Genomic DNA, 56834 nt, shown 5'->3' with positions numbered 1-56834 from the left:
CCGTGTGGAACGCGGAATTCCCATACGTCAAGTCGCGAGATGCAGGGGCATGCCCTCGTCGTTCGGCCCGGGCTTACTGGATGCACGGGCCGACACGGCTCGTGCATATCCACGGCACGGCCGACGTAACGCCGGAGCCGTGAATCACCCTTTCACGCACAAGGAGATCCTCATGCCCAAGAGCCCCCTGACCCGGCGTTTCGTGATGCTGGCGACGACCACCGCCCTGGCTGCCGGCGCCGTCGCGCTACCCGCGAGCGCATTCGCCGCGACGCCCGGGACCACCGCTGCGACCAGTCACGCGAACCTGGTCAACGACAATCGCCACGGAAATGACGGCGATAAGCGAAACGGCAAGAGCGATCGAAAGAACAACAACAACGGGAAGGGAAATCACAAGCAGTCGGAGAAGGGCAACAAGCGGCACGGCGACCAAGACAAGCAGCCCCCGCCGAAGCCCGGACCGTGGCCTCCGTTCCCGGTGCCCGGGAAGAATCCGGGCCCCCTGCCCCCGATCCCCGCACCGCCGCAGAACCCGGGCCCGCTCCCGCTGCCCCCGATCCCGGCACCCCCCAAGATCCCGATCCCGGTGCCCCCGATCCCGCTGCCCCCGATCCCGGCTCCGCCCAAGATCCCGATCCCGCTGCCGCCGATCCCGGTACCGCCGAAGATCCCGATCCCGCTGCCGCCCATTCCGGCACCGCCGAAGATCCCGATCCCCCTGCCCCCGATCCCCAAGATCCCCATCCCCCTGCCCCCGATCCCGGCACCGCCGAAGATCCCGATCCCCCTGCCCCCCATCCCCAAGATCCCCATCCCCCTGCCCCCGATCCCGGCACCGCCGAAGATCCCGATCCCCCTGCCCCCCATCCCCAAGATCCCCATCCCCATCCCGCTGCCCCCACTCCCGATCCCGCTCCCCTGGCCCTTCTGATCGCTTACAGCGAGGGCCCGAGACCGACCGCGAGCGAGAGCAACGGCAGCACCCCAGGGGCGGGCACCCATGACGGGTGCCCGCCCCTGGGCGCGGAAACACGGCACCGAAAACACGGCACGGCGGTGCGCACGCCACACCCGCAGTGGGTGGCGTGCGCACCGCCGTGGACGGTCCGGACGGGAGCCGGGTCAGTGCACCGGCACCGGATCCGGCGCGGCCCCCGAGGCCGCGCCCTTCCTGGCGCCGAGGTGGTTGAAGGCGAGGTTCAGCAGGATCGCCACGACGCAGCCGGTGCTGATGCCGGAGTCGAGGACGACGAGGAGGTCCTTCGGGAAGGCGTGGTAGAAGTCCGGCGCGGCGATCGGGATCAGGCCGATGCCCACCGAGGCGGCGACGATCAGGGCGTTCTCGCCCTTCTCCATGGCCGCGCCCGCCAGGGTCTGGATGCCGCTGGCCGCGACCGACCCGAAGAGGACGATGCCGGCGCCGCCGAGGACCGGCAGCGGGACCACACCCATGACGGAGGCCGCCATCGGGCACAGGCCCAGCAGGATCAGGATGCCGCCGCCGGCCGCGACGACGAACCGGCTGCGCACCTTGGTCATGGCGACGAGCCCGATGTTCTGGGCGAAGGCGCTGCACATGAAGCCGTTGAACAGCGGGCTGAGCGCGCTGCCGAGGGTGTCGGCGCGCAGGCCGCCCTCGATGGTCTTCGCGTCCGCCGGGCGGCCCACGATCTTGCCCAGCGCCAGGATGTCGGCGGTGGACTCGGTCATGCAGACGAGCATGACGATGCACATCGAGATGATCGCGGCGACCTGGAACTGCGGGGCGCCGAAGTGGAACGGGGTCGGGAAGCCCACCACCGAGGCGTTCTTGACGGCGTCGAAGTTGGTCATGCCGAGCGGGAGCGCGATGAGCGTGCCCGCGACCAGGCCGAGCAGGATGGAGATCTGCTGGAGGAAGCCGCGCAGGAACTTGCGCATCAGCAGGACGATCACCAGGGTGACGGCGGCCATGCCGATGTTCTTCATCGAGCCGTAGTCGGTCGCGGTGCGGTTCCCGCCCTGCGACCAGTTGAAGGCGACGGGCAGGAGCGAGACGCCGATCAGGGTGATGACCGTGCCCGTGACGACCGGTGGGAAGAACCGGACGAGTTTGCCGAAGTAGGGGGCGGCGAAGAAGCCGAGGATTCCGGCGACGATGATCGCGCCGAAGATGATGGGGATGGCATTGTCCCCCTCACCCTTGCCGATGGCGATCATCGGGGTCACACCGGCGAAGGAGACGCCGTTGACGAAGGGGAGTTTGGCGCCGATCTTCCAGAACCCGAGGGTCTGGAGGAGGGTGGCGAGCCCTGCGGTGAAGAGCGAGGCGCCCATGAGAAAGGCGGTCTCGGTGGCGGAGAGACCGACGGCCGGGCCGACGATCATGGGCGGGGCTACGACACCGGCGTACATGGCGGCCACGTGCTGGAGGCCGCTCGTGAACATTTTCAGCGGAGGCAAGGTCTCGTCGACCGGGTGCTTCTCCTCCGGTACTGCGACTGCATCTTTGCGAAACCTGGGCGTAGAGGCCACGGCTTCCTCCGGTCGGTTAAACACGTCGGCAGGGACGTGGGTGTCATGGAGGTGGTGCGAAAGCTGTGCGAGTCGAGCCTGTATGGAGTTGTGGGTGGTGCGAATACTTGTCCCAAGGGGTGCAGAAACGATTCGCCCAAATCGGTTCCGCGTGGTGTATCACCAGTTTTGAAGCTGGCGGTGCCGTGGCAGTGGCGCGAGGTGATCGCTGCGCAGCGAATGGCACGGGTCACCGCCCCCGGGCGCGCCCTCGGATGATCCTCGGGCGCTTCCCGGGAACGGCTGCCGACGGACCCCGCTCGGGTCCGCGGCTTACCGGCCGGGGGCCGTCCCCCCCGGCCGGACTCCGGGGATCAGGCCTGCGCGGAGATCCGCGCGAGGCGCTGAGCCTCTTCCCGCGTGGACACCGCGATGGCGTCCTCGTCGGCGAAGAGCAGTCGGTTGTTCTCGACGATCTGCTTGCCGTTGACGAACGAAGCCGTCACCGGGGCCGCCGCACCGAAGACCAGCGCGGTGACCGGGTCGGCGATCGAGGAGTGCAGGAAGGTGTTCAGGTTCCACAGCACCAGGTCGGCGCACTTGCCGACCTCGAGCGAGCCGATGTTGTCGGCGCGGCCGAGGACCTGGGCGCCACCGTAGGTGCCGAGGCGCAGGGCCTGGCGCGCGTTGAGCGCGGCCTCGCGGTGGACCGGGTTCAGGCGGTTGATCAGCAGCGCGTTGCGCAGCTCGGTGTGCAGCTCACCGGACTCGTTGGAGGCGGTGCCGTCCACGCCGAGGCCGACCGGGACGCCGGCGGCCAGCATGTCCGGGACGCGGGCGATGCCGGCGGCCAGACGGGCGTTGGAGGACGGGCAGTGCGCGACACCGGTCTTGGTACGGGCGAACGCGGCGATGTCGGAGTCGTTCATGTGGACGCTGTGCGCCATCCACACGTCCTCGCCGAGCCAGCCGGTCGACTCGAAGTAGTCGGTCGGGCCCATGCCGAAGAGCTCGTGGCAGAACTTCTCTTCCTCGACGGTCTCCGAGCCGTGCGTGTGCATGCGCACACCCAGGCGGCGGGCCAGCTCGGCGCCCTGCTTCAGCAGCTCGGTGGAGACCGAGAACGGGGAGCACGGGGCGACGGCGACCTGGGTCATCGAGTCGAAGGAGGCGTCGTGGAACTTCTTGACGGTCGCCTCGGTGTCGGCGAGCGCACCCTCGAGGGTCTCGACGGCGTGGTCCGGCGGCAGGCCGCCGTCCTTCTCGCTGCGGTCCATGGAACCGCGGGCGAGGGTGAAGCGGACGCCCATCTCGGAGGCGGCGCGGATGATCGAGCCGGAGAGGTCGCCGGAGCCCTTGGGGAAGACGTAGTGGTGGTCCATCGCGGTGGTGACACCGCCCTTGGCCATCGCGGCGAGGGAACCCTGCGCGGCCGTGTACGTCATCTGCTCGTCGATGCGCGCCCACGTCGGGTACAGCGCGACGAGCCAGTTGAAGAGGTTGTGGTCGGTAGCCAGGCCACGCGTGATCCACTGGTAGAAGTGGTGGTGCGTGTTGACCAGACCGGGAGTCACGAGGTGCCCGGTGCCGTCGATGCGGCGGACGACGTTCTCGAGGTTCTCGGGGGCCTTGCCCGCGCCGATCGACTCGATCTTGTTGCCGGCGATGACGATGTGACCCGAGGCGTACTCGGTGTCGTTCGCGTCGACGGTCGCGATCGCACAGTTTTCGATGACGATGCGCTCTACGGCGCTGTCATGGGCTGCCGATGCTGCCATGGGACTTCCTCGTGCTTTCAGTGGCGGTGCGGGCACGGCAAAACCCAGGGGATTTGAGTGCCGGAGCCGGGGGCCTTGACAGCTGACAGTACTGCCGCCCCGTGTGTTGCGTCCGGGTGCCGATTCAGGAAGTTGGGGGGTGTGTCGCGCCCCGGGGCCACTGCGGAGCCCCGGGACGCGCGTGCCGCGCTTTAGAGGTTGGTCATGTCCACGGGGATACGGGCGTCGACGCCGTCCCGGAGAACAGTGGCCTCGATCAGACCGTACGGGCGGTCCGCGGCGAAGTAGACCTCGTTGTCGTTCTTGAGGCCGAACGGCTCAAGGTCGACGAGGAAGTGGTGCTTGTTCGGGAGCGAGAAGCGGACCTCGTCGATCTCCGAACGGTGGTTGATGATGCGCGAACCCATCTGGTACAGGGTCTGCTGCAGCGACAGGGAGTAGGTCTCCGCGAAGGCCTGAAGCATGTGCTTCTTGGTCTCGGCGTAGGACTTCTCCCAGTTGGGCATCCGCTGCTCGTCGTCGGTCCAGTTGAAGCGCCAGCGACCCGACACCTGGGTGGCCAGGATGCGGTCGTACGCCTCCTGCAGGGTCGTGTACTTGTCCTTCACGTAACCCCAGAACTCGGAGTTCGTGGAGTTCATGACGATCAGGTCCTTGAGGCCGGAGATGACCTCCCAGTTCTGACCGTCGTACGTGATCTGGGTGACGCGGGTCTCCATGCCCTTGCGGACGAAGGAGTGGTTGACCTCGTCGGCGCCGATGAACTTGGAGTTCGCGTCCGAGGTGGCGATCCGGTCCCAGGCGTACTCTTCGATCCGGATGCGCGCGCGCTGGATCGGCTCCTGGCTGTTGACGAACCAGCGCGCCAGGTGGATGCCGAACTGCTCGGCGGACTCGATGCCGTACTCCTTGGCGAACGCGTACACCGTGTTCTTGGTGGTGTCCGTCGGGAGGACGTTGGCGTTCGAGCCGGAGTAGTGGACGTCGTCCATGTCGCCGGAGAGGGCGACCGAGACGTTCAGGTCCTTGATGTGGTGCGTGTCGCCGTCCCGCGTGATCTTGACGACGCGGTTCTCTGCTTTGCCGTACTGGTTCTGGCCCAGAATCGTGGCCATGCTAGCTCCCTCGGTAAACGGAGTAGCCGAACGGGTTGAGCAGCAGCGGTACGTGGTAGTGCTCGCCCGGGTTCACCGCAAAGGTGATGGTGACCTCGGGGAAGAACGAACCGCTGTCCCTTACGCGGGGGGCGTCCTGCTGCGCCTCGGCTTGCTTCTTTGCGAAGTACGTCTCGGTCTCGAAGTCGAGACGCACGTGTGTGGTGCCCTCCGGCAGGGCCGGCAGGTCCTTGCAGCGCCCGTCGGCGTCGGTGGCGGAGCCGCCCAGGGCCGCCCACTCGCCGTCGAGGCCCGTACGGGCCGACAGCGCGATGGCGACGCCCTCTGCGGGCTTGCCGATGCTGGTGTCCAGGATGTGCGTGGACACCGACGCGGTGGTCTCGGTGCTCATGCTCACTCTCCCTCTACGAGTCGGGTCAGGCGGATCTTGTTGATCTTGACAAGCTCACCGCGAGCGATCTCTCGCTCCTGCTCCGGCGAGTTGTTGATCCGGACCTTGACCGCGTCCCGCATGAACTCACCGGTCGCACCGGTGGCGCAGATGAGGAAGACGTGGCCGAACTTCTCCTGGTACGCCAGGTTCAGTTCGAGGAGCTCGTTCTTGAGCTCCTCCGAGGCACCGGCCATGCCACGCTGCTCGCGGGCGGAGGTCGGGTCTCCCGGCTTCGGCCGGCCGATCGGCGCGTGGCCTCCCATCGCCTCGCCCAGGTCCGCCGCGGTGAGCTCCGCCATGGCGGACTCGTTCGCGGCGAAGAGGGCTTCGGCGGTGGCGAAGGGGCGCTGGGCGAGCATCTTGCTCCCCCATGCCGAGCTGGCGCACACCTCGTGCAGCTCGGCCGTGGCCGCGCTGTCATCCAAGGTGTTGAACCGGGTGAGACCCGGGGTCGGACTCGAAGTCACGGTAGGCCTCCGTGGCCTGTTGTTGCTTTGACGGGCTGCGCATAGCTAACGCCCTCGACAACACGGCGTCAACACTTTGTTGAAACTTCCCGTACACAAAAGCCGCCGCCCGGATGAATTGGGCGGCGGCTCGTCACTGTGGGTCAGCCTGCGTTCACGCTTGGCTTCACTCTTGGGTGGTCTTGTTCGGGTTTTCCCGGTTCAGGTAGTTGTACACCGTGAAGCGGCTTACACCCAGGGCTCCCGCGACCGTTTCCACGCCATGCCGGACGGAGAAGGCGCCTCGCGCCTCCAGTATCCGCACGACGTCCTGCTTGGACTTCCGGTCGAGCTGGGACAACGGTAGGCCGTGCCGGCGCTCCAGCGCCGCCAGGATGTGGTCCAGCGAGTCGGAGAGCTGGGGCAGGCGAACGGCCAGCAGGTCCTGGCCCTCCCAGCTGAGCACGACGTCGTCGGGCTGCGCGAGGGCCGGGTCCATGAGCTCGCCGCCCATGGCGTCCACCAGCGGCTTGACCGCGGTGACGAAGGGGTGGTCGCGGGGTTCGGTCACGGCATGTCCTCCCCGAGCACATTGACCTGGAGCGACACGCGCGTGGCCCCGGCCTCCAGGGAATCGCGCAGCAGCGCGCCCACCGCGGCGATCACCCGTTCGGCATCACCTTCCGCGGTATTGCCGAAGGGGCCGACATCCACCGCGTCCAGCTGGGCCTTCTGGATGACCTCGCGAGCGGCCACGGCGTGGGCGGGGGCCTCTTCGAGATCGAAGGGCTCGGTCGTGAACTCCACTCTCAATCGCACGCTGGCCAAGCTACCTGGCAGTGGGGACTTTTCGGGAGTCCGTACTTGACAGCCGCGCGAACCTCCATGCAGTCTTCCATCAAGCAGAAACTAACTTCCGCAATACGGAAGGAGCGCACACCCCTCATGGGATACACGGACCAGCGCTTCGATGTAAACCTTTCGATCCTCTTCACGGAACTCCCGCTCCTGGAGCGTCCCGCGGCTGCCGCCGCGGCCGGCTTCACGGCGGTCGAGCTGTGGTGGCCCTGGATCGAGACCCCCACCCCCGCCCAGGAAGAGCTGGACGCCCTCAAGAAGGCTCTTGAGGACGCCGGCACCCAGCTGGTGGGCCTGAACTTCTACGCCGGCCAGCTGCCGGGCCCGGACCGCGGTGCGGTCTCGGTCCCCGGTGAGGAGTCGGAGCGCTTCCGCGCCAACATCGACATCGCGGCGGACTTCGCCCAGTCGGTGGGCTGCAAGGCGCTGAACGCCCTCTACGGCAACCGTGTCGAGGGTGTGGACCCGGCGGTCCAGGACGAGCTCGCCCTGGAGAACCTCGTCGTGGCGGCCCGCGCCGCGGACCGCGTCGGCGCGATCCTCCTGATCGAGACCCTGAACAAGCCCGAGTCGCCGCTCTACCCGCTGGTGAGCGCCCCGGCCGGCATCGAGATCGTGGACAAGGTGAACGAGGCCACCGGCCTCGGGAACGCCAAGTTCCTGCTCGACCTGTACCACCTGGCGATGAACGATGAGGACCTCTCCGAGGTCATCGAAAAGTACGCCGCCAAGACCGGGCACGTCCAGATCGCGGACAAGCCCGGACGCGGTGCCCCCGGCACCGGCGAGCTGCCCCTCGAGGACCTGCTGGACCAGCTGAAGAAGGCCGGATACCAGGGCTACGTAGGCCTGGAGTACAAGGCCGCCGACGCTGCCGCGTCCTTCGCGTGGCTGCCGGCCGAGGCCCGCGCCGCCAAGTAAGAGGACAAAGTCCAGGCGATCAGCCAGGCACCTCACGCACTTTTCGTACAAAGCATTAAGAGAAGGACCCTCATCATGAGCAACCTCCCCAAGATCGCGTGGATCGGTCTCGGCATCATGGGCTCCCCCATGGCCGAGAACCTCCTGAAGGCCGGCTACTCGGTCACCGGCTTCACCCTGGAGCAGGACAAGCTGGAGCGCCTGGCCGCCGCCGGCGGCACCGCCGCCGGCTCGATCGCCGAGGCCGTCAAGGACGCCGACGTCATCATCACGATGGTGCCCGCCTCCCCGCAGGTCGAGGCCATCTCCTACGGTGAGAACGGCATCCTCGAGAACGCCAAGTCCGGCGCGCTGATCATCGACATGTCGTCGATCACCCCGCAGACCTCGATCGACCTCGCGAAGAACGCCGCCGAGAAGGGCATCCGCGTCATCGACGCCCCGGTGTCCGGCGGCGAGGCCGGCGCCATCGAGGCCGTCCTGTCGATCATGGTGGGTGGCGAGCAGGCCGACTTCGACGCGGCCCTCCCGATCCTCGAGGCCCTCGGCAAGGTCATCGTCCTGTGCGGTCCGCACGGCTCCGGCCAGACGGTGAAGGCCGCCAACCAGCTCATCGTCGCGGTGAACATCCAGGCGTGCGCCGAGGCCGTCGTCTTCCTCGAGAAGTCCGGCGTGAACCTCCAGGCCGCCCTGGACGTCCTCAACGGCGGCCTGGCCGGCTCCACGGTCCTGACCCGCAAGAAGGACAACTTCCTGAACCGCGACTTCAAGCCCGGTTTCCGGATCGACCTGCACCACAAGGACATGGGCATCGTCACCGACGCCGCCCGCAACGTCGGTGCCGCCCTTCCCGTCGGTGCGGTCGTCGCCCAGCTCGTCGCCTCGCTGCGCGCCCAGGGTGACGGCGGCCTGGACCACTCCGCGCTGCTCCGCGCGGTCGAGCGCCTCTCCGGCGCCCAGATCTGATCCACCGCGGCCCGCTCCCCCGGGCCGCCTCCCCCCTCACGGGGGCCTGAGTTTCCGGATGGTGCCGGTGCTGACACCTGTCCTGTCGCGCCCAAGCGCCGGCACCGTCCGGATTACCTCTCTCCATCTTTGTTCAACAAACTGTTGACGTTTAGTTCTCGCCGAAATTAGGCTCCGCATGGCGGAAGACACTTTCCGTCAGCAGTTACCCGTACGGAAGGTCACCATGTCGAAGCGCACGCTGACGACCGAGTCCGGCGCCCCGGTCGCCGACAACCAGAACTCCGCCACCGCCGGCGTCGGTGGCCCGCTCCTGGTCCAGGACCAGCAGCTCCTTGAGAAGCTTGCCCGCTTCAACCGTGAGCGCATCCCGGAGCGTGTGGTGCACGCCCGCGGCTCGGCCGCGTACGGCTACTTCGAGGTGACCGACGACGTCACCGCGTACACCAGCGCCGCCTTCCTGAACACGGTCGGCAAGAAGACCGAGACCTTCCTGCGGTTCTCCACCGTGGCCGACTCGCTGGGTGGCGCGGACGCGGTCCGCGACCCGCGCGGCTTCGCGCTGAAGTTCTACACCGAAGAGGGCAACTACGACCTCGTCGGCAACAACACCCCGGTGTTCTTCATCAAGGACCCGATCAAGTTCCCCGACTTCATCCACTCCCAGAAGCGCGACCCCTTCACGGGCAAGCAGGAGCCGGACAACGTCTGGGACTTCTGGGCGCACGCCCCCGAGGCGACGCACCAGATCACCTGGCTCATGGGTGACCGCGGTATCCCGGCGTCGTACCGTCACATGAACGGCTACGGCTCCCACACGTACCAGTGGACCAACGAGCAGGGCGAGGCCTTCTTCGTCAAGTACCACTTCAAGACGAACCAGGGCATCCGCTGCCTGTCGGGTGACCAGGCCGCCGAGCTCGTCGGCAAGGACGCCAACTCGCACCAGACCGACCTGCTCCAGGCGATCGAGCGCGGTGTGAACCCGAGCTGGACCCTCTACGTCCAGATCATGCCCGCCGCCGAGGCCGCGGACTACCGCTTCAACCCGTTCGACCTCACCAAGGTGTGGCCGCACAGCGACTACCCGCTGCAGCGCGTGGGCCGCCTGGTCCTCGACCGCAACCCGGACAACGTCTTCGCCGAGGTCGAGCAGTCCGCCTTCTCCCCGAACAACTTCGTCCCGGGCATCACCGCCTCGCCGGACAAGATGCTCCAGGGCCGCCTCTTCGCGTACGCCGACGCCCAGCGCTACCGCCTCGGTGTGAACCACACCCTGCTGCCGGTCAACGCCCCGAAGGCGACCAAGGCCGAGAACTACGGCCGTGACGGCGTCATGGCGCTGCGCAACGGCTCGCGCCACGACAAGAACTACGAGCCCAACTCGTACCAGGGCCCGGCCGAGACCGGTCTGGCGCTCGGCGCCCCGAAGGCCGTCTCCGGCTACACGGGCACCCACGAGGCCCCGGCCCACACCAAGGACGACGACTTCTTCCAGGCCGGTGAGCTCTACCGCCTGATGTCGGAGGCCGAGAAGCAGCGTCTGGTGGCGAACATCGCCGGCGGCCTGTCTCAGGTCACCCTCGAGGACGTCATCGAGAAGAACCTGGCTCACTTCCACGCCGCGGACGCCGACTACGGCCGCCGCGTCGAGGAGGCCGTCCGCGCCCTGCGCGACGCCTGAGCCGAATGAACGTACCGGGGGCCTGACGGGAGGTCAGGCCCCGGGTACCAGCCCGAGCTGCTTACCCGGATGAGGGGTGGTACGCAGTGAGGGCAGGACGAGGACCGTGGCGGGCGAGCGAGCCAGTGCGGTGGTAATGGGTTCCGAGGCCCGTCTCTTGACCTGAGGGAGACGACGCCGGAGTTCTCGTCGCCCGCTCGCCGCGGTCCCAGCCACTCCTCTATATACAGGGGCCACGCACAGAGTCCCCTGTATATGGAGGAGCACACCTCCCCACCTGACTCCGCCCGGCGGTGCGAACGTCCTGTCGCGCCAGCCTCGCTCCGTCGGGCGGTAACAACCAGAGCGCCGAGTCACGGACGGTCCCGTGACTCGGCGCTTTGTCGTGCGCGGGGTCTCAGCGGCGGCCGCAGGGCGCGTCGACGTCCAGGTCACTCAGGTAACGGTCGTATTCCGCCCGGGGCAGGGGGTCGGGGACATAGGCGCACAGGGTGGAGCGCCACTCGGCGACGTCGATGGTGTGGCGGGTCAGCGAGCCGTCCGGGCCGAGGGCCAGGAGACCGCCTTCCGGGTCGGTGAAGATCCTGCTGGCTCCGTTGCCTTCGGCGCCTCCGGCAGCCCCGGCAGCTCCACTGGCGCCGAGCGGCCAGAAGCCGAGGGAGTCGCCCGTCGCCGCGTCCCAGAAGTTGAGGCGGCTTTCCGTACCGGTGTAGGAGAGCTGCGTGACAAGCCGGGAGTCCGGGCTGAAGACCACGTGGGACTGCGCGTTCTGGGCGACCGTGGAGGCACTGGCGAGGCGGCCGTCAGCCACCCGGAGGACGGTGATGCGCTGGTCGCTGTCGACCACGGCCACCTTCGAGCCGTCGTCGCTGACGGAGGAGTCCACGATCCTGCGCTCAGTGATCTTGGAATGGCGGACCCGCTGGAGCCGGCCGTCCGCCCAGCGCCAGACGGTGACGGTACCGAGCGCCTGGTCCGTGGCTGCCAGGGTCATGCCGTCCCGGCTGACGGCGAGGTCTCCCAGGACCTCCTTGTCCTCCAAGACCTGGCTGACGTTCATGGTGCGCAGGTCGACGACTTTGAGCCCCTGCGGCCAGGCTCCGACGACGTGCGCGTCGTCACCCACGAGCTGAATCGTGCGGGTGCCCTCGCCGTTGAACAGGTAGGGGCCGTCCAGGAACAAGGTGAGGTCCTTGGGATTCAGGCCGGTCTTGCCGTCCCACACGCTGAGAGCACCCCGGCTGTCGGCGACCACGATGGGTCTGCCGTCGCGGGCAACGCTGATGGCCTCCACCTCGTGCATCATGTTCCCCGCCTTGCGCAGGCCCGCTTTCCGGTCGGTGAGCAACCAGACGTCGGTGCCGCGGTTCGCGTCCTTGCGGAGGCCGATGCGGCCGTCCTCGGTGACCTCCGACGACTTGAGTCCGTCGTCGTTGGGGAGGCGACCGACGGTGGGGTCCGCCGTGCGGAAGAGGGAGACGGCGCCGTCGTTCGAACCGGCTGCCACCCAGGTGCCGTCGCCTGAGACCGAGAGGCTCTGGACGGGGAAGGAGAACGAGCCCAGGGTGCGCTGCCTGCGGCGTTGCGCATCGTAGACGGCGACGGTTCCGCCCTCGGCGCCGATCAGCATCTCGCGCTTGTCGGGGGCCGGGGCGGGGCGTAAGGCGGTGCCCGTGCTGCCCGTCCTCTTGTCCTTGTCCTGGGGCTGGGTGCGGACGGCGCTCCAGGTGCGGGTGGCGGCGTTGAACGTACGGTACTTCCCGCCCTCCGAGTCGTCGGCGCGCAGTTGGCCCGCGTCGTCGAAGATGAGGGTGACGGAGTCCGCGCCGGCGTCGGTCCTGCTGAGCTCGGCTCCGGACGCGGTGTCCCAGACCGCCATGCGCAGGGCGTCGACGTTCGGCTCGTAGAAGGCGGCGGCGATCCGGCTTCCGTCACGGGCCAGTGCGAAGCCCTTCAGGTGCAGCCCCGCGTTGGGCAGGTCCCTGCCATTGCTCGCCACGATCTCCCGAAGCAGCTGCCCACGCCGTACGTCCCACACCTCGACCTCGTTGAAGGCGCGCTCCACGACGAGCATTCCGCCGTCCGCCGTGAGTTCGAGGACTCCGCCGCCCTGCGCCCATCCCTTGCCACGCAGCACGGGCAGCTCCTTGCCCCCGCGGATGTCGTAGAGGTGGATGTGCGCGTCTTCATTGTTCGGATCGTCGGCGTCGAATCCGCTGTAGTAGGCAAGCATGCTGCCGTCGCGGCTGACCGCCACCTGGGTCGGGGTGCCCCCGCCGGAGCCGCTGAAGTCGACGACGGCGCCGGAGCCGCCCTGGAAATGGCGGGCCACGTTGGCATTGGCCGCGACTGCCCGGGCCAACGCCTGCGCGGACTCGCTCGTCGGCCGGACCGCCTCGGCATACAGGGCCAGTTGGGCGGCCTTGCGGGGGTCGGTGTCGGCCAGGTGCACGGAACGGGCGGCCAAGGCCTGGGAAGCGGAGGTCCGGGCCCTGGCGAGGGCTTCGCCGCGCTGCTGCCAGGCGAAAGCGCCGGCGCTGACGGCGATGAGCGAGACGACCACGAGACCGGCCACGAAGGAGCGCAGGATCCAGCTCGCCTTGCGCTGCATCCGCAGGTCGGCGCTGTCCAGCTCGTCCTTCTCGCGTCCGTGGACGGGCGCGGCGAGGGTGACCACCTTGTCGCGGAAGTCGGCGCCCTGGGCCATGGAGCGGTCGCCGTCGCCGCACGTGCGAAAGGGCCTGAGATCCACGTAGAGAGGTTCGGAAGCGAACGCTCCGCTCAACTCTCGTGGGAGCGCGTCCGTCAGCGTCCAGTCGAAGTCTCCGGCCGTGTCGTCCCACTTGATCACACCGGCGCTGAACGCGACCAGGAAACGGTCCATGCCGTGGTTGCGGCGCCAGTACGCGATCTCCTGGCGTACCCACTTGGACTGCGCGGCTTCCGGGGAGGCCAGGTAGATGAAGTGGCGGGAGCCTGCCAGCGCCGAGGTGATCGCCGAGCCGAGATCGTGGCTCGCGCCGAGGCTGGTGGTGTCCCGGAAGATCTTCAGCCCCGGGCGACGCAGCCAGGGCGTCCGGACGATGCCCTGCAGTCCCTTCTCAAGGGCGGCGGCAAGCGGTACGTCCGCCGTATGGCTGTAGGAAATGAAGGCGTCGCGTTCCAATACCGAGTCCCCCGGGTGGTCCCGTACTTGTGTGATCTCTGGCAACTCGTAGGGTGACATGGAGAGTTCTGATAGGGGGAAGGTTCAAGGGATGGGTTTGCGACAGCGGTTGGGGCGACGGCGCGGCGGTGGGGGCCTCGGCCCTCAGGAGATCACCGTCAAGTTATCCATCCCCTTCGTCGGGGAGATCAGCGGGACTTGGGAGCCCGTGGACTCCGAGCGGGAGGCCGCGTGGGAGCTCTACGTCGAACTGGCCACTCGTGTTTCGGTCGTTGAGCTGGGCGAGGATGAGGGGCTGCTTCGGGAGGCTCTGTCGTCGCTCTACACCGTCTTCGCGACGACACGGGAGATCCTGCGGCGCTACGGCCCCGCGGTGGCGCCGCGGGTGCCGCCGGGACACCTGACCTTCGGGGTGCTGGCGGTAAATGTCCTGAACCTTTCGATCCGGCCGCTGCTCAGCCGCTGGCATCCGCTGCTCACTGCTCACGAGGCGACACGCGGAGACCATGTCGACCCGGTCGCGCACGAGCGGCGGTGGTCGCGGGTGGGAGAGTTGCGGGCAGAGATCGAGTCGGTACGACAGGTGCTGCTGGGGCTGGCACAGGCGCTGAATGAAGTGGCGGGGGTCGGCGATCTGATCACCGTACGAGTGCCGCGGCCGACGACGGCGGAGGCTGCCACCGAACGGCCCCGGTAGCGCCGCGCGGGAAATAGCGGAGCGGCCCCCGTCCCTCCCGGAGGAGGAGCGGGGGCCGCTTCGTAGTGCTGCGGTGGATCAGACCTGGAGGGGCTTGATCGCGGTCGGGGCGTGGCCCGGCTCGGTCGCGAGCTCTTCGAACTCGGTGACGTCGCTCATGTCGACCGTCTTGCTCATCGCGATGTTGGTGACGCGCTCCAGGATGGCCTCGACGACGACCGGGACCTGGAACTCCTGGGCCAGCTTCTTGGCCTCCTCGAAGGCCTCGCCCAGCTTGTCCGGGTCGGTGACGCGGATGGCCTTGACGCCCAGGCCCTCGGCGACCTTGACGTGGTCGACGCCGTAGACGCCGATCTCCGGGGTGTTGATGTTCTCGAACTCGAGGTTGACCTCGAAGTTGATGCCGAGGCCGCCCTGCGCCTGGCGGATCAGACCCAGGTAGGCGTTGTTCACGAGGACGTGGACGTAGGGGACCTTGTGCTGGGCGGCGACCGCCAGCTCCTCGATCATGAACTGGAAGTCGTAGTCGCCGGAGAGGGCGACGACCGGGACGTCCGGCTGCGCGGTGGCGGCGCCGATGGCGGCCGGGATGGTCCAGCCGAGCGGGCCGGCCTGGCCGCAGTTGACCCAGTGGCGCGGCTTGTAGACGTGCAGGAACTGCGCGGCCGCGATCTGGGAGAGACCGATGGTGGTGACGTAGCGGGTCTCCGGGCCGAACGCCTTGTTCATCTCCTCGTAGACGCGCTGCGGCTTCATGGGGATGTTCTCGAAGTGCGTACGGCGCTGCAGGGTGGCCTTGCGCTCCTGCGCGGAGGCGGCCCAGGCGGAGAAGTCCGGCAGCTTGCCCTCGGCCTTCCACTCCTTGGCGACCTCGATGAAGAGCTCGAGGGCGACCTTGGCGTCGGAGGCGATGCCGAAGTCCGGGGCGAAGATCTTGCCCAGCTGGGTGGGCTCGATGTCGACGTGGACGAACTTGCGGCCCTTGGTGTAGGCGTCCAGGTTGTAACCGGTGTGACGGTTGGCCCAGCGGTTGCCGATACCGATGACGGTGTCCGACTCGAGGAAGGTCGCGTTACCGTAGCGGTGAGCGGTCTGCACACCGACCATGCCGGCGGCCAGCTCGTGGTCGTCCGGGATGGTGCCCCAGCCCATGAGGGTGGAGATGACCGGGATGCCCGTCAGCTCGGCGAACTCGACCAGCAGGTCGGAGGCGTCGGCGTTGATGATGCCGCCACCGGCGACGATCAGCGGACGCTCGGCCTCCAGCAGGAAGCTCAGGGCCTTCTCGGCCTGGGCGCGGCTGGCCTGCGGCTTGTAGACCGGCAGCGGGGTGTAGGTCTCGGGGTCGAACTCGATCTCGGTCAGCTGGACGTCGATCGGCAGGTCGATGAGGACCGGGCCGGGGCGGCCGGAGCGCATCAGGTGGAAGGCCTGCTGGAAGACACCGGGGACCTGCGCGGCCTCCAGGACCGTGGTGGCGGCCTTGGTGACGGGCTTGGCGATGGTCGCGATGTCGACGGCCTGGAAGTCCTCCTTGTGGAGCTTCGAGACCGGGGCCTGACCGGTGATGCACAGGATCGGGATCGAGTCCGCGATCGCGGAGTACAGGCCGGTGATCATGTCGGTGCCGGCCGGACCCGAGGTACCGATGCAGACGCCGATGTTGCCCGCCTTGGCACGGGTGTAACCCTCGGCCATGTGGGACGCGCCCTCGACGTGGCGGGCGAGCGTGTGGCTGATGCCGCCCACGTTCTTGAGCTCGCGGTAGAAGGGGTTGATCGCAGCACCGGGCACGCCGAACGCTTGTTCGACACCCTCGAGCTTGAGGATCTCAACTGCAGCGGCAGCGGCTGTCATACGAGGCATCAGGGTCTCCTGCGGGTCTGGCGGTCAGACTTTTTCCGTCATCCGGAATTTTTGTTCTGCTATACGGAACAAGCTAAGCGGCCTCCTCGCGCACGTCAAGGCGCTATGTCACCTCGGAAGCCACCAAAAGCCGCATCTCATTCGACGAGTTGCACAAATGTCCGGGGCCTCGGGGGCGGATCGGCGTGAATCCGCCCGCACGCTCGCCCCGGCGGTCGCGGGTGGTGGAGCATGTACCTACGCACAGCGACGGAGGGGGTCCAGGTCTCATGGCGGAAGCGGTACCGGTGCGCTGCCCGGCGTGCCTGCGCGAGAACGGCTACACCGCCCCGGTCTTCCCCTGCGCCTGCGGGAGCCCGGTCCACCCGCCGCTCGATCTGGCGGCGCCGCCCGTACCGCTGACCCACCGGACCTGGTCGGACAGCTGGGTGGCGGTGCGCTGCGGGTCCTGCGGGCGGGAGAGCGAGTGGCCGCATCCGGAGCTGGGGTGCGGATCGTGCGGGACGGTGGTGCGGCTTCCGGTCCACCCGGTGGACGCGGTCGCCACGGCTCCGGCCGCGAATCCGGAGCCTCCGGCGCGGGCGGCCGACGGTGTGGCGCCCGTAGGCGAGGGCGGGCCGGAGGAGCGGCGCGAGGCCCGGCCGGACGGCCCTGACTCCCGGCCCGCGCACATACCGCTCCCGCCGACCGCGCCGGTGCCGCGCCCGGCCTTCCGGCCGGTGACCATCCGTACCGCCCGGGACGCGGTGGCCACGGCCGCGCTCTACCTGCGCTGGCTCGGCTTCCAGGACGTACGGCAGCCCGACGGGCGCCCGATCCCCTCTGCGGCCGTGGACCTGCGGGCTCCGGGACTGGTGGCACAGGTGGACCCGACCACCGCGCCGGCCGGGCTGCGGGCCGTGGAGTGCGTCTGGCTGAACGGGCTCACGGCCTCGGCGACCAGCGTCTACTTCTCCCTCGCCGGGTACACGGAGGACGCCCGCACCCGCGCGGACGACCTGGGGATACCGCTGTTCGTCATGGACCTCACGGGCATGCCGCAGCCGGTCAACGACCCGGCGGACGAGCTGATCGGCCTCGGGGCCTAGGGGGCGGCGGTCGGCGGTCAGGGATCTCCATCGCCTACGCTCGGAGGCGTTATCCGCTGCTTGCCAGCCGTTGCCCTTCCTGCCAGGAGAGCCCGATGAGCCTGTACGACATCCCGCTGACCACCCTGTCCGACGAGCCCACCACCCTCGGGGCCCACAAGGGCAAGGCGATCCTGCTGGTGAACACCGCCTCGCAGTGCGGGCTCACCCCGCAGTACTCGGGGCTGGCCCGTCTGCAGTTCAAGTACGAGGAGAAGGGCTTCACCGTCATCGGCGTGCCCTGCAACCAGTTCGGCGGGCAGGAGCCCGGCAACGCCGAGGACATCCAGACCTTCTGCGCGGCCGGCTTCGGCGTCACCTTCCCGATGCTGGAGAAGTCCGAGGTCAACGGCGAGCACCGGCACCCCCTCTACCAGGAGCTCGTGAAGGTCCCGGACGCGGAGGGCGAGGCGGGCGACATCCAGTGGAACTTCGAGAAGTTCCTGATCTCCCCCGCCGGCGAGGTCGTGGCCCGCTTCCGTCCGCGCACCGAGCCCGAGTCCCCCGAGGTCATCGCCGCGATCGAGGCGCACCTGCCCGCGTAGGGCGAGCCGCCTGTACGGAAGCGCCCCGCGGATCCCGCAGGGCGCTTCCGGTCGGTCGTCAGTTCACCTCGCGGTCCATGCCTGCCCAGTACGGCTCACGCAGCTTGAACTTCTGGATCTTGCCGGTGGCCGTACGCGGAATCGCCTCGCGGAACTCGACGGTCGTCGGAGCCTTGTAGCCGGCCATGCGCTGCTTGCAGTGGGCGATGATGTCGGCCTCCTCCGCCGTCGCCCCCTCGGCGAGGACCACGAGGGCCTTGATCGTCTCGCCCCACTTCTCGTGCGGTACGCCGATCACGGCGACCTCCGCGACCGCCGGGTGGCTGAAGATCGTGTCCTCCACCTCGATCGACGACACGTTCTCGCCGCCCGTGATGATCACGTCCTTCTTCCGGTCGGAGATCGTCAGGTGGCCGTCGGCCTCGTCGAGGGTCCCGCCGTCGCCGGTGTGGAACCAGCCGTCCCGGAGCGCCGCCGAGGTCTCCTCGGGCTTGTCCCAGTAGCCGTCGAGCACGACGTTCGAGCGGGCCAGGACCTCGCCCGACCCGGAGACCTTCAGCTTGACCCCTAGCGCGGGCAGGCCCGCCCGGGACAGCTTGCGCGCCCGCTCCTCGGCGGGCAGTGCGGCGTCCTCGGGCCGGGCCCGGTTGAAGGTGAGCAGGGGCGAGGTCTCGGTCAGGCCGTAGATCTGCGTGAACTCCCATCCCAGCTCCTCGCCCACCCGCTGGATCGTCTTGCTCGGCGGCGGAGCCCCGGCACAGACGATCCGTACGCGGTCGCGGCCCGGGATCTCGCCCTCCCAGCCGGCCGCCGCGTCGAGCACCGCGTTCCAGACGGCGGGCGCGCCGCACATGAGCGTGACCCCGTGTTCGTCGACGCGGCGCAGGATCTCGGCGCCGTCGACCTTGCGCAGCACCACCTGCTTGACGCCGAGTCCGGCCATCACGTACGGCATGCCCCAGCCGTTGCAGTGGAACATCGGCAGGGTGTGCATGTAGACGTCGCGCTCCCACACGCGGGTGTGCAGCCCGAAGGTGAGCCCGTTGACCCAGATGTTGCGGTGGGTGAGCTGGACGCCCTTGGGGCGGGCGGTGGTGCCCGAGGTGTAGTTGATCGTCGCGGTGGCGTCCTCGTCCGGGCGGGACCAGGGGCGCGGCTCGACGCCGAACCGCATCAGCTCGGTGTCGGTCTGCGCGCCCAGCACGAACCGGTGGCGTGCCGTGATGCCGGCGAGGGCCTCGTCCAGCTCGGGGTCGATGAGCAGGACCGAGGCGCCGCTCTGGCGCACCACGTACTCGATCTCCTCGGGCTTGAGGCGGAAGTTGACCGGTACGCAGATCCGGCCGCTCATCGGCACCGCGAACAACAGCTCCAGCATGCGGGCCGAGTTGTGGCTGACGACCGCCACGCGCTCGCCCTCCCCGACACCGAGCGCGTCGAAGCCCGCCTGCCACGCCCGTACGCGCTCGCCGAGCCGTCCGTACGTGGACTCGGGTACGGGCGGGCCCGGTTGACTCGGCTCGTCGACGACACCGGGGCTGGAGGCGAAGCCCAGCTCCGCCCGGTCGAGGAAGTCCGTGACGGTCATCGGAATCCGCATTGCTCTCTCCTGTATCGGTACGGCGACTTCAGGTGTGACGAGTAACGAGTAACGACTGACGGGTAACGACTGACGAATGCCCGCAGTCTGGCACGGACGGGCAGCGGCGAGGCGGTCAGCCGCGAATGGATCCAAAGCGTACGGAGCCGCGCCCGGAGCCCCTCCCGGCCTCACCCTCGGACCCGCCCATCGCGGAGATCATCAACTCCCCCTCGGCCACGATCTCCTCCTTCCGCGCCGCCGAAACCTCCCCGAACAGCTCCACGGTGACCACCCCGTCCGCTTCCTTCCAGAGACCGGCCAGGAAGCCGTCGACGAGCAGGGTCCGGTGGGCCTGGTTCCCGGTCCAGGTGCGCCCCTTGACCTCCGGGGGGACCACGCGGCCGCGGTCGGCGTGCGAGAGGAGGAGGTTGTCGAATTCGGGGAGGAAGCGGGGCGGCGCCGGGGTCTGCGCGTCGGGACGCGGGGCGTCGGGCAGATCGAAGAGCTCGACGCCGTCCTCGTCCCGGAAGACTTCGAGCCCGGGGCGCAGCCGCTCGAAGGCCTCGCGCAGCCGGGTCAGTCCTGCCCACACCTGCATGTCCTTGACGGAGGCGGGCCCGAAAGCCGCGAGGTAGCGGAGCACGACCTCGTCCACGGGCTGCGCCCGGGCGGCCTCCGCGGCGGGCCGCCCGAGCCAGTGCTCGACGGTGGTGAGGCGCACCTGCCCGCTGCGCCCCCAGACCCCGCGGGGCGTGACCTGGACCAGCGGCAGCCGGCAGCGGGCGGCGACGGACAGGGACTGCGGGTCGGCGTCGGGCCAGTGCCGCAGCAGCTCCTCGCGGATCTCGCCCATGGTGCGCGGCTCGCTCTCGACGAAGGCGCGGGCGTGCTCGGCGAGCCGGTCCAGGTCCACCCCGACGAGGCCCTTGCGGAAGTAGTTCACCTCCCGGTCGCGGGCGGGCTGCACGAGCGGGCGCAGCGTCAGCGCGTCGTGCGCGGTGTGGGTGTGGATCGTCGAGCGCATGGTGACCATCCGGACCACCTCGCGGGACTCCATGAGCCCCGCCAACTCGGCGGGCCGGAAGCCGGCGAGCCGGGCGTGGAGCTGGTAGTACGGGGGCTTCACGTTCTGCGCCTGGAGGCCGAGGAGGTGCCCGACGGCGTCCGCGGCGGACATCTCGGCGCGGCTCAGGAGCAGCTGGCGGGCGAGCGTGGCACGGTTCAGCGACCGGGTGTCGAGTACGGGATGCGTAGTCCTGGAGGCCATGACAGCAAGCTATCCCTCCTTGCGGACACGGCCTGTCCGCAACTCACAAACGCCCGCCAACTCACGCACGCCCGCCAACTCACGCATGTCGGCCCACAACCCAATCCCCTGACCCCACCCACACACCCCGATGCCCGTTTCTCCCGTATATCCTGCCCCTTGCCCGTAAATAGACGTTCGACCGGGAGCTGACCTGCGATGTCGGAGCGCCCAGACCGCCGCACCCCGCCGTCCGCCGCGAAGCGCCCGGCGTGGCGCCGCCCCGGCTCCCCGGGCGCCACACCCCCGGCGGGCGGGCAGTCGTCCGGTCCGCAGTCCGCACCGGCCGCCCCCACTCCCCCGAACCACCGCAGCGTGATCGACTCCGCCGTCTACCGCGACGGCCGCCGGGTCGCCTCCCCCGCCACCCTGGCGGACACCTTCCGGCAGCTGCGCGAGGAGCCGGACGGGATGGCCTGGATCGGCCTGCACCGCCCGACCGAGACCGAACTTCACTCCCTGGCCGCCGAGTTCAACCTCCACGAACTCGCCGTCGAAGACGCCCTGGAGGCCCACCAGCGCCCCAAGCTGGAACGCTACGGCGACACCCTCTTCGTGGTCCTGCGCGCGGCCCGCTACCTCGACGCCCAGGAGGAGGTGGAGTTCGGCGAACTCCACGTCTTCGTCGGCCCGGACTTCCTGATCACGGTCCGCCACGGCGGCGCCCCGGACCTCTCCAGCGTCCGCCGCCGCATGGAGGGCACCCCGGAACTCCTCTCCCTCGGCCCCGAGGCCGCCCTGTACGCCATCCTCGACGCGGTGGTCGACGGCTACGCACCGGTCGTCGAGGGCGTCCAGACCGACATCGACGAGATCGAGACGGAGGTCTTCCGCGGCGACCCGGCGGTCTCCCGCCGCATCTACGAACTCTCCCGCGAAATGGTCGAGTTCCAGCGCGCCACCCGCCCCCTGGTCGGCATGCTCCACGGCCTGATGGCGGGCTTCGCGAAGTACGGCACGGACGAGGAACTCCAGCGCTACCTCCGCGACGTGGCGGACCACGTCACCCACACCAGCGAACGCGTCGACGGCTTCCGCCAGGCCCTGACCGAAATCCTGACGGTCAACGCCACCCTGGTCTCCCAACAACAGAACGCCGAAATGCGCGCCCTGGCCGAAGCCGGCTTCGAACAGAACGAGGAGATCAAGAAGATCTCGAGCTGGGCAGCCATTCTCTTTGCACCCACACTCGTGGGGACCATCTACGGCATGAACTTCGACTCCATGCCCGAGCTGAGTTGGAGCTTCGGATACCCCTTCGCAGTCGGCTTGATGGGGGTGGTTTGCGTCAGCTTGTACGTAGTTTTCAAGCGGCGGGACTGGCTTTAAGAGGCGACTGACCCCACTCGAGCTGCGCGCACGGTTTGCGCCTGCACCTCCCACACGAGCCGCCCATTTCGGACTCTGGGGAGGCCCTGGGGAGAAGTTATGCGGATGATCTCCTCGCCCTGCCCTTAACGAGCCCCTGACCAGGGCTTTTGGTATCCAGCGAGCGTTGGGGAGAATTCGGGGAGAATCCCACACGCCGCTCAACCGGCGGCCTCCCCCTGGGGCTACGCCGTTCCGGTCTCAGTGGCCGAAGAAGGCTCGGTGAGGCGCAGGGTCCGCTGGGCCGCGGTGCGCAAGTGGCGGAGCACCTCCTGGTCGGCGGCCAGCGCGCAGTCCGCGTCCAGGGCCGCCAGAAGCTGGGCGATGCGAGGCAGGGAGTCGCCGGAGAGGTCGACCGTGCAGCTTGTGGCGTCGATCGGGGTGACGCGCCCGGGCAGACCCTGAGTGCGGGCGAGCACGACCTCGGCAGGGGCCTGGACCGTGGCGACGGCTCGGTGTCGGGCAGGCGTGGTGGCGATCTTGGCGGCGACGAAGGCGCCAGGGTCCGGGGCCGGCAGTTCGCGCGGCGGGACCCGGCGCCCCGTGGGGGCGGGCTCGAACATTCGGTCGAGGCGGTAGAGACGCCAGTCGTCTTGGTGGGTGTCGTACCCGACGAGGTACCACCGACCCGCGGCCGGGACGAGAGCCCGGGGTTCGCACCGGCGCGGCCCGGGGGTTCCGTGTCGGGTGGTGTAGACGAAGGTGACGATCTCGTGATCGCGACAGGCTGCGGCGAGGACGGACAGCGTCGAGGGATCGACTTGAGGTGCTCCTTCGGGGGCGCCGTAGGTGAGGGGCGCGGTGGTCGCCTCCTGCAGGGCCGAGACCTTGGTGCGCAGTCGGGCGGGGAGGACCTGTTCGAGTTTGGCCAGGGCCCGCAGGGCGCTCTCCTCGATGCCGGTGACGCCGGAGGCGGCCGTGCGCAGGGCGACGGCGATGGCGACGGCTTCCTCGTCGTCAAGGAGGAGCGGGGGCAGGTGGGCGCCGGCGCCCAGGCGGTAGCCGCCGGTGGGGCCCGTGGTGCCTTCGACCGGGTAGCCGAGCTCGCGCAGGCGGTCGACGTCCCGGCGGACGGTGCGCAGGGTCACGCCGAGGCGTTCGGCGAGTTCCTGGCCGGGCCATTCGCGACGGGTCTGCAGGAGGGAGAGGAGGCGGAGCATCCGGGCGGGCATGTCGCTCGTCATGTTTTCCACTATGGGCCCAATTAGTGACGAGAGGTGTCCTAAACCGGTTCTAGCGTGGAGGTCACCAACGGGATGAAACAGCGCATTCCGTACGAACTTCCACAGGAGATGTCTCGTCATGAAGATCGGACTGCTGGGTACCGGTTTCGCCATCGCCCACGCGGGCGTCTACGCCGCCCGCCCCGACACCGAGGTCGTCGTGTTCGGCCGCACCCCGGAGAAGCTCGCCGTCTTCGCGGAGAAGTTCGGCTTCGCCACCACCACGGATGTCGAGGACATCTACCGCGACCCCGCCGTGGACCTGGTGGACGTGTGCCTGCCCACCGCCCTGCACAGGGAGCACATCCTGCGGGCGCTCGCGGCGGACAAGCACGTGCTGTGCGAGCTGCCCATCGCCCCGAGCGTGGCGGAGGCGGAGGAGATCTGCCGAGCCGCCGAGGCAAGTGACCGACAGGTGTTCATCGACATGTTCATGCGGGTGCACCCCGCGGTGCAGCACCTGCACGCCACCATCGCCGACGGGGCGCTCGGCGGGCTCAAGACCCTGCGCTCCTACCGCAAGGCCGGCCCGGTCTGGGGCCCGGTGACGCTGGGCCTGGAGCAGCTGGCCCTGGAGGTCATGCTCTCCGACCTCGACTACATCGTCGCCGCCCTGGGCCTGCCCGCCTCCATCCAGACCGCGGGCGTCAGCGCCGGCCCGCGGCGGGCTGCCGCCGAAACGGTACTCGGCTACGACGGCACGCTCGTCGAGTTCACCACGTCCACGCTCGTGCCCGCCTCGTACGGGGTCACGCACGGCTTCGAGGCGGTCTTCACCGACGGCGTCCTCCAACTCCACGAGACCCCGTACGACCCGGCCGGGCCGTCCATGCGGCTCACCGAGTACACCCCCGCCGGGCAGCGGGAGATCGCCCTGGCTCCGGCCGACATCTACGCCGCCGCGATCGGCCACGTCCTGGACTGCCTGGCCACGGGCGCCAAGGACAACCTGCTCACGCCGCGTACGGCCACCGACACCCTGCGTCTGGCCCTGGACATCCACCAGCGCCTGATGGGCGCGTGACGCCATGACCGCCCCGAAGAATCCGAGGCGTCCGCACGACGAGATCGTGATCACCGGGGCCCGGGTGCACAACCTCCAGGACATCTCCCTGCGCATCCCCAAGGGTGTGATCACGGTGTTCACGGGGGTCTCCGGGTCCGGGAAGTCGTCGGTGGTCTTCGACACGATCGCCGTGGAGTCCCAGCGCCAGATGAACGAGACCTTCCCGGCCTTCGTACGCAACCGGCTGCCGAAGTACGAGAAGCCCGAGGCCGACGCGATCGAGGACCTGTCCCCGGCGATCGTCGTGGACCAGCGCCCGCTCGGCGGAGGCTCGCGCTCGACCGTCGGCACCATGACGGACATCGCCTCGCTGATCCGGCTGCTGTTCTCCCGCGCGGGCGAGCCTTCGGCGGGCATGTCGACGGCGTACTCGTTCAACGACCCGGCGGGTGCCTGCCCGACCTGCCAGGGTCTGGGCCGCACCGTCCAGCTCGACCTGGACCGCTTCTTCGACCAGGACAAGTCCCTGAACACCGGCGCCCTGCTCTTCCCTCTGTTCAACGTGGGAGGTGTGCAGTGGACCCTCTACGCGCGCTCGGGCCTGTTCGACAACGACAAGCCCCTGAAGCGGTACACGAGGAAGGAGTGGGACACCCTTCTGCACGGCAGCCCGCAGGGCGGGGAGGTGAAGATCGAGCTGGCCACCCGGATGGGCACGCAGAACGTCACGTACGAGGGCCTTGTCGACCGGTTCAACCGCCTCTACCTCAACCGGGACCTGTCCACGCTCTCCAAGCGGACCCGCGACGCGGTCGAGGGCTTCACCACCGAGGGCGAGTGCCCGTCCTGCCACGGCGCACGCCTGGGCGAGGCCGCCCTGAAGACCAAGGTCGGCGGCCGCTCCATCGCCGACCACATGAACATGGAGATCACCGACCTGATCAGCGTCCTGACCGAGGTGGAACACCCGCTCGGCACCCCGCTGGCACGGGCCGCGATCCTGGGACTGAAGCGGATCGAGGACATCGGGCTGGGATACCTGCACCTGGGTCGTGAGACCGGCTCCCTGTCGGGCGGCGAGGGGCAGCGGCTGAAGATCGTACGCAACCTGGGCTCCAGCCTGACCGGAATGACGTACATCTTCGACGAGCCGTCCACGGGGCTGCACCCGCGCGATGTCGGGCGGGTCGGGAAGCTGCTGGCCCAGCTGCGCGACCAGGGCAACACCCTGCTCATCGTCGAGCACGACCGCGATGTCATCACCGGCGCCGACCACATCATCGACATGGGCCCCGGCGCGGGCCGCCACGGCGGGCAGGTCGTCTTCCAGGGCACCGTCGACGAACTCCGCGAGGCCGACACCCCCACCGGTCGGCACCTCACTTCCGCGGTCGAGCTGAAGACGGCCGTACGACGCCCGGCCGGGCAGCTCGAGGTACGCGGCGCCACCCTCCACAACCTCAAGAACGTCTCCGTCGAGGTGCCCGTCGGCGTACTCACCGCTGTGACCGGGGTGGCCGGATCCGGTAAGTCCAGCCTCATCTCACAGGTGTTCGCCGCCCAGCACCCCGAAGCGGTCTTCATCGACCAGGGCGCCATCGGGGCCAATTCCCGTTCCACACCGGCAAGCTGGGTCGGCGCGATGGACACCGTGCGGGGGCTCTTCGCCCGGGCCGGTGGCGTCAGCGCCGGCCTGTTCAGCTTCAACTCGGCCGGCGCGTGTCCCGCCTGCGCCGGGAAGGGCTCCATCACCGCGGACATGGCCTTCGCGGACCCGGTGACCACCGTGTGCGAGGCATGCCGGGGATCGCGCTACAGCGCCGAAGCGCTCTCGTACACCCTGCGCGGCAAGACGGTGACCGATGTGCTGGCCATGACCGCCGAAGACGCCTGCGCCTTCTTCACCGAGAAGCCGGTCCGCGGCCCTCTGGCCACGCTCGTGGAGGTCGGCCTGGGCTACCTCACCCTCGGCCAGCCCCTGTCGACCCTGTCCGGTGGTGAGCGCCAGCGCCTCAAGCTCGCCGGGCACCTGGGCGGCCGCAGCGGCATCTACGTGATGGACGAGCCCACCACCGGCCTGCACATGGCCGACATCGCCACCCTGCAGCGGTTGCTGGACCGGCTCGTCGACGAGGGCAATACGGTCATCGTCATCGAGCACAATCTCGACATCGTCAAGCGAGCCGACTGGGTCATCGACATGGGCCCGGAAGGTGGCCGCCACGGCGGGCAGGTGCTGTTCACCGGCACCCCCGAGCAACTCGTGAAGCACCGTAGCTCACACACGGCGCAGGCCCTGCGCCAGGACCTGGGCCTGTGAGGGGACGGGAGGACAGGGCGCAGCGTGGGCGCCCGGCCCCCGCGACGTACAGGGCGGTTTCGCGGATGGCGTCGGCGTAGTCGGCGGGGCCGGGGTCCGCCGGAAGCAGTCGGAGACGGAGGCCCGGGGCGGGTGCGGGGCTGGAGGGGCCTCGCACCCGCCGGCGCGGTGCCGGTCAGCCCTGGTAGCAGTTCATCTCCCAGATCACGCCGTACTTGTCCCGGACGATGCCGTAGACGGCGCCCCAGGGCTTGGGAGCCAGTTCCTCGTGCACCGTGCCGCCCGTGGCGAGCTTCTCGAACGCCTTGCGCTGCGCGGCCGCGCTGGTGTGCTGGGTACCGATGTGGATGTTGTTGCCGGTCAGAGTGCCGGTGCGAGCGGTGGGGTCGCCCCAGTGGTCGGCGACGTTGAGCGCGCTGCCGTCGGAGAACTGGAGCTTGGCGTAGACGACCGTGCGGCTGAGCTGGGGGTCGTTCTCGGCACCTGGTACGACGTGGGAGGCGAGCATGCGGCGGTCGCTGATCTCCTTCGCGCCGAAGACGTCTTCGTAGAACGCGATCGCCTCCAGGGCGCCGTCGCAGTAGACCATCGGGGTGAAGAGCTGGATCTGCTCGGGCATGAGGGGGCTCCTTCTAGTCGTGGGGCGGGCTTCTCCCTGCCGTCGAAAGCGACCATAGAAGTGCAATAGGTCAATTCATGACCTATTGGACGCACCCGACCCTTCGGCCGCGCCCTCGCCCCCAATAGGCCAGAAAGTGTCCTATTGGAGTGGGATGCTGCCGCCCATGAGCGACACCCCCGCCCGCCTGCTCCGGCTGCTCTCCCTGCTCCAGTCCCCCCGGGAATGGCCCGGCCACGAGCTCGCCCAACGCCTCGCCGTCAGCCCGCGCACCATCCGCCGGGACATCGACCGCCTGCGCGAGCTCGGCTACCCCGTCCACGCCACCCAGGGCAACACCGGCGGCTACCGCCTCACCGCCGGCACCGCCATACCGCCCCTCCTGCTGGACGACGACGAGGCCGTCGCCATCGCCATCGGCCTGCGAACCGCCGCCGCAGGCTCGGTCACCGGCATCGAGGAGACCTCCGTACGCGCCCTCGCCAAGCTGGAACAGGTGCTTCCCTCCCGGCTGCGCCGCAGGGTGACCGCCCTCCAGGAAGCCGCGGTGGCCCTCCCGCAGAGCGGGCCGACCGCGGACGCCGAACACCTCGCGCTCATCGCCGCCGCCTGCGTAGCCCACGAGAAGATCCGTTTCAGCTACCGCTCCGGCGCCGGAGCCGAGACCCGCCGTCTGACCGAGCCCCACCAGCTCGTCGCCGCCGGACGCCGCTGGTACCTGGTGGCCTACGACTGCGACCGGGCCGACTGGCGCACCTTCCGCCTCGATCGCCTGGCCGACCCCTTCCGTACGGGCTCCCGCGTGCCGCCACGCGAGCTGCCCGGCGGCACGGACGCCGCGAGCTGGGTCGCCGCCTCCCTCAGCGGCACGGAGGGCTCGCGCGCCCTGCTCCGGATCCACGCGCCCGCGCAGGCCGTCGCCGACCGCGTACCGCCCTCCCTCGGCGTGGTCGAACCCATCGACGAGCACACCTGCCGCCTGCTCACCGGCGCCGACTCCCTGGAATACCTCGCCTACCGGGTCGCCGTCCTCGGCTACGACTTCGATGTGCTCGACCCGCCCGAACTCGCCGCCCACCTGCGCATTCTGGGTGAACGCGTACTGCGTGCCGCCGACACCGCCGAGCAGTCGAGGGCCGGAGAGTGAACGACCACGACGGGGAAGCCCCCGGACTCTTCGACGCGGCACTCGTCACCCCGCCGCCCGTACCCGCGCCCGGATTCCACGGGATCACCTTCCACGAGCAGCGCGCACGCACCCTCCTCAACAAGATCCGGGGAGCCCGGCCGGGCGGCATGGCCTGGACCCTCAACCCCTACCGAGGCTGCACCCACGCATGCACCTACTGCTTCGCCCGTGACGGCCACGGCCGCCTCGGTTTCGACCCCGGTGCCGGCTTCAACAGCCAGGTCGTCGTCAAGACCAACGCCGCCGAGATCCTCCGCCGTGAACTTCGCGGCGGAAAGACCGGCGACGACTGGGTCATGGTCGGCACCTCCACGGACTGCTACCAGCGCGCCGAAGGCCACTACCGCCTCATGCCCGGCATCCTGCGCGCCCTCACCGACCACCGCGTCAACTTCACCACGACCACCAAAAGCGCCCTGCTGCGCCGTGACATCCCCCTCTACGCCCAAGCCGCCGACGCCGCCGACGTTCTGGTCATGACGTCCCTCGGCTCTCTCGACGAGCGGGTGTGGCGTGCTTTCGAACCCGGCACCGCACCCCCTCGCGCCCGTCTTGCCACGATCGCCGCCCTGCGCGCCGCCGGGGTCCCCGCCGGCGTCCTCATCGCCCCCGTCATCCCGCACGCCGCAGACCGCCCCGAGGCCCTGGACTCGCTCGTGGACGCGTGCGCCGAGGCAGGAGCCGTCACCGTCTATCCCGACGTGATGCGGATCAGCACCGGCGCGCGCGACTGGTTCCTCACCCAGTCGGCCAACCACCTGCCGCCCCGCCTCCATCAGCGCCTGGCCTCGTCCTACGCGCACGAGCGCGCCATGCCCGCCCACTACGTCCGCCAGGTCACCGCCCACGTCCACGCCCGCGCCGCCCGCCACGGTCTGCCCCGCTGGGAGGACTACATCCGCGCCGCCGGCAGCCGACGGCCTCGGTGAGGGCCCAGGCAGCGGTGAGCGCGCCGACGGGGTCGGGGGCGGCGCCGGCTGGGGAGAATCCGGGGAGAATGAAGCCCCGTTGGGGAGCGGTTGGGGAGAATAGATCCCGACGAACTTGTCTACCTAGCCACTGAACAGTGCTGGGCAGCAAACTCGCCACCACCCAGGCCGACATCCAGTCGCCCGCGCGCCGATCGGATGTCACACCCTGCGACCAACGCCGGCTCGTCGTACGGCGCACTGCGAACGTGTGGCTGCGCGGTCTGCACGCACGTACGATCCCCTCAACGTGGAGGAGGCGATGGTGGTGGCCGAACGGACTGACTGGACCCCGCTGTCCCCGCAGGACATGCCCGCGATCGTCGACCTCGCCAAGAGGTGCCTGGGATCCGACGGCGGCCTCCAAGCCACCACAAGCCCAGCCTTCCTGGAGCGCCGATACACCGGTACCGGCGTGACAGCCGTCGGCGCCTTCACCGACCGCCGCCTTCTCGCCTGCGGAGCGCTGCGCACCTCGCCCGACGCCTGCGTGGTGACGGGGCTCGTCGATCCCACCCACCGCGGACGCGGCCTCGGGGCCCGACTCCTCGACGACCTCCTCGACCTGGCGGCTGAGACCGACGGCTGCTCAGGGCCCGTGCAGTTGGAGACCGAGTCGCTGACCCCGCATGCCTCCGCGCTCTTCCGCTCGCGAGGATTCCGGCAGGTATTCGCCGAGGACATCCACCGCCGCGACCTGACGACTTCCCTTCCGCCAAGCCCCCTTCCCGCAGCCGTTCACGCAGAGCAATGGACGGGCGCCAAGCAGGGCGCCTTCTACGAGGCCTACCGCGCATCCTTCGCGGACCGCCCCGGCTTCCCCGACTGGACACAAGACCAGTGGGTCGACTGGACGGTCGACGACTCCTTCGTGCCCCAGTGCTCCCTCGTGGCCCGCACGGCCAACGGCACACCCATAGGTTTCGTGACCTGTGGAGAAGGCTTCCTGATCCAGGTCGGCGCCATTCCGCAATGGCGCAAACGCGGCCTCGCACGAGCACTCGCCACCACCGCCCTCAACCACCTGCGAAGGCACGGCGACACCGAGGTCTTCCTGGACGTCAACGTCAACAACCCGGCGTCCGCCGCACTTTTCCAGAGCCTCGGATTCACCCCCATCGCACGCCGCGCCCGATTCGAGCAGCACTAGAACGTCCGTCCCCATCGCCAGGGCGTTTACGCGCAGCGGTCACCTGGATCCGCAGCCTCCACTCCGCCTCGTGATCCCAGCCAAAGACAAGCCCTAGCTGGGAGGGCCGTTAAGCACCTCTCTGGCGCGGATCACGAAGGCTTCGCAGGCATGCTCCGCTGCCTCGCCTCGGAGGAGCATGTCGGCCTTGTCGGCAGCGAAGATGATCTCTCGGGTCTTCGCCTGGATCGCAGCAGCCTGCTCGGCGAGGTGCCGCGCATGCGGGCCGAGAGCGACGAGGCGGAGCCGGAAGGCGCTACTGCGGACCTCGACGTAGAGCCGGTACGACTCGGCCCGTGCCGCGAGGGCCGCCTCTGATTCGGCTGCCGTGTGCTGGCTTGTCCATCGGTCGTACTGCGCCCGCCGGTAGTCCTCCGCGAGGCCAATGAAGTCAGCGCACGCATCAAGGAGGCGCTGGTGGCTTCGTTCGCGGTCGGCGTGGGCTGCGGACAGGATAACGGTCGTCAGCTGGTAGCGGTGCGCGATAACCGCACCAAGCAGCGTTCCTATGACGGCGACAGCCGCCGCGATGATCCCCGACACGACGCATAGCCCATCATCTGCCAGCAAGCGTCAAACAGAGCGTGAATCGGCCAACGTTCGCCGACCGGCGGGGCCTCAGAACGGGTTTCTCATCGCGAGGTGGCGGGACAGAAATCCCGAGGCGTCGGGACGCCAGGCCCATGCGGGCGGGACAGCGGGCGCGGGACTGTGGTGGGGCGGGGGAAGGGCTCCCGCTCGGCACCACAAGGGGACGGTATGGCCGGTACGGGGGAAGACGGGCGCTTCTGGGGGTGGGGCGGGATCGTGACCGCCCTCGCGGGGGTCGGGGTATTCGTCGCGGCGGGGCCGCTGTGGCCCTTCGAGGAGGCTGATCTCGGCGACAACGCCGCGATGGTGGCCCGGTTGGACGACACGACCATGTGGTGGGCGTTCGCCACGCAACTGGCGTTCACCGTGGCCGCCTTCGGGGCGGTGGTCTTCGGTGCCGGGCTCAAGCGGCGGCTGGAGCGGCAGTGCCCGGCCGGGAGCCTGGTGCCGATGACCGCGTTCATCGGGATGCTGCTCACCGGGGTCATGAGCCTGGCCGGCTGCGGGATGGGGACCGAGGCGTTCCACCAGATCCGGATGCGGGCCGAGAGCGACCCGGACACCCTCATGTCCTCGCTCGGGCAGCTCGGCACCTACGGCTGGCTCTGGACCGGACTGCTGCTCACCGCCGCCGCCCTGGTCGTCGCGGCCTTCCGGCAGGGGGCCGTCGGGCGCTGGATCGGGGTGGTGAGTGTGGTCTTCGGGCTTCTGCTCGCCGTGACGCAGGTGACCCCGTTCCAGTACATGGCTCTGATGGTCGGCGTACCGTACCTGCTCATCCTCGGTGCCGCGTTCGCCTTCGGTCGGCGTGTCCCGGCCTGACCCTGTGACAGGTACGCGCTGCCTTGAGACCCTTATGGCATGGGGGACTTGGGGGATCTTGAGGTAGCGGGACGCAAGCAACAGCGAAGCGGCGGTGGCCATCGGGGGGTGGCCACCGCCGTACTCGTGTCGACCTGGGGGCTCGCGGTCGCCGGGATCGTCCTCGCCGTCATGGCGGGCGCACCCTGGAATAGCGACCAGGGGTTCTTCATCGTCGACACCGCCAACGCATTCGTGTACGGGCTCGTCGCGGCCGTCGTACTGAGCCGCCGCCTGCACCTGGTGGGCTGGCTCGTCGCCCTGACGGCGGCGGGCACGGGCGTCGCCGCCGTCGTCGCGCAGCTGAGCGTCATGGCCCCGCCGTCGCCGGACGACCTGCCGCCGGGCTGGGCGATTCTGCAGGGCACGGCCTGGGTGCCCGGCACCCTGGGCCTGATGCTCGTCGTGCCATACCTGCTGACTGAGGAGAGCCCGGCACGATCCGCTCGCGCAGCCATCGGGGCCGGCGTGGCCGCCATCGGCGCCACCCTCCTCGTCCGACTCCTCGATCCCTGGCCGTGGCCCGCGTCGGGCGAGTCCTTCTCACCGCTCGCGATCCGGGGCGAGTCCTGGGCGCGCCTCGCGGAACCCGTCGCCTGGTGGATCCAGCTGGCCGTCGTGGCGCTCGGCCTCGCCGCTGCGGGGCACGCGGCCTGGTGCCGGTACCGGGATCCGGCCGCGCGCGGCCTCGGCTGGCTCGCCATCGGTGTCGCGCTGATCTCCTCGACGTTCGTCCCGCTGCTCGTATGGCCGGAGGGCGAACCCAGCCTGGCCTTCGCACTGTTCATTCCGCTCACGCACCTGGCCTCGCAGGCCTTCTTCCCGGCCGCCATCCTGGTCACGGTGCTGCGCCGGCGCATGTTCGGCATCGATCTGGCCGTCAACCGGACCCTGGTGTGGACACTGCTCACGGGAATGCTGGTGGCGGGCTACTTCGCCACCGTCGCACTCCTCGGGCTCGTACTCCCCGGCGACGACGCCCTGGCACGGGTGCTGGCCACCGCGGCCACCGCCGCCGGCATCCAGCCCTTCCGCGGCTGGCTGCAGCGTCGCGTGGACCGGCTCGTGTACGGGGAGGCCGCCGCGCCCGCGCTCAGCCGGGTCGGGCGGCATCTGGGGAGCGCGGGAACCCCGGAGCAATCGCTCGCGGGGATGGCGGAGTCCATCGCGGCCTCCTTCAACCTGGGATCCGCACGGATCCTCGACGCGGGCGAGGCACGGGAGGCGGCGGCGGGGGCGGCGACGGATGCCGTGGAGGTGCCGCTGGTCGTACGTGGGGAGCCGGTCGGGGTGCTGCTGGTGACCCCGCGCCCCGGTGAGCGTCTCGACCGGCGGGCCCGCGCCGCCCTCGCCGAGGTGGCCCCGCTGGTGGCCACCGCCGTACAGCTGGCCGCCGTCACGCGGGCGCTGCGAGAGTCGCGCGGGCGGCTGGCGGCGGCCCGGGACGACGAACGGCGAGTGCTGCGAAGGGAGTTGCATGACGAGATCGGCCCGGCTCTGGCCGGCATAGGGCTCGGGCTGTCCGCCGCCCGCAATCTTCTGCCGGAGGGCGCTGACCGGGCGGAGGAGCTGCTGGGCCGGTTGCGGGGCGAGGTCGACGCACGGGTGGAGGAGGTCCGGGTGCTCGCGCGGGGGCTGGTCCCGCCGGTGCTGGCCAAGCTGGGCCTCGTACCGGCACTGCGGGAACTCGTGATGCGGTACGAGGCCGACGGACTGACGGTGGTCGTACGGGCGGAGGGTGACGGGGTCGACGGCACGCCACCGGAAGTCGCGGGGGCGGTGTACGCGATCGTCGCGGAGGCCATCCGCAATGTGTCCCGGCATGCACAGGCCCGCCTGTGTGCGGTCGAACTCTCCATCGCCGACCAGCTGTTGAACGTATCGGTGCAGGACGACGGGCGGGGCATGGCCGCGGATGTCCGGCGTGGGGTCGGCACGGACTCGATCCGCGAACGGGCCGAGGGTGTCGGCGGCACCGCTACCTGGTCCCCGGGCGAGTCCGGTAGGGGCACCCGCCTGGAACTGAGGCTCCCGTGCTGAGCGTGCTGAGGGTGCTGGTCGTGGACGACCACCCCGTCTTCCGGATGGGGATGTCGGCGCTGCTGGGTTCGCTGGCCGGGGTGGAGGTCGTGGGTGAGGCGTCCTCGGTGGAATCGGCGGTGGCGGCCGCGGTCGCCCTCACCCCGGACGTGGTGGTGATGGACCTGCACCTGGGCGACGCGGCCCTGTCGGGGGTGGACGCGACGCGCGAGATCCTGCGGCTGTGCCCGCCGACGGCGGTTCTGGTGGTGACGATGCTGGACGACGACGATTCGGTCTTCGCGTCCATGCGGGCAGGCGCGCGGGGGTACCTCCTGAAGGGGGCAGCACCGGCGGAGATCGAGCGGGCGGTGCGGGCCGTCGCCAACGGGGAGGTGATCCTGGGCCCCCCGGTGGCAAGCCGGGCGATGGAGTACCTGCTGGGCCACGCGGCGGCGGGGGGCGGGCCGGTGCCGTTGCCGGAGCTGACCTCGCGGGAGCGGGAGGTGCTGGACCTGGTGGCCCGCGGGCTGGACAACCTCGCGATCTCGCGGCGTCTGACACTGAGCCCGAAGACGGTCCGCAACCACCTGTCCAACATCCTGGCGAAGCTTCAGGCGGCGACGCGGGCCGAGGCCATCGTGCGAGCCCGCCAGTCAGGCCTGGGCGGCGGACCGTGACCACCCGCGGCGGCGGGCCACCTGGTCCGGCAGCCCGCCGCCCGGGAATCAGACCCAGCGGATGGAGGACGCCTCGTCGTCCATCCAGCCCCCGCTCCACACGCCTTCGACGGTGCGGCCGGACTTTCGTGTATTGAACCAGCTGTGCTCGTAGTAGATGCCGTGGCAGCCCGCGTATTCCTGGGCCGAGCCGATCTCGTCGCCCCAGTTGAAGCCGGTGTTGTCGTTGAAGTACCGGAGGTTGCCCTCCTCGAAGTCGACGGTCCCCCAGTCACCGTCGCAGCCGTGGTCCTTGACAAAGGTGAACGAATGTCCCCCGAAGTTCGAGTCGTTGTAGATGACGGCGATGACCGTCGCCTCGTTCGCCCCGAAGCCGCCGGCGGCGGCCCCCGCGTCGAGCTGCTGCTGCGTAACCGTCTTCGCCCCGGCCGGGAGGCGTACGGCACCGTTCGTCGCGTGGGCTATCGCCTGCGGGAAGGTGTCGAAACAGACCGCCTCCCGCTGGTTCGGCCGCACCGTGCAGTGCTTCTCACCGCCGCCGGTCGCGGCGACGGCGGCCCCCGAGGGCGCCGCCACGGTCATCAGGGCAGCCACGGCAACGGCCCCGGCCAGCGTGGAGGTGCGTAATCCGGACATACGTTAATGCCTCACCGTCTGGTGGAGCGCGGCGTATCCGCGCTGTTGCCCCACCCTCGCCCCTCACCTGTCCCGCACACATGGGGCACGTGTCCTGATTGCCCGGGACCGACTCCGAGTCGCTCCAGTTCCTCCTGGACGCTTGCGCCCCGCCCGGGCAGGGTGCGTCAGGCCTCGCGCGAACGGGAGCGGGCGGGACTTTGTTGCCCGGCCGCGGTGAGTGCGGCGGCCGGGTCGGTGTCGGCCTGGCCTGCGGGCCACCAGTCGCCGTCCTGGTGGACGTACGGGTACCAGCGGTGGTCGGGGCCGAGGCGGAGCTGGAGTCCCTGATCGTTGAGGGTGAGGCGGTTGCGCCAGGCCTTGAGGGGGACGGCCGTGTCGGTCATCTCGGCGAGGGCCTCGGTCAGGTTCGTGCGTGCGGTGGCCATGATGGCGGGGTCGGGGGTGTGGGGCTGCTCGGCGACGGCGAGGCCGGTGGGGCCTCCGTGGTGCCAGGCACGGGTAAGGCGGGCGAATTCAAGGGGCTTGACGCCGGTGGACTGGGTCAGGTGGTGGATCCGCCCAGGTCGCGGGCGGGTGGCGCCGATCCGTACCGCGTCCTGGTGCTGGGTGAGGTGCAGGCTGGTGACATCGCCGGTGAGGAGCCGTGCGGCGCGTACGGCGGCGTCGGCCGTGATGTGTTCGAGTTCCTCGGCGCCCAGGCCGGCGGCGGTCGGCGGGGGAACGGGCAGCGCGAGGGTGTGCGAGGCCGGCGCCGGAAGATCAGGGAGCGCGCCGGGCCGGTCGGAGCGGTCTGCCCAGCGGGCGTACGCGGCGGCGGCCGGGATACCCGCCGCAGCACCGGGTACGGCAGCTCGCTGCTGAGGCTTCGCGCGGCGTGCGCGCAGCTGGGCGAAGATCTCTTCGCGCTGACGGCCGCGCAGCGCGAACAGCACGAACGGATCGGCGTCGATGGCAGAGGCGATGGCGTAGCAGAGCGCGGCGGCGTGTTTGCAGGGGCAGCCCCAGTCAGGGCAGGAACATTCGGGGTCGAGTTCGGTGGGGCGCGGCAGCAGGGGCACGCCCGCCTCGTCGGCGTCGTCGACGAGTTCGGAGGGCATCTCCCCGTCGAGGAGAGCGGCGAGGTGCCCGGCGCGGGCCGCGATGGCGTCGAGGAGGATGTCCCACTGGGTGTCGGTGAGAACCGGCAGGTGGACCGAGGAGCGGTAGGGGCTGGGGCGGCTGCCCTGGACGAGGGCCTCGACCCGACCGGGGGTGACGACGGGCGCCCCGACCAGTCCCTTGCGGGCATAGGTGCGGCCGCGGGAGAGGCGTGCCGCGTCCAGGGTGGAGTCCTCCAGGGCGGTAACCCAGGCCTGGCCCCACCAGGTGGCGGCGAAGGCTCGTTTGCCCCGGGCCGGCGCGCGGCGGGCTCCGGCGCGGGCGGATCCCGCCGTGGCAGGGGGCCTGGCGGGCGACGGCCGAGCGGGGCTCATGACCGCCGTCCCAGGGCGACGAGTTCGGCGAGGTCGACGTCGGACGGTTCGGTGAGACCGGCCTCGCCGGAGCCGACGACGGCTTCGGCGAGGGCCCGTTTGGTATCGAGCAGCCGGGCCACTTTGTCCTCCACGGTTCCCTCGGCGATGAGCTTGTGCACCTGGACGGGCCGATCCTGCCCAATGCGATAGGCGCGGTCGGTGGCCTGGTCCTCGACGGCTGGGTTCCACCAGCGGTCGTAGTGCACGACATGGGTGGCGCGGGTGAGGTTGAGTCCGGTGCCGGCCGCCCTGAGCGACAGCAGGAAGACGGGGTACCTCACCGGCCTGGAAGCGTTCCACCATCCCCTCTCGGCGGGCTACCGGGGTTCCGCCGTGCAGGAAGACGGCGGGGACACCGCGGGCGGCGAGATGCTTCTCCAGCAAGGACGCCATCTGCTTGTACTGGGTGAAGACCAGGACCGACTCGCCCTCGGCGATGAGGGTGTCCAGGAGTTCGTCGAGCAGGTCGAGTTTGCCGGAGCGGCCGGCCGGCGGTGCGCCGCGGCCCGGCACGTGCGGTTCCTTGAGGTACTGGGCGGGGTGGTTGCAGATCTGCTTCAGCGCGGTGAGCAGCTTCAGGACCAGGCCGCGCCGGGCGATGCCCTCGGACTCCTGGATCTTGCCCATGGTCTCGCGGACCACCGCCTCGTACAGGGCCGCCGGTTCGGCCGTCAGTGACACGACGCGGTCGGTCTCGGTCTTGGGCGGCAGCTCGGGCGCGATGCCCGGGTCGGACTTCTTGCGGCGCAGCAGGAAGGGACGTACGAGACGCGACAGCCGCTCCGCCGCCTCGGGGTCCTCACCCGACTCGACGGCACGGGCGTAGCGGTCGCGGAAGGATGATAGCGGGCCGAGGAGCCCCGGGGTGGTCCAGTCGAGCAGCGCCCACAGTTCGGAGAGGTTGTTCTCGACGGGGGTGCCGGTCAGGGCGACGCGGGCCTTCGCCGGCAGGGCGCGCAGTTCACGGGCGGACCGCGTAGGGGTTCTTGACGTGCTGGGCCTCGTCGGCGGCCACCAGCGAGAAGGCGGTCTCGGCGAGCGTCTCGCGGTCACGGCGCAGGACTCCGTAGGTGACCAGGACGATCTCGTCGTCGGCCAGACCGGTCATAAGCCGATCTCCGCCGTGGTAGCGGCGGACAGGCGTGCCGGGCGCGAACTTCTCCGCCTCGCGCTCCCGGTTGCCCAGCAGCGAGGCGGGGCAGACCACCAGCGTGGGACCGGCGGTGGCGGGGTCGCTCTGGCGGTGGAGGTGGAGGGCGAGGAGCGTGATGGTCTTGCCCAGGCCCATGTCGTCCGCGAGGCAGCCGCCCAGGCCGAGGGCGCACATCTCGGCCAGCCAGGCGAGACCCCGCTTCTGGTAGTCGCGCAGGGTGGCCTTGAGCAGGGCGGGTTGCTCGACGGGGGTGCGCAGGGCGGGGTCGCGGATCGCTTCGACCAGTTCCCCGAGCGCGCCGGCGGCCTGGCAGGCGGTGGTCTCCCCGTCCCGTTCGGCCTCGCCGGTCAGCGCGGCGGAAAGGGCCTCCATCGGGGTGAGCGGATCCATCCGGCGTCGTTTGGCGCGGGCCACCAGCTTGGGGTCGGCGACCACCCACTGTTCGCGCAGCCGGATCAGCGGGCGGCGGGCTTCGGCCAGCTCGTCCATCTCGGCCTCGGTGAGCGGCTCGCCGTCGAGCGAGAGCTGCCAGGTGAAGTCGAGGAGCGCGTCGGTGTCCAGGAGCCGGCCCACGCTGGAGCCGGGGGCGACGCGCCGGGTGATCTCGGCGGTGGCGGTGAGCGCCTTGACCAGTTCGCGCGGCCAGTGCACGGCCACCCCGGCGGCAGCGAGCGGGCCGGTGGCATCGCCCAGCAGCTCCATGGGTTCGTCGTCGTTCAGCCGCAGCTCGTCGGGGGCGGCGTCCCCCAGCAGGCGGGCCAGGGGCGGCCAGGCGCGGGCGCCACGGCGCAGCGCGAGCAGCGTCTCGGTCTCCACGCGCGAGCCGAGGAGGCGTTCCACCTCGGCCGGTGCGCTCCAGAGGTGGGTGGCGTCGACGACGAGTGCGGGGTCGGCCGCGGTGTGCAGCTGCAGCACGGCCCGGAACTGCCCGCGCCTGCCCGTCGGCGGCTCGACCCGCAGTGAGACGCGAACGTCGGCGGTGAGCGCGGCCTCGGTCTCCTCGGCCCAGGCGCGCAGGGCGGGTAGGGGGCGCGCCTGCTGCCAGGCGTACGGAACGGGGCCCATGGCGAGGGGCATGGCCGGGGTGCGGGCCAGACTGTCCGCGACGGCATCGCAGAACTCCCGTACCAGGACGGCCGGTTCGGCGATCCGCAGCGGGGCGGAACCCGGAACGGGCAGACAATGGGCGTGCGGCGGGAATACCTCGGCGAGAGCGGCCAGGGCCTGGTGCTGGGCGGTGGTGAAGGGGCCTGTCCGCCAGCTGTCGTAGCCCTCGGGCGTGAGCGCGGGGAAGAGCCGGCCGTCGGCGAGCAGCCGCAGCGCGAGCTGGGCCGCGGCCTGCCAGGCGGTGGCGGACGCGTCCCGCGTCCCCGTCTCCACCCCCGTCGCCAGCAGGGCGGATACGGCGACGGGGACGGCCAGCGTGTACCCCTCGACGGTGCGCCTGCGCACCGCCCGGCCGTGCGGAAGGACGAGCTCGGTACGCTCGGTGCCCGATCCCGGCTGGGGGTGCGTCCGGGGCGGCCGCCGCCCCGGTGGGTCTCCACAGCAGCATCCGCCCCTGCCGGGAGGGCTCCGCGGCCAGGAAGACCGCGGCCCAGCCGTTGTCCAGGAGGCGCGCGGCGAAGGCGGTCGCCTCCGGCGTGGCCAAGGGCGGCGTGCTCCTCGCGGGCAGCCCGGATTCTCGTACGACGACCCGTGCCACGTTCCCTCCGTCCCCCCGCCCCCATCCCGGCCACGCGCAGCGCCGGGTCATCTCACCTCATCACATCCGCACCGCCCACAGAAACCTGGGGTGAGAGCCTCACTGTCGGAACGAGCCTTGTTCGCCGCGGTGCGCAGCCGCTTGGCCAGCCGCTTGCCGGTGTCACGCAGCTTGTCGCCGAGTGTGGCGAGCGTGTGTCCGGTGGCCTGGTGCGCCACCCGCCACAATCCATCGGCCGGCTGTTCCAGCTCCCCCGCGGGCAGCTGGTGGGCCCCGCGGAGCGCCTCGTACGGCTCCACGCCTTCAACGGCTTCACGAGGAGCGAAAGGCCACGGCCTCCGCACCGCCCCCGCAGGGGCCGAACCATATTCGGACCGGCCCGGTCAGCTCCCAACGGAGCAGGCCGAGCGGCTCTGAGAAGGGCCCCTGGCGAATCGGGGTTACGATCCCGACGCGCAAGTGCCCGGACGGTCACGGAGGCTGGGACTCAGGGATGCAGACCTGCTGTTCTCGGGCGATCGCACAGGCCCAGGTCCTGGGCACGCAGCACGGTGCTGGTGCGGTCCTGGGTGCCTAGTTTGGCGCGCAGGTGCTCGGCGTGCTTGTCGACGGTGCGTGGGGTGATCCCGAGCCTGCGTGCAATTGCCCGGCTGGTGAGCCCGTATTGCCACAGATGCAGAATCTCGCTCTCGCGTGGCGTGAGCCGGATGCCGTGAGGGTTCGGGGCCCGCCGACCGAAGCGCAGGTCGTGTATGCCTCCCAGTACCGTGCCCAACTCACGGGCCATGGCCAGGTCCAGGGCGCTGAAGGCGGTCCGGGCACGCATGACGGCCATACCCCGGACCAGGCCGGGGCTGCCCAGGAGCCGGATCACCAGCTGCTCGGACATGCCCGCGTGCTCGCGCAGGAAGCCGTACGCAGCCGAGGCCCGCCACTCGGTCCGCGTGGTGAGCCGCGCGGTGTCGACGGCGGCCTCGGGGCCGCCGTTCTGGAAGTACCGGGCAGCCTGGTGACCGGTGAGGAAGGCCCGGAATGCCTGCGGATCATCGGTGGAGAGTCCGAACTGCTCCATCGGGTACGCCGCCACCTGCCGGCAGTGCCCGGCCCGGAGGTTCATCTCGCAGGCGTCCACGGCATCGGCCTGGAACACCTCGGCCAAGTCGGAGTTCGCCAGCACCGCGGGGAACTCCGACTGGTCACATGTGATGCCGCGTTCAACCACCGCCCAGAGCGTCCGGTAGTCGCCCGGGCCGATACGGGCCATGTGTCCATGGTCCCCCGCCGTCCGGCCATACGCAATTTCCTCACCTGCCGCCGGTCCGCATCAGCTGTCTACCGTCGCAAGGGGTGAACAAACACCCATACCGAAAAGGTGAGGAGAACGGACCATGACTACCGAACGCATCCAGGACGACGGCTCTGACTTCGCCATGTCCGACGGGTGCCCGGAGCACTGGCGTGCTGCTGCGGCCACCGGCTCAGCGCTGATCCTCGGCGCGAACAATACGGCTTCGGACACTACCGGAATTTATGCAGTCCCATACCTGCATCCGGGTGCCGTTGCCGCCGATGGTGCTCCAGTCGGCGTCCAGAGCCGTAGGTGTCTCCCGTCTCTTGCAGGCAGCGGCCGTTGTAGACATTGCGGACGGTGACGTACGCAGCCGAGGTGGCCTGGGTGTCGGCTTTGGGATCTGCCGGGGCAGGCCCTGCCGTGGCCAGGCCTGGTGGCCCGGCCGGCGAAGCCTTGTCTCCACCGCCTGGCTTGCGGTCATGCAGAGGATGCCGAGCCCGGTGGAACGGCGCGCGGCCGCGTCGGCTTGGGTGTCGGATACCGGGGTCAGCAGACGCCGGTGGGGGCCGTGGCACCGATGGTGAGGGGGCCCGGGGTGGCGCAGCAGCCGGCAGTGGCGGCCTCATCGGCCTCGGGCTGGTCGAACAGGCCCGCGCCGCCGCAGACGCCGGTCTCGGGGAGGGTCAGTTCGACGCGTTCGGCGGCTTCGCGGTCGCCGGCGAGGGCGGCGGCGATGGAGCGGACCTGCTCGTAGCCGGTCATGGCGAGGAAGGTCGGGGCGCGGCCGTAGGACTTCATGCCGACGAGGTAGACGTCCTGCTCCGGGTGGGAGAGCTCGTTCACGCCGTGCGGGTAAACGGTGCCGCAGGAGTGCTGGTTGGGGTCGATCAGAGGGGCCAGTTCCACCGGGGCCTGGAGGCGCTCGTCGAGGCCGAGGCGGAGTTCGTCCAGGAAGGACAGGTCGGGGCGAAAGCCGGTCAGGACGATGACCTCGTCCACCGGGTCCAGGCGGTGGCCGTCCTCGCCGATCAGCACCAGGCGGTCATCGGCGTCCCGCTCGACGGCCTCGGTGCGGAATCCGGTGACCGCGTCGGCGTACCCGCCGTCGACCGCCGCCTTCGCCGCCAGGCCCAGGGCGCCACGGGCGGGGAGTTGGTCGGCCTCGCCACCGCCGAAGGTGGAGCCGGAGATGCCGCGGCGAAGGATCCAGGTGGCGTGCGTGCCGGTGCCGTCCTGGGACTTCGCGAGATCGGCAAGGTAGGCGAGGGCGGTGAAGGCGGAGGCGCCGGAGCCGATGACGGCGGTGCGCTTGCCCGCGTACCGGGCGCGGGTGGCGGGGTGCTTCAGGTCGGGGACGCGGTAGGCGATGTGGTCGGTGGCGGACTTTTCGCCGAGGGCGGCGAGTCCGCTGCCGCCGGCGGGGCCGGGGGTGGACCAGGTGCCGGAGGCGTCGATCACGGCGCGGGCCAGGACGCGGTGCTCGCGGCCGTCGGCGTTCTCGTACTGGATCACGAAGGGCTGGGTCTCACGGTCGGCGTCGACGATGCGGTCACGGCCGGTGCGGGAGACACCGGTGACGCGGGCGTCGTAGCGGACCCGCTCGCCCAGGACATCGGCGAGGGGCTGGAGGTAGAGCTCGGCCCAGTCTCCGCCGGACGGGTAGCCGCTCGGCTCCGGCTTGACCCACCCGGTGGGGGCGAGGAGCTTCTCGGCGGCCGGGTCGACGACCTCACCCCAGGGAGAGAACAGCCGTACGTGCGCCCACTCTCGGACCGCGGCTCCGGCAGCGGGACCTGCCTCCAGGACGAGGGGGGCGATGCCGCGGTCGACGAGGTGGGCGGCGGCAGCGAGTCCGGTGGGGCCGGCACCGATGACGAGGACGGGCAGGTCGGTGGTGGCAGTCGCGTTCACGGTCGGCTCCCTGGCTGCTTCGATGCCTGTCGATGGATTTACATGGCCAGCATGGCACCTGATTCGACAAGCGTCAACATAGATAGATGTCGAAGTACCACTCCCCTTGGTTCGATGTGTGTCAACATAGACACATGTCGAATGCCATGGTCCTGCCGCTTCTGGAGCCCGAGGCCGTCGCGCCCTGCTGCCCGCCGCTGAACGAGCGCCCCATCTCGGCGGACGAGGCCGAGGTCGCGGCGAAGATGTTCAAGGCCCTCGGCGACCCGGTGCGCCTACGCCTGTTCTCCGCGGTCGCGTCCCACGAGGGCGGCGAGGCATGCGTCTGTGACATCTCCGACGTCGGCGTCTCCCAGCCCACCGTCTCGCATCACCTGAAGAAGCTGAAGGAAGCCGGGCTGCTGTCCTCCGAGCGGCGCGGTACGTGGGTGTACTACCGGGTGGAGCCGTCCGTGCTGGCAGCGATGGGCGCGCTGCTGGCCGGCGCCGCGAAGGCGGCGTGACCGGAGTCCCGCAGGAGCGGGCCGAAGGTCTGCTCGGCGAGTTCCACGGCGCGGGTGCGGCCGACGATCTCGCCGTGGAACTCGGGATGGTTCCGCTGCCATTGTTCGGCGGAGGCGGGGCCGGTGAAGAAGTTCAGGGCGTCGCAGCAGACCGCCGCGGCGGGTCCCTCGCCGGCTCGTCGGCCGACGTAGACCACCGTGGTGGCCGGCTCCCAGGTCGGTACGCCGCCGGTGAACGTGACCGTGACCGGCTCGCCGGTCACGGGATCGGTGGAGGAGATCGTGACGTCCCGGCCGAGCATCGCGCGGATGCCGAGGGCGTCGATCGCGCACATCGACCAGACCTGGACGCCGTCGGCCGACCGGACCCGGTGTCGGGTGGGCGTGGCGGAGAAGGGGTAGGCCGCGGAGATCCGTCCGGCCGGGTCGAGGGTCAGGAAGTCCTCGCGGTCCAGCTCGGCCAGCACCTCGGCCGCGGTACGTCCGGCCGTGGCCGCGGCGGCCTCCAGGGCGGCGGGGTCGGGTGCGTGGCCGGTCGTCGCGAGGTGCAGCAGGACCGCCTGGTGGACGGCTCTCAAGCCGCGCTCGGCCGGGGCGCGTCGGCCCCGGCCCGCCCGGCCGATCGGATCGAGTACGTCCGCCCGGTCCGGCTCGCAGCAGCCGTCACCGCCGCCCGCGAGTGCTCGGCGCAGGGCCCGGACGGTCGGCGCCCCTTCCGCGCGGCCGTCCGGGTCCCGGTAGAGGCGGCAGGAGACGGAGGGGAGAGCTCCCGGCCTCGCGAAGGGGTCCACGCCGTCCAGCAGGATGGTGGGCGAGCCGGCCATGCCCAGGCGGGCCGCCTCGTCCTCTTCACCCACCTCGATCGTCTCCAGCCGGGCCGGGCGTCCGTCGAGGGCAGCTGTGATCCGCTCCTGGATCAGGGGCAGGTTCGGGCAGTCCGGCACGGCGAGGATGGTGATCCGCATCCCGGTTTCCTTCCGGCTCGGGGTTCGTGGCCGACCGTAGACCTTCCAGTCCGCTGGAAGGTCAAGGGCGTAGCGTGGAGGCATGGGCATGCGCATCGGTGACCTCGCGGCGGCCGGGGGCGTGACGGCCAAGACCGTCCGCTTCTACGAGCAGACCGGGCTGCTGCCCGCCCCACCGCGTACGTCGAGCGGCTACCGGAACTATCCGCCGGAGACGGTCCAGCGGCTCGGGTTCGTCCGCGACGCCCAGGCGGCCGGGCTGACCCTCGCCGAGATCCGGTCCGTACTGGAGCTGCGCGACAGCGGACGGGCGCCCTGCGGGCGGGTCGCCGCGTTGATCGACGAGCACCTCACCGAGATCGAACGGCGGATGACCGAACTCGCCCAGTCCCGAGCCGCCCTGCGCGACCTCGCCCGACGGGCGGCGGCCACCGATCCCGCCACCTGCCAGGCCGACGACATCTGCACGATCATCAGCACGCCCTGAGCGGTTGCCGCCTGCTGCCGTCGGCCGCCGAGTCGTTCGGCGATCTCGCGGGCGGCCTCCCGGGCGGGACGCCCGACCCCGATCAGCGTCGCGGAGGCGGGCCCGGTCCAGTCGCCGTACCCGAGCAGGTGCAGGCGGGGCTCGTCCACGGCGCGGGTGCCCTCGGTGGCGATCCGGCCGCGCGCACCGCGCAGGCGCAGGGAGGCGAAGGGGGCGAGGGCGGGGCGGAAGCCCGTGCACCAGATGACCGCGTCCGCCTCGGCGATGCCCAGGCGGCGCAGGTGGTGGCCGGCGGCGAGCCCCGGTTGGCCGCCGCCGATCACCACCACATCGGTGCGCCGCGTCATGCGGCGGGCTGATCCTGGCCGGTCCTGCCGCGCATGAAGATGACCGCCACCAGGGCCAGGCCCACGACCACGCCCATCAGCTGCATGGCGACGAAGCCGGCGACCGAGGCCGGGGCGATGCCCGCGAAGGTGTCGGTGAAGGCGCGGCCGATCGTCACGGCCGGGTTCGCGAACGAGGTGGAGGAGGTGAACCAGTAGGCGGCGCCGATGTACGAGGCCACGGCGACCGGGGCGAACCGGAGGCGGTCCGTACGCGCCAGGCCGAAGATCAGCAGGATCAGACCGGCGGTGGCGACGACCTCGCCGAGCAGGAGGTTGCCGGCCGAGCGGTCGTGCCGCGACCACCGCACCAGCGGCTCCCCGAACATCGCGTCCGCCAGGATCGCCCCCGCGATCGCGCCGACGATCTGCGAGGGGACGTACACGGCGAGCTCGCGGGCGTTGACGCCGGCGCCGCCGCGGCGGGCGGTCCACCACTCGGCCAGGGTGACGGCGGGGTTGAAGTGGGCCCCGGAGACCGGGCCGAGGAGGGCGATCAGGACGCCGAGGCCGAAGACGGTGGCGGTGGAGTTGGCCAGCAGCCGGAGGGCTACGTCGTCGGTGAGCTCGGTGGCCTGGATGCCGGAGCCGACGACGATCGCCACCAAGGCGGCGGTGCCGACCAGCTCGGCTGCGGCGCGGGCGATCAGCGGGGTGCGGGGCGGGGTCGCGCCCGGTGCCGGCTGCGGCGACGTGTCGGCGGGGGCCATGGCGTCGCTCGCGGCGGGCTCGGTGGCGGTCACGACAGGTTCTCCTCGGGCAGGTGAGGCGGGGCAGACAAGCTGCGAAGGCTATGGGCAGGACCGCTTGAGGTTCGCTTCGGCGGTGGCGCGCGCGGTCTCGGCGAGGTCGGCGAACTGACCGGCGAGCGATTCGATGACTTCCGGGCGCAGGCGGTAGTAGGTGAACCGCCCGCACGGCTCCGTCTCCACGACCCCGGCCTCGCGCAGCACCTTCAGGTGGTTGGAGAGGTTCGTCTGCTTGGCGCCCGTCTCCTCCACGAGGTGGGTGGTGCAGAGCGTCTCCTTGGCGAGGAGGGTCACGATCCGGAGCCTGAGCGGGTCGGCCAGAACCCGGATCAGATCAGTGTCGACTGACGTCATCATGTACTGATACTGTCACATCAGCTGAGGCTGACACCAGTCCGGGCTGATCTTTGGCTCCGTGCGCAGTCACAACGCCGGACGCTCCTCGCAGTTGCCCGACCCCAAGGAAGAACGATGTCCTCCACCCCTGCCGCGTCCGTCCTCTTCGTCTGCGTCCACAACGCCGGCCGTTCGCAGATGGCGGCCGGGTTCCTGCGCCACCTCGCCGGGGACCGCGTCGAGGTCCGCTCCGCCGGCTCCGTGCCCGGCGACCGGATCAACCCCTCCGCCGTGGCCGCCATGGCCGAGCTGGGCATCGACATCTCCGACCAGAAGCCGAAGGTCCTCACCCCCGAGGCCGCCCAGGCGTCCGACTACATCATCACCATGGGCTGCGGCGACGCGTGCCCGTACTTCCCCGGCAAGACCTACCTCGACTGGGAGCTCGAGGACCCGGCCGGCCAGGGTGTCGAGGCCGTCCGCCCCATCCGCGACGAGATCAGGGGCCTCATCGAGGGCCTGATCGCCGAGATCGACGCCGGGTCCAACGCCTGAGACAGAACGACGCCACTGCACTGGGGTTCACCGATGCGCATGTATCTCTCCTCCTTCCGCACCGGTGACCAACCGGAGCAGATGCTGGCGCTGCTGGGCGATCCCGCCGGTGCGGGCGGTCGAGCTGGATCTGCGAGCGTGCTTCGGCCGGCCCGCGGAGGATGCGGCGGCCGCTCTCGCCCGGCTCCCGCTGGTGTGGGTCCGTGATCAACGGGGCGGACGGTCGCATCAATTGAGCGCGGCGGGCTCCGCCTTGCGTCCGTGGACGCCGGTGCGTCGCTCGGCCCGCAGCTCGTCGGCGAAGACCCGCTGGTAGGCGGCCGGCGGACGCGCGTCGCCGGCGACGTGCACGCACGGGGTGCCACGCTCGGTCAGCGCGGCCACCGGGAACCGGGCGGTGGGCGCCCGTCAGAGGTTGCCGCTGTAGCCGGGGTCCGGGAGTTGGCGGGGGTTCCACCATTCGGTGAGGCCCCAGAGGCCCAGGGCGAGGACCAGGAGGGCCGCGAGGACCGGCGCCCAGGGGCGGTGCACCCACCTCGTGGTCAGCTTCCAGGCGAGGAAGGGGAGCAGGGCTCCGCCCAGCAGGATGAGCGGGAGGTCGACGAAGACCACGCTCAGGTCGCGGGCGTGGCCCTCGAATCCGCCGTCGATGCTGAACGCGGCGCGCGGTGCCCATACGAGTGCCCCGGTGGTCGCGCCGAGGGCGGCGAGGAGGCGGCCGGTTCGGGCGGGCCCGGCCTGCGTGGTTCTTTCCGTCATGACCTGGAGGGACGCCGTCGCGCGGGTACCCGGTTCCCCGCGGGTCAGCGCAGCTGGCGGCGGACCAGGTCGTGGAAGAGACCCGTCGGGTCGGCGAGGAGCTCGGCGGGCGGGCCCTGTTGGACGATGCGGCCGTCCGACATGACGAGAACCCGGTCGGCATCCATGATCGTGGAGAGGCGGTGGGCGATCACGATACGGGTGGTGCGCAGTGCGCGCGTGGACTCGATGACGACGCGCTGGGCCTCGTTGTCCAGCGCGCTGGTGGCCTCGTCGAAGAACAGGATGCGCGGCTTGCGGATGAGTGCCTGGGCGATCATCAGGCGTTGGCGCTGGCCGCCCGATACGGTGCCGCCGCCGTCGGACAGCATGGTGTGCATGCCCATCGGCATGGCCTTGATGTCCTCCGCCAGGCCCGCCATCGCGGCGGCTTCCCATGCCTCCTCCAGCGAGAACGTGCCCGCGCCGCAGATGCAGTCGAGGATCGAGCCGGTGAAGGGCTGGGCGTTCTGGAGGACGACGCCGCACTGGCGCCGCACGGCCGCCTGGTCGAGTGCCGCGAGGTCTTGGCCGTCGTACAGCACGCTGCCGGAGACGGGCTTGTCGAAGCCGATGAGCAGCCGGAGCAGGGTGGACTTTCCGCAGCCGCTGGGGCCCACGATCGCCACGAACTCGCCCTCGCCGACGGTGAAGTCGATGTCGTCCAGGGTGAGCGGGGCGTCGTCCGCGTAGCGGTAGGACAGGGCCTTGGCCTCGATGGCACCGGTCAGGCGGCCCGGTCGGGTGCTGGAGCGGCCCGCCTCCGGGCTCTCCCGCAGGAGCGGCTTGATCTGTTCGAACATCGGCAGTACGGACGCGGCCGAGATGAGGGCGCCCGTGAGCTGCGTGACCGAGGACAGCAGCATCGTCAGGGCGGTGCTGAAGGTGAGGAACTCGGGGGCGGACATGGCGCCGCGGGCCGGCCCGGCCAGCAGCATGAACATCACGAGCGTGCACAGCGGCAGGTAGACCGCGCCCAGCACCGTGATGGTGTTCTGGATCCGGCCGATGCTCTGCTGCAGGTCGCGGGTACGGGCGAACTCCCGCGCCCAGGCCGCGTACGCGAAGCTCTCGGCGGCGGCGACGCGCAGTTTGGGCAGGCCGCGCAGGGTCTGGAAGGCCTGGTTGTTGAGCTGGTTGCCGAGCTTGATCAGCCGGCGCTGGTAGCGCAGCTGCCACAGCCCCAGGCCCAGGAAGACCGCCGCGACGACGACCAGCATGGCGAGCGCCGCCATCGCCAGCGGCACGCTGTAGACGAGCAGCAGGACGAGGTTCATCGTGCCGACCGTGCCCGCCTGTACGCAGACCGAGCCGATGCCCGACAGCACGCGGCGGATGGCGCTGATACCCATCGCCGCGCCGGCCAGTTCGCCGGTGGAGCGGCCGGTGAAGAACGTGGTCGGCAGCCGCAGCAGCCGGTCCCAGACCGCCGGTTGCAAGGTGGCCTCGATACGGCCCTCCATGCGCAGGAGGGAGGTGTTCTGCAGCAGCATGAAGACGGCCGAGACGACGCCGGTCGCGATCAGTGCCAGCCCGGTCTGCACGATGAGGCCGGTCTCGCCCTGCGGGACGTACCGGCCGAGGACCTGGCCGGTGGCGATCGGCACCAGCGCCCCCAGGACCACCGCGACCAGCCCGCCCAGGACGATGCTCCGCAGCTCCGGGAGGGTGCCGCGCACGCTGAAGCGGAGCAGCGCCGGCAGGCCCACCCGGCCGTCGGGCAGCGGGCGGTAGAGCATCACGGCGTCCGGTGCGAAGGCGGCCTGGTTGGCCTTGCCCACGCGCTCGCGCGTGCCGGTGGCGGGGTCGACCGCCGTGTAGCGGCCGCGCCGCCACAGCAGGGCGACGGGCGCGCCGTCCTCTTCGCGCCGGCCCACGAGCGGGCCGCTGTTCTCCCGCCACCAGCGTCCGGAGAGCCGGACCGTACGCGTGCGGATGCGCGAGGCGAGCGCGATGCGTTCGACGGGGTCGGTCCGGTCGCCCTGCTCGGGGGTGCCGCCGGCCGCCCCGTCCGGTTCGGTCAGCGCGATGCGGGCCTCGGCGGCGACCAGCCGGCACGCGGCGAAGGTCGCGTCGGCGTCGGCGCCGCGGTGGGAGTCCCGGCGGGAGCGGTCGATGGACGCCAGAAGCGTCCGGTCCGCCTGGGTACGGGCGGCCCGGCCCGCCTCGATGCCGGCCGCCGTACGGTCCTCGTGGGCGCGCTCCAGCCGCTCGATCCAGCGGTCCAGGGCGTACAGCAGGCGGTACTGCTGGTCGACCATGCCCTGCCACATCGCCGCGTCGACGAGGAGGGTGCCGACCGCCTCCGCCTCGTACACGGCGCCGTACTGGACGCTGCCGGGGGCGATCTGCATCCACAGGATGTCGTCGTCGGCCCCGCCGTGCCCGGTGGTGGCGCTGCCGTCCAGCGGTGCCTGGTAGAGGACGCGCAGGCCGCGGCCGATGCCGCGCGCGAAGGCGTCCTCGAGCGGGCTCGGCCGGTCTGCGGCGTGGGCTCCGTACTGCCCCTGGTCGGCGTACCACTGTCCCTCGTACCACTGTCCGCCGTACTCCGGGCGGTAGAGCTCACGCAGTTCGATCCGGCGCAACCAACACCCTTGCAGGGGCCGCCCGACCAGGGTGTGGTGCGGGCCCTCGGGCGGGCCCAGCAGCAGCGTGCCCGGCTCCAGCCGGCCCAGGAAGTGCCAGTGCCCGGCCTGCTCGGCGTCGACGGCGAAGAGGTCCAGCTCGCCCTGGACGACGAGCCACAGCACGAGCGGGCCCTCCAGGGGCACGCTGCGCAGGCCCGTGCAGTCGACGGGCGTGCCGAGGCCGCCCAGGGCCGCGACGACCGGGTCGGGAACCGCGCCGGCCACTGCCGTGACCGTGCCGTCGTGCGCGTACGTCACCTCAGTGCTCCTTGACCAGTTCGGCGTACGGGCCACCCGCGGCGACCAGGTACTCGTGCCGGCCGCGCTCCACGACCGTCCCCCGGTCGAGTACGACGATCTCGTCGCTGTCGCGCACCGTGCTCAGCCGGTGGGCGATGACCACGCAGGCGCAGCCGCGGCGGCGCAGGTTGTCGATGATGAGCTGCTCGGTCACCGCGTCCAGGGCGCTGGTCACCTCGTCGAGGACCATGACACTGGGGCGGCGCACCAGCGCCCGGGCGATCTCCAGGCGCTGGCGCTGCCCGCCGGAGAAGTTGCGGCCGTCCTGCTCGACGCGGCTGTGGATGCCGCCGGGGCGGCGGGCGACCACGTCGTGGACGGCGGCGTCCTTGAGGGCGGCGGTGACGGCCTCGTCCGTGATGGACGGGTCCCACAGGGTGACGTTGTCGCGGACGGTGCCCTCGAAGAGGAAGACGTCCTGGTCGACGAAGGAGACGGAGGCGGCCAGCGCGCCGCGCGGGATGTCCTCCAGCCGCATGCCGTCGATGCGGATGGCCCCTTCCCAGGGGGCGTAGAGGCCGGAGATCAGCCGGGAGACGGTGGACTTGCCGCTTCCGGAGCCGCCGACCAGCGCGACCTGCTGCCCGGGTCCGACCGTGAGGGAGAAGTCCTTGAGCAGCGGGGCGTCCAGCGGGCTGTAGCCGAAGGTGATGTTCTCCAGCTCCACGTGTCCCTTGAGGCGCCGGGTGCCGGCGGCGGGCTCGCGCCGCGCGTGGACCGGGTCGACGGGGAAGTTCTCGACGTCCTTGAGGCGGGCGACGTCGGCCGCGAAGTCCTGGATCCGGCCGGCGACGCCGCCGAGCCGGGAGATCGGCGCGGTGAAGCTGGTCACCAGGGCCTGGAAGGCGACGAGCAGGCCGACGGTGAGGTGCCCTTCGACCGCCCGCAGGCCGCCGATCATCAGGATCAGCGCGCTGTTGAGCGCCGCCAGCGTGGGCGCGACGATCGCCAGCCAGGCGCTGGGGACACCGAGCCGCTGCTGGACGTCGAGGGTGACGGCGTGCTGTCCGGCCCAGCGGCGGAAGAAGCCGTTCTCGCCGCCGGTGGCCTTCATCGTCTCGATGAGCTGGAGGCCGCTGTACGAGGTGTTCGTCAGGCGGGCGCTCTCGGCGCGCAGCTTCTGGGTGCCGGTGGCCCGCAGGCGGATCACGATGCGCAGGGCGACCACGTTGAGCAGCGCGATGAGTACGCCGACTAGGGTGAGCTGCGGATCGTACGTCCACAGCAGTACCGCGTAGAGCACGACCACCACGGCGTCCACGGCGGCGGCGGCCAGGTCCCGGGCGAGGGTCTCGGCGACGGCGTCGTTGGACTGGAGCCGTTGGACCAGGTCGGCCGGGTTGCGTTGGGAGTAGAAGGCGACCGGGAGTCTGAGCAGGTGCCGGAAGAAACGGGCGCTGCCCAGGGTGGAGGAGATGATGCGCCCGCGCAGCAGGTTGGCCTGCTGGAGGGCGGTGAGCGTCGCGGTGAGGACGAGGGCGACGGCCATCGCCGCGAACAGCAGACCCAGCAGGGACGTCTGCTCCCCGATGAGGAACATGTCGATGTACGTGCGGCTCAGGGCCGGTACGGTCGCGCCGACCGCCACGAGGAGGAGGCTGGAGAGCACGGCGGCGGCCATGGTGCCCGAAGTGCCGCGCAGGCGGGCCGGCATGGCGCCCAGGACGCCGGGCTTGCGGCCACCGCGGCGGAAGCCCTCGGCGGGCTCGAAGGTGAGCACGACCCCGGTGAAGCTGGTGTCGAACTCGTCCATGGGGACGAAACGGCGGCCCTTGCCGGGGTCGTTGACGTACACGCCCCTGCGGCCGAAGCGGCGGCCCGTGCCGTCGTAGACGACGTAGTGGTTGAACTCCCAGAACAGGATGGCCGGCGCGCGCACCTCGGCGAGGGCGGCCAGGTCCATCTGCATGCCCTTCGCCGCCAGTCCGTAACTGCGCGCGGCCTTGAGGAGGTTGCTGGCGCGGGAGCCGTCGCGGGAGACGCCGCAGGCGATGCGGAGCTCTTCGAGGGGGACCCAGCGGCCGTAGTGGCCGAGCACCATGGCCAGGGCGGCGGCCCCGCACTCGACCGCCTCCATCTGGAGCACGGTGGGGGTGCGTACCGGCCGGGGAGTCCTGCCCCTGGGTGCGGGCGCGGGCCTGCGGCGGGTGCCGCCCTTGGGCTCCGGACGGCGCCGGCGTCCGGCGGGCGGGAGCCGGTGGGGCTGCGGGGCGGTCACGGCAGCAGCCAGTCGACGGGCCGGCGGGCGGCGAGGTGCACGGCGCCGGTGACGGGGGTCGTCGAGTCGACGGCGTACGGGGGCCCCTCCGCGGAGGACCACCGGTAGCCGGACTCGGTGGTGGCGGAACGCTCCAACTGGACCAGCACGGCGACCGGGTTGCCGTGGCGGGCGAACTGCTCGGCGAGCCCGCTGTCGGCGAGGAAGCCGCTGATCTGCGCCTGGGTCTGGGGCGCGCGGCCGACCGCCTTGACGCGGCCGCGGAGCATGCCGAACTGCTGTTGCGGGGCGGACTGGACGCTCAGGTCGACGGCGGCGCCCACGGGGATCGCGGAGGCGCTGCCGCCCGGTACGTACAACATGGCCACCAGGGGGTCCTTCGGATCCTGCACGCGCTCCACGGTCGCGACGTCCGCCCCGGTCGTGACGACCGCGCCCACCTTGGAGACCAGCGTGGTCAGCCGGCCGCCGGTGACCACGCGCACGGGACGGTCCCCCTGTTCCGTGCGGACGGTGAGCAGGGGCGCACCGGGGGCCAGGAGTTGGCCCTCCTCGGCGAGGACCGCGGTGACCTGTCCGGCGACGGGGCTCTGGAGCACGTAGCTGCCCTCGGCGTGGGTGAGGATGCCGGGCGCGGTCAGCTTGGAGGACACGGTGCCGGTGAAGGCCCAGAAGGCCGCGGCGGCCATGACGAGGAGCGTGACGGCAAGGACGAGCCGGCCCTGCGGGCGCGCGAACCGCACGGGCAGATCGAGTTCTTCGGGTGATTGCAGCTTGGAAAGAGCCTTTTGGCGAAACTGCACGGACTATTCCTTCAACTGCATTCGTACCGGTGGGACACAGGGGCAGCCCTGAACCCCGGAGCCGTGGGGGGCACTCCGGGGTTCAAGGGATATCCCGATCAGAGACCGGCGCGACCGGTGTTCACCGAAACGCCGGTGATGCCCTGGACCAGGCCGGGGACGTGGGACACGATGCCCGTCGCGGTCTGGACGGTGTTGAGGGAGCCCACGAGGCCGACGACGTCGTTGACGTCGCTGGTCAGGGCGCCGGCGAGGCCGCCGTGCACGCTGACGAGGCCGCCGGAGACGGCGTCCAGCTCGGTGTCGGCGATCTCACGGGTCTCGATGTCGTTACGCATGATGCGCACCTTTCATTGGGGGGAGGAATTCATTTCCCGCGGAAGTCGGGCGGCGCGGAACTCGTCCGCCATTCACACCTGCCGCAGTGCGCATGATGAAAGCACGCGAACGGGCTGCCCGGCCAATCCCGTTGACGCCCCATCACCGCCGGATGACCACCTCTCCCGACCCGCGTGCAGCTTCATTCACCGAAAAGTGACGGCTTCTCCACAGAATCGAGTAACACATACGCGCCCCCCGTTGCTTACAAGGAACCTAACGGGGCAAACCACCACCAATCAGCGGCGATGACCCCTGCCTTTCGGGGAGTTGTGGAGGCGGCCCGTCCCGGACACGCACACGATGTGCAGGTTTTCGGAAGGAGCGTGCGGTGACGGGCCCCTCACACCCGGTACGGATCCGGAGGCGACGCCGGCGCGCGGTCAGCCGAGGCGGGCCGGAGAGGAGGCGGACGGGGTCAGGAGGCGGGGGGTGCCGTTGCCGTCGGCGGGGACGGTCCACAGGTCGGTGCTGTCGACCACGCCCTCGGTGGGGAGGGCGTAGGCGAGGGTGCGGTCGTCGAGCCAGGCGGCCTGGTCGTCGACGCTGCGCTTCTCCGCCAGGGGGTGTTCGCGGAGCGTCGCGAGGTCCATCACGTGCTCGCGCCACAGCGACGCGCCGCGCTGTACGCGCTTCTTGTACGCGATACGGGTCTCGTCCGGGGAGAGGGAGGGGCACTCGACGTTCTGGGCGAGGGTGGTGACGGTACGGCGGGAGATCGAGCCCTTGACCAGATGGGTCTGGCCGGCCGTGGCGAGGGTGGCGTAGAAGGTGTCGTCGTCCTTGGAGAAGGTGACGCCCCAGAAGTTCACGTCCGCCGCGCGGTACTCCTTGCCGTCCATGAGGATCGCGAACTCCTCCAGGCTGGGTACGAGCTCCCAGGTACGGGTGTCCACGATCGCGGTACGGGTGGAGAAGAACGCGGAGCCGTAGGACTCGCCGGAGACGAAGACCGTCCAGGCGGCGAACCGGCCGCTCGGGGAGACCCGGGCCCGGCTGGGCGTGCCGGCGAGCGGGAAGCCGCGCCGCGTGCGCAGCTCGGCGTCGACGATGAGGGCGCGGTTGTCCTGGGCGAGCGCGCCGGGGGTGGAGCGCAGGCACACGCCGGTGCCCGCGGCGGCGTGGAAGCGCTGGCAGGTGAGCTCGGAGGCGGCGCGCCCGCCCTCGGGCGCCTGGGCCGGGACGGAGACGAGGGCGCCGCGGTGCGGGCCCCCGCCGACGTTGAGGAAGGCCAGGGTGTCCTGCTGGGTGAGCGTGACCCGGCCCGCGCCGACCTCCGGGCCGCCCGCCTTCGGCTGGTCGGCGCGGGAGGCGCCGCGCAGCACCAGCGTGATGGCGAGGCCGGCGAGCAGGAGCACTGCCGCGGCGAGGACGAGCAGGCGGCGGGACAGCGTCATCGGGTTCCTCACGGGGAGAGGTCGGCGGCGGGGGCGGTCGGGCGCAGGACGAAGCCGGCCACCACGGCGGAGCACAGCAGGCCGGCCGCCGCGGCGGAGAGGGCCGGGCCGGGGCCCCACAGCGTCCACGCCCCGCCGAAGGCCAGCGAGCAGCCGAAGCGGGCCAGCGCCTGGCCGGTGCCGACCAGGGCCAGGCCGGTGGCGCGCAGCTGCCGGGGCACGGTGGCGGCGACAGCGGCCGGCAGCACCCCGTCGGTGGCGGCGTAGAACAGGCCGTGCAGGACGAGGACCAGGTAGGGCAGGACCGGCCAGCCGGGGGCCCACAACAGCAGCCCGTACCCGGCCAGCAGGAGGGCGTGCCCGGTCAGGAACACGGTGCGCCGGCCGATCCTGTCGGCGAGGGCCCCGGCGGGCACGGCCAGCAGCAGGAACACGGCGGCCGTGCCGAGGGGCAGGAGCGGGAACCACTGCTCGCCGATGCCGGTGCGGCGTTGCAGGAGCAGGTAGACGAAGGCGTCGCTGACGGTGGTGAGGCCGAGCAGGGCGGCGCAGGCCGCGAGCGCGCGCAGCCGGGGCAGGCGCAGCAGCGCCAGCGCCTCCCGCGGGCCCGCGGTGGGGTGCGCCCGGCTGTGCCGGGAGCCGGGGTTCCGCCCCGGACCCCGCGCCTCAGACGCCGGCGGGGCCGGATTTTGCCCGGCCGTGGCTGAAAGTGCCGGTGTACCCGGTACGAAGAGCACCAGCACCACCACCCCCAGCGCGGCGACGCACGCGCTCACGCCGAAGACGGTGTCGTAGCCGTCGGCCACCGCGCCCAGGATGAGGAAGGCGGCGAGCGGGCCGAGCAGCGCCCCGGTGGTGTCCATGGCGCGGTGTACGCCGAAGGCGCGCCCCTGTGCCCCGGCGGGCGCGGACAGGGAGATCAGGGCGTCTCGCGGGGCGGTGCGCAGCCCCTTGCCGGTGCGTTCCAGCGCGAGGACCACGCCGACCGGGCCGAGGCTGTGGGCGAGCAGGAGCAGCGGCTTGCACAGGGCGGAGAGGCCGTAGCCGAGTCCGGCGATCAGCTTGTGGTTGCGGACCCGGTCGGCGAGGTGTCCGCC

General features: G+C 70.7%; 48 protein-coding genes and 2 pseudogenes (1 of these 50 cut by a window edge). 19 read left to right on the top strand and 31 right to left on the bottom strand.

Annotated elements, in window-relative coordinates:
- The first annotated feature begins 172 nt into the window (after positions 1-172).
- Positions 173-934 (top strand): hypothetical protein, encoded by a 762-nt coding sequence (locus ACGFYU_RS15950; protein ID WP_393827873.1) that lies wholly within the window; start codon positions 173-175, stop codon positions 932-934.
- Between the two features lie 191 nt (positions 935-1125).
- Here ACGFYU_RS15950 and ACGFYU_RS15945 read toward each other — a convergent pair whose 3' ends face one another.
- The 7 genes from ACGFYU_RS15945 to ACGFYU_RS15915 form a co-directional block, all read right to left on the bottom strand.
- On the bottom strand, positions 1126-2517 hold the full coding sequence (locus ACGFYU_RS15945; RefSeq protein ID WP_393827872.1) for a nucleobase:cation symporter-2 family protein: 1392 nt from the start codon (positions 2515-2517) through the stop codon (positions 1126-1128).
- A gap of 353 nt (positions 2518-2870) precedes the next feature.
- Positions 2871-4274, bottom strand: a complete 1404-nt coding sequence (locus ACGFYU_RS15940; protein ID WP_393827871.1) for an 8-oxoguanine deaminase — start codon at positions 4272-4274, stop codon at positions 2871-2873.
- Between the two features lie 191 nt (positions 4275-4465).
- The gene (pucL, locus tag ACGFYU_RS15935; RefSeq protein ID WP_382643772.1) at positions 4466-5389 is read right to left on the bottom strand and encodes a factor-independent urate hydroxylase; all 924 of its coding nucleotides are present in this window, start codon (positions 5387-5389) and stop codon (positions 4466-4468) included.
- A 1-nt stretch (position 5390) separates the two neighbouring features.
- Positions 5391-5780 (bottom strand): hydroxyisourate hydrolase, encoded by a 390-nt coding sequence (gene uraH / locus ACGFYU_RS15930; RefSeq protein ID WP_382643774.1) that lies wholly within the window; start codon positions 5778-5780, stop codon positions 5391-5393.
- 2 nt (positions 5781-5782) lie between these two features.
- On the bottom strand, positions 5783-6289 hold the full coding sequence (gene uraD, locus ACGFYU_RS15925; protein WP_393827870.1) for a 2-oxo-4-hydroxy-4-carboxy-5-ureidoimidazoline decarboxylase: 507 nt from the start codon (positions 6287-6289) through the stop codon (positions 5783-5785).
- Positions 6290-6455: 166 nt separating this feature from the next.
- Positions 6456-6839: a helix-turn-helix domain-containing protein gene (locus tag ACGFYU_RS15920; protein WP_393827869.1), complete on the bottom strand. Its 384-nt coding sequence runs from the start codon at positions 6837-6839 to the stop codon at positions 6456-6458.
- The gene (locus tag ACGFYU_RS15915; RefSeq protein ID WP_393827868.1) at positions 6836-7087 is read right to left on the bottom strand and encodes a thiamine-binding protein; all 252 of its coding nucleotides are present in this window, start codon (positions 7085-7087) and stop codon (positions 6836-6838) included. Before ACGFYU_RS15915 ends, ACGFYU_RS15920 begins: the two co-directional genes overlap by 4 nt.
- A 126-nt stretch (positions 7088-7213) precedes the next feature.
- Between ACGFYU_RS15915 and ACGFYU_RS15910 the strand changes: the two genes are divergently transcribed.
- From ACGFYU_RS15910 to ACGFYU_RS15900, 3 genes are all read left to right on the top strand, one after another.
- On the top strand, positions 7214-8047 hold the full coding sequence (locus tag ACGFYU_RS15910) for a TIM barrel protein (RefSeq protein WP_393827867.1): 834 nt from the start codon (positions 7214-7216) through the stop codon (positions 8045-8047).
- 75 nt (positions 8048-8122) lie between these two features.
- Positions 8123-9013 carry a 2-hydroxy-3-oxopropionate reductase gene (locus tag ACGFYU_RS15905; RefSeq protein WP_382643785.1) on the top strand — a complete coding sequence of 297 codons (891 nt, stop codon included), beginning with the start codon at positions 8123-8125 and terminating at the stop codon, positions 9011-9013.
- 226 nt (positions 9014-9239) lie between these two features.
- Complete coding sequence (locus ACGFYU_RS15900; protein WP_393827866.1) at positions 9240-10697, top strand: catalase; 1458 nt, start codon at positions 9240-9242, stop codon at positions 10695-10697.
- A 397-nt stretch (positions 10698-11094) separates the two neighbouring features.
- On the opposite strand, the gene ACGFYU_RS15895 is transcribed toward ACGFYU_RS15900, so the two are convergent.
- Positions 11095-13863, bottom strand: a complete 2769-nt coding sequence (locus tag ACGFYU_RS15895) for a TIR domain-containing protein (RefSeq protein WP_393827865.1) — start codon at positions 13861-13863, stop codon at positions 11095-11097.
- A gap of 208 nt (positions 13864-14071) precedes the next feature.
- Here ACGFYU_RS15895 and ACGFYU_RS15890 point away from each other — a divergent pair, with 208 nt between their 5' ends.
- The gene (locus tag ACGFYU_RS15890; RefSeq protein ID WP_393827864.1) at positions 14072-14560 is read left to right on the top strand and encodes a hypothetical protein; all 489 of its coding nucleotides are present in this window, start codon (positions 14072-14074) and stop codon (positions 14558-14560) included.
- A 78-nt stretch (positions 14561-14638) separates the two neighbouring features.
- Here the strand turns inward: ACGFYU_RS15890 and gcl are convergent, their stop codons facing one another.
- Positions 14639-16426: a glyoxylate carboligase gene (gene gcl, locus ACGFYU_RS15885; RefSeq protein ID WP_393827863.1), complete on the bottom strand. Its 1788-nt coding sequence runs from the start codon at positions 16424-16426 to the stop codon at positions 14639-14641.
- 269 nt (positions 16427-16695) lie between these two features.
- On the opposite strand from gcl, the gene ACGFYU_RS15880 reads away from it, so the two are divergent.
- Positions 16696-17514, top strand: coding sequence for a hypothetical protein (locus ACGFYU_RS15880; protein ID WP_393827862.1), 819 nt, complete (start codon positions 16696-16698; stop codon positions 17512-17514).
- A 95-nt stretch (positions 17515-17609) separates the two neighbouring features.
- Positions 17610-18098, top strand: a complete 489-nt coding sequence (locus ACGFYU_RS15875; RefSeq protein WP_393827861.1) for a glutathione peroxidase — start codon at positions 17610-17612, stop codon at positions 18096-18098.
- Between the two features lie 58 nt (positions 18099-18156).
- Here the strand turns inward: ACGFYU_RS15875 and ACGFYU_RS15870 are convergent, their stop codons facing one another.
- Together ACGFYU_RS15870 and ACGFYU_RS15865 are read right to left on the bottom strand one after the other, a co-directional pair.
- The gene (locus ACGFYU_RS15870; protein ID WP_393827860.1) at positions 18157-19698 is read right to left on the bottom strand and encodes an AMP-binding protein; all 1542 of its coding nucleotides are present in this window, start codon (positions 19696-19698) and stop codon (positions 18157-18159) included.
- Positions 19699-19813: 115 nt separating this feature from the next.
- Complete coding sequence (locus ACGFYU_RS15865) at positions 19814-20947, bottom strand: winged helix DNA-binding domain-containing protein (protein WP_393827859.1); 1134 nt, start codon at positions 20945-20947, stop codon at positions 19814-19816.
- Between the two features lie 198 nt (positions 20948-21145).
- Here ACGFYU_RS15865 and ACGFYU_RS15860 point away from each other — a divergent pair, with 198 nt between their 5' ends.
- Positions 21146-22315 carry a magnesium and cobalt transport protein CorA gene (locus ACGFYU_RS15860; protein WP_393827858.1) on the top strand — a complete coding sequence of 390 codons (1170 nt, stop codon included), beginning with the start codon at positions 21146-21148 and terminating at the stop codon, positions 22313-22315.
- Between the two features lie 224 nt (positions 22316-22539).
- On the opposite strand, the gene ACGFYU_RS15855 is transcribed toward ACGFYU_RS15860, so the two are convergent.
- Positions 22540-23538 carry a helix-turn-helix transcriptional regulator gene (locus ACGFYU_RS15855; protein WP_393827857.1) on the bottom strand — a complete coding sequence of 333 codons (999 nt, stop codon included), beginning with the start codon at positions 23536-23538 and terminating at the stop codon, positions 22540-22542.
- 118 nt (positions 23539-23656) lie between these two features.
- On the opposite strand from ACGFYU_RS15855, the gene ACGFYU_RS15850 reads away from it, so the two are divergent.
- Both ACGFYU_RS15850 and ACGFYU_RS15845 read left to right on the top strand, forming a co-directional pair.
- Positions 23657-24601, top strand: a complete 945-nt coding sequence (locus ACGFYU_RS15850) for a Gfo/Idh/MocA family protein (protein ID WP_393827856.1) — start codon at positions 23657-23659, stop codon at positions 24599-24601.
- Positions 24602-24605: 4 nt separating this feature from the next.
- The gene (locus ACGFYU_RS15845; RefSeq protein ID WP_393827855.1) at positions 24606-26903 is read left to right on the top strand and encodes an excinuclease ABC subunit UvrA; all 2298 of its coding nucleotides are present in this window, start codon (positions 24606-24608) and stop codon (positions 26901-26903) included.
- 175 nt (positions 26904-27078) lie between these two features.
- Here the strand turns inward: ACGFYU_RS15845 and ACGFYU_RS15840 are convergent, their stop codons facing one another.
- Positions 27079-27522 carry a VOC family protein gene (locus ACGFYU_RS15840; RefSeq protein ID WP_393827854.1) on the bottom strand — a complete coding sequence of 148 codons (444 nt, stop codon included), beginning with the start codon at positions 27520-27522 and terminating at the stop codon, positions 27079-27081.
- A 166-nt stretch (positions 27523-27688) separates the two neighbouring features.
- Here ACGFYU_RS15840 and ACGFYU_RS15835 point away from each other — a divergent pair, with 166 nt between their 5' ends.
- The 3 genes from ACGFYU_RS15835 to ACGFYU_RS15825 all read left to right on the top strand — a co-directional run bounded on the left by ACGFYU_RS15835 (position 27689) and on the right by ACGFYU_RS15825 (position 30829).
- A complete protein-coding gene (locus ACGFYU_RS15835; protein ID WP_393827853.1) occupies positions 27689-28669 on the top strand; it encodes a helix-turn-helix transcriptional regulator in 981 nt (326 codons plus the stop codon).
- Positions 28666-29640: a radical SAM protein gene (locus ACGFYU_RS15830; protein WP_393827852.1), complete on the top strand. Its 975-nt coding sequence runs from the start codon at positions 28666-28668 to the stop codon at positions 29638-29640. The genes ACGFYU_RS15835 and ACGFYU_RS15830 overlap by 4 nt, the downstream gene beginning before the upstream one ends.
- Before the next feature lie 307 nt (positions 29641-29947).
- Positions 29948-30829, top strand: coding sequence for a GNAT family N-acetyltransferase (locus ACGFYU_RS15825; RefSeq protein WP_393827851.1), 882 nt, complete (start codon positions 29948-29950; stop codon positions 30827-30829).
- 93 nt (positions 30830-30922) lie between these two features.
- On the opposite strand, the gene ACGFYU_RS15820 is transcribed toward ACGFYU_RS15825, so the two are convergent.
- Entirely contained in the window at positions 30923-31411 is a 489-nt protein-coding gene (locus tag ACGFYU_RS15820; protein WP_393827850.1) for a hypothetical protein, read from the bottom strand.
- Between the two features lie 216 nt (positions 31412-31627).
- On the opposite strand from ACGFYU_RS15820, the gene ACGFYU_RS15815 reads away from it, so the two are divergent.
- From ACGFYU_RS15815 to ACGFYU_RS15805, 3 genes are all read left to right on the top strand, one after another.
- Positions 31628-32281 carry a hypothetical protein gene (locus ACGFYU_RS15815; protein ID WP_393827849.1) on the top strand — a complete coding sequence of 218 codons (654 nt, stop codon included), beginning with the start codon at positions 31628-31630 and terminating at the stop codon, positions 32279-32281.
- 108 nt (positions 32282-32389) lie between these two features.
- Positions 32390-34360, top strand: a complete 1971-nt coding sequence (locus tag ACGFYU_RS15810) for a sensor histidine kinase (RefSeq protein WP_393827848.1) — start codon at positions 32390-32392, stop codon at positions 34358-34360.
- Positions 34354-35019 (top strand): response regulator, encoded by a 666-nt coding sequence (locus ACGFYU_RS15805; RefSeq protein ID WP_393827847.1) that lies wholly within the window; start codon positions 34354-34356, stop codon positions 35017-35019. Before ACGFYU_RS15810 ends, ACGFYU_RS15805 begins: the two co-directional genes overlap by 7 nt.
- Before the next feature lie 48 nt (positions 35020-35067).
- Here ACGFYU_RS15805 and ACGFYU_RS15800 read toward each other — a convergent pair whose 3' ends face one another.
- The 5 genes and pseudogenes from ACGFYU_RS15800 to ACGFYU_RS15780 all read right to left on the bottom strand — a co-directional run bounded on the left by ACGFYU_RS15800 (position 35068) and on the right by ACGFYU_RS15780 (position 43232).
- On the bottom strand, positions 35068-35655 hold the full coding sequence (locus ACGFYU_RS15800) for a hypothetical protein (RefSeq protein WP_393827846.1): 588 nt from the start codon (positions 35653-35655) through the stop codon (positions 35068-35070).
- A 167-nt stretch (positions 35656-35822) separates the two neighbouring features.
- Positions 35823-37130 (bottom strand): SWIM zinc finger family protein, encoded by a 1308-nt coding sequence (locus tag ACGFYU_RS15795; RefSeq protein WP_393827845.1) that lies wholly within the window; start codon positions 37128-37130, stop codon positions 35823-35825.
- Positions 37127-39880, bottom strand: a pseudogene (locus tag ACGFYU_RS15790) (DEAD/DEAH box helicase). The gene ACGFYU_RS15795 and the pseudogene ACGFYU_RS15790 overlap by 4 nt, the downstream one beginning before the upstream one ends.
- Positions 39881-40517: 637 nt before the next feature.
- On the bottom strand, positions 40518-41294 hold the full coding sequence (locus ACGFYU_RS15785) for a response regulator transcription factor (RefSeq protein ID WP_393827844.1): 777 nt from the start codon (positions 41292-41294) through the stop codon (positions 40518-40520).
- Positions 41295-41867: 573 nt separating this feature from the next.
- Positions 41868-43232, bottom strand: a complete 1365-nt coding sequence (locus ACGFYU_RS15780; protein WP_393827843.1) for an NAD(P)-binding domain-containing protein — start codon at positions 43230-43232, stop codon at positions 41868-41870.
- Between the two features lie 134 nt (positions 43233-43366).
- On the opposite strand from ACGFYU_RS15780, the gene ACGFYU_RS15775 reads away from it, so the two are divergent.
- On the top strand, positions 43367-43735 hold the full coding sequence (locus ACGFYU_RS15775; RefSeq protein ID WP_393827842.1) for an ArsR/SmtB family transcription factor: 369 nt from the start codon (positions 43367-43369) through the stop codon (positions 43733-43735).
- Here ACGFYU_RS15775 and ACGFYU_RS15770 read toward each other — a convergent pair.
- The gene (locus ACGFYU_RS15770; RefSeq protein ID WP_393827841.1) at positions 43666-44700 is read right to left on the bottom strand and encodes an alkylmercury lyase family protein; all 1035 of its coding nucleotides are present in this window, start codon (positions 44698-44700) and stop codon (positions 43666-43668) included. The two genes, ACGFYU_RS15775 and ACGFYU_RS15770, sit on opposite strands and share 70 nt — an antisense overlap.
- Positions 44701-44788: 88 nt before the next feature.
- On the opposite strand from ACGFYU_RS15770, the gene ACGFYU_RS15765 reads away from it, so the two are divergent.
- Entirely contained in the window at positions 44789-45187 is a 399-nt protein-coding gene (locus ACGFYU_RS15765; protein ID WP_393828036.1) for a heavy metal-responsive transcriptional regulator, read from the top strand.
- Between the two features lie 26 nt (positions 45188-45213).
- Here the strand turns inward: ACGFYU_RS15765 and ACGFYU_RS15760 are convergent.
- From ACGFYU_RS15760 to ACGFYU_RS15750, 3 genes and pseudogenes are all read right to left on the bottom strand, one after another.
- Positions 45214-45450: pseudogene (locus tag ACGFYU_RS15760) on the bottom strand (pyridine nucleotide-disulfide oxidoreductase); the annotation flags it as partial.
- Positions 45451-45530: 80 nt separating this feature from the next.
- Complete coding sequence (locus tag ACGFYU_RS15755) at positions 45531-46316, bottom strand: aquaporin (protein WP_393827840.1); 786 nt, start codon at positions 46314-46316, stop codon at positions 45531-45533.
- Positions 46317-46364: 48 nt separating this feature from the next.
- A complete protein-coding gene (locus ACGFYU_RS15750; RefSeq protein WP_393827839.1) occupies positions 46365-46679 on the bottom strand; it encodes an ArsR/SmtB family transcription factor in 315 nt (104 codons plus the stop codon).
- Positions 46680-46793: 114 nt separating this feature from the next.
- Between ACGFYU_RS15750 and ACGFYU_RS15745 the strand changes: the two genes are divergently transcribed.
- On the top strand, positions 46794-47213 hold the full coding sequence (locus ACGFYU_RS15745; RefSeq protein ID WP_393827838.1) for an arsenate reductase ArsC: 420 nt from the start codon (positions 46794-46796) through the stop codon (positions 47211-47213).
- Between the two features lie 228 nt (positions 47214-47441).
- Here the strand turns inward: ACGFYU_RS15745 and ACGFYU_RS15740 are convergent, their stop codons facing one another.
- The 8 genes from ACGFYU_RS15740 to ACGFYU_RS15705 form a co-directional block, all read right to left on the bottom strand.
- The gene (locus tag ACGFYU_RS15740) at positions 47442-47597 is read right to left on the bottom strand and encodes a hypothetical protein (RefSeq protein WP_393827837.1); all 156 of its coding nucleotides are present in this window, start codon (positions 47595-47597) and stop codon (positions 47442-47444) included.
- A gap of 24 nt (positions 47598-47621) precedes the next feature.
- Positions 47622-47972 carry a hypothetical protein gene (locus ACGFYU_RS15735; protein ID WP_393827836.1) on the bottom strand — a complete coding sequence of 117 codons (351 nt, stop codon included), beginning with the start codon at positions 47970-47972 and terminating at the stop codon, positions 47622-47624.
- A gap of 44 nt (positions 47973-48016) precedes the next feature.
- The gene (locus ACGFYU_RS15730; RefSeq protein WP_393827835.1) at positions 48017-50899 is read right to left on the bottom strand and encodes an NHLP bacteriocin export ABC transporter permease/ATPase subunit; all 2883 of its coding nucleotides are present in this window, start codon (positions 50897-50899) and stop codon (positions 48017-48019) included.
- 1 nt (position 50900) lies between these two features.
- Complete coding sequence (locus tag ACGFYU_RS15725; RefSeq protein WP_393827834.1) at positions 50901-53159, bottom strand: NHLP family bacteriocin export ABC transporter peptidase/permease/ATPase subunit; 2259 nt, start codon at positions 53157-53159, stop codon at positions 50901-50903.
- Complete coding sequence (locus ACGFYU_RS15720; protein ID WP_393827833.1) at positions 53156-53962, bottom strand: hypothetical protein; 807 nt, start codon at positions 53960-53962, stop codon at positions 53156-53158. Before ACGFYU_RS15720 ends, ACGFYU_RS15725 begins: the two co-directional genes overlap by 4 nt.
- A 98-nt stretch (positions 53963-54060) precedes the next feature.
- Complete coding sequence (locus ACGFYU_RS15715; protein WP_393827832.1) at positions 54061-54300, bottom strand: hypothetical protein; 240 nt, start codon at positions 54298-54300, stop codon at positions 54061-54063.
- Positions 54301-54723: 423 nt separating this feature from the next.
- A complete protein-coding gene (locus ACGFYU_RS15710; RefSeq protein WP_393827831.1) occupies positions 54724-55737 on the bottom strand; it encodes a TolB family protein in 1014 nt (337 codons plus the stop codon).
- Between the two features lie 8 nt (positions 55738-55745).
- Positions 55746-56834, bottom strand: the 3' portion of a protein-coding gene (locus tag ACGFYU_RS15705) for an MFS transporter (RefSeq protein ID WP_393827830.1). The gene runs 249 nt beyond the window's last position; only the last 1089 of its 1338 coding nucleotides appear in the window; the start codon falls outside the window, past its right edge; its stop codon occupies positions 55746-55748.

The sequence above is a fragment of the Streptomyces sp. NPDC048337 genome, from assembly GCF_043201175.1.
In the GTDB taxonomy this organism is placed as follows: Bacteria; Actinomycetota; Actinomycetes; order Streptomycetales; family Streptomycetaceae; genus Streptomyces.
The sequence above is the reverse complement of the archived record's forward strand: the minus strand, read 5'-3'. Positions and strand labels throughout refer to the sequence as shown.

What these genes read in the sequence shown, in the direction of transcription:
- ACGFYU_RS15900 (WP_393827866.1), top strand. Translation starts at nt 9,240, where the DNA reads ATGTCGAAGCGCACGCTGACGACCGAGTCCGGCGCCCCGGTCGCCGAC.
- ACGFYU_RS15745 (WP_393827838.1), top strand. Translation starts at nt 46,794, where the DNA reads ATGTCCTCCACCCCTGCCGCGTCCGTCCTCTTCGTCTGCGTCCACAAC.
- ACGFYU_RS15850 (WP_393827856.1), top strand. Translation starts at nt 23,657, where the DNA reads ATGAAGATCGGACTGCTGGGTACCGGTTTCGCCATCGCCCACGCGGGC.
- ACGFYU_RS15870 (WP_393827860.1), bottom strand. Translation starts at nt 19,698, where the DNA reads ATGCGGATTCCGATGACCGTCACGGACTTCCTCGACCGGGCGGAGCTG.
- ACGFYU_RS15835 (WP_393827853.1), top strand. Translation starts at nt 27,689, where the DNA reads ATGAGCGACACCCCCGCCCGCCTGCTCCGGCTGCTCTCCCTGCTCCAG.
- ACGFYU_RS15795 (WP_393827845.1), bottom strand. Translation starts at nt 37,130, where the DNA reads ATGAGCCCCGCTCGGCCGTCGCCCGCCAGGCCCCCTGCCACGGCGGGA.
- ACGFYU_RS15710 (WP_393827831.1), bottom strand. Translation starts at nt 55,737, where the DNA reads ATGACGCTGTCCCGCCGCCTGCTCGTCCTCGCCGCGGCAGTGCTCCTG.
- ACGFYU_RS15865 (WP_393827859.1), bottom strand. Translation starts at nt 20,947, where the DNA reads ATGGCCTCCAGGACTACGCATCCCGTACTCGACACCCGGTCGCTGAAC.
- ACGFYU_RS15765 (WP_393828036.1), top strand. Translation starts at nt 44,789, where the DNA reads ATGCGCATCGGTGACCTCGCGGCGGCCGGGGGCGTGACGGCCAAGACC.
- pucL (WP_382643772.1), bottom strand. Translation starts at nt 5,389, where the DNA reads ATGGCCACGATTCTGGGCCAGAACCAGTACGGCAAAGCAGAGAACCGC.
- ACGFYU_RS15845 (WP_393827855.1), top strand. Translation starts at nt 24,606, where the DNA reads ATGACCGCCCCGAAGAATCCGAGGCGTCCGCACGACGAGATCGTGATC.
- ACGFYU_RS15875 (WP_393827861.1), top strand. Translation starts at nt 17,610, where the DNA reads ATGAGCCTGTACGACATCCCGCTGACCACCCTGTCCGACGAGCCCACC.
- ACGFYU_RS15855 (WP_393827857.1), bottom strand. Translation starts at nt 23,538, where the DNA reads ATGACGAGCGACATGCCCGCCCGGATGCTCCGCCTCCTCTCCCTCCTG.
- ACGFYU_RS15840 (WP_393827854.1), bottom strand. Translation starts at nt 27,522, where the DNA reads ATGCCCGAGCAGATCCAGCTCTTCACCCCGATGGTCTACTGCGACGGC.
- ACGFYU_RS15715 (WP_393827832.1), bottom strand. Translation starts at nt 54,300, where the DNA reads ATGCGTAACGACATCGAGACCCGTGAGATCGCCGACACCGAGCTGGAC.
- ACGFYU_RS15735 (WP_393827836.1), bottom strand. Translation starts at nt 47,972, where the DNA reads ATGACGGAAAGAACCACGCAGGCCGGGCCCGCCCGAACCGGCCGCCTC.
- ACGFYU_RS15905 (WP_382643785.1), top strand. Translation starts at nt 8,123, where the DNA reads ATGAGCAACCTCCCCAAGATCGCGTGGATCGGTCTCGGCATCATGGGC.
- ACGFYU_RS15815 (WP_393827849.1), top strand. Translation starts at nt 31,628, where the DNA reads ATGGCCGGTACGGGGGAAGACGGGCGCTTCTGGGGGTGGGGCGGGATC.
- ACGFYU_RS15880 (WP_393827862.1), top strand. Translation starts at nt 16,696, where the DNA reads ATGGCGGAAGCGGTACCGGTGCGCTGCCCGGCGTGCCTGCGCGAGAAC.
- ACGFYU_RS15950 (WP_393827873.1), top strand. Translation starts at nt 173, where the DNA reads ATGCCCAAGAGCCCCCTGACCCGGCGTTTCGTGATGCTGGCGACGACC.
- uraH (WP_382643774.1), bottom strand. Translation starts at nt 5,780, where the DNA reads ATGAGCACCGAGACCACCGCGTCGGTGTCCACGCACATCCTGGACACC.
- gcl (WP_393827863.1), bottom strand. Translation starts at nt 16,426, where the DNA reads ATGCCTCGTATGACAGCCGCTGCCGCTGCAGTTGAGATCCTCAAGCTC.
- ACGFYU_RS15940 (WP_393827871.1), bottom strand. Translation starts at nt 4,274, where the DNA reads ATGGCAGCATCGGCAGCCCATGACAGCGCCGTAGAGCGCATCGTCATC.
- ACGFYU_RS15775 (WP_393827842.1), top strand. Translation starts at nt 43,367, where the DNA reads ATGTCGAATGCCATGGTCCTGCCGCTTCTGGAGCCCGAGGCCGTCGCG.
- ACGFYU_RS15860 (WP_393827858.1), top strand. Translation starts at nt 21,146, where the DNA reads ATGTCGGAGCGCCCAGACCGCCGCACCCCGCCGTCCGCCGCGAAGCGC.
- ACGFYU_RS15770 (WP_393827841.1), bottom strand. Translation starts at nt 44,700, where the DNA reads ATGCGGATCACCATCCTCGCCGTGCCGGACTGCCCGAACCTGCCCCTG.
- ACGFYU_RS15750 (WP_393827839.1), bottom strand. Translation starts at nt 46,679, where the DNA reads ATGATGACGTCAGTCGACACTGATCTGATCCGGGTTCTGGCCGACCCG.
- ACGFYU_RS15910 (WP_393827867.1), top strand. Translation starts at nt 7,214, where the DNA reads ATGGGATACACGGACCAGCGCTTCGATGTAAACCTTTCGATCCTCTTC.
- ACGFYU_RS15785 (WP_393827844.1), bottom strand. Translation starts at nt 41,294, where the DNA reads ATGGCCCGTATCGGCCCGGGCGACTACCGGACGCTCTGGGCGGTGGTT.
- ACGFYU_RS15800 (WP_393827846.1), bottom strand. Translation starts at nt 35,655, where the DNA reads ATGTCCGGATTACGCACCTCCACGCTGGCCGGGGCCGTTGCCGTGGCT.